At 73.2% G+C, this 57,671-nt stretch carries 24 protein-coding genes and 5 pseudogenes (1 of these 29 running past the window's edge); 9 read left to right on the top strand and 20 right to left on the bottom strand.

From position 1 onward, the window contains the following. The 7 genes from ACWGR4_RS02885 to ACWGR4_RS02855 form a co-directional block, all read right to left on the bottom strand. Nucleotides 1-891, bottom strand: partial view of a cupin domain-containing protein gene (locus ACWGR4_RS02885; RefSeq protein WP_452130245.1) — the 5' portion only. The gene continues 225 nt to the left of window position 1, outside the view; the window shows 891 of its 1,116 coding nt (coding positions 1-891); the start codon lies at nucleotides 889-891; its stop codon lies off the left edge, out of view. After that, the gene (locus ACWGR4_RS02880) at nucleotides 888-1,952 is read right to left on the bottom strand and encodes a carbon-nitrogen hydrolase family protein (protein ID WP_452130246.1); all 1,065 of its coding nucleotides are present in this window, start codon (nucleotides 1,950-1,952) and stop codon (nucleotides 888-890) included. The genes ACWGR4_RS02885 and ACWGR4_RS02880 overlap by 4 nt, the downstream gene beginning before the upstream one ends. A gap of 56 nt (nucleotides 1,953-2,008) precedes the next feature. Then, nucleotides 2,009-4,399, bottom strand: a complete 2,391-nt coding sequence (locus ACWGR4_RS02875) for an oxidoreductase (protein ID WP_452130247.1) — start codon at nucleotides 4,397-4,399, stop codon at nucleotides 2,009-2,011. Between the two features lie 124 nt (nucleotides 4,400-4,523). Then, on the bottom strand, nucleotides 4,524-5,024 hold the full coding sequence (locus tag ACWGR4_RS02870; RefSeq protein WP_452130248.1) for an acyl-CoA thioesterase: 501 nt from the start codon (nucleotides 5,022-5,024) through the stop codon (nucleotides 4,524-4,526). A gap of 11 nt (nucleotides 5,025-5,035) precedes the next feature. After that, nucleotides 5,036-6,694 carry an AMP-binding protein gene (locus ACWGR4_RS02865; RefSeq protein WP_452130249.1) on the bottom strand — a complete coding sequence of 553 codons (1,659 nt, stop codon included), beginning with the start codon at nucleotides 6,692-6,694 and terminating at the stop codon, nucleotides 5,036-5,038. A 315-nt stretch (nucleotides 6,695-7,009) separates the two neighbouring features. After that, on the bottom strand, nucleotides 7,010-8,839 hold the full coding sequence (glmS, locus tag ACWGR4_RS02860; RefSeq protein ID WP_452130250.1) for a glutamine--fructose-6-phosphate transaminase (isomerizing): 1,830 nt from the start codon (nucleotides 8,837-8,839) through the stop codon (nucleotides 7,010-7,012). A 122-nt stretch (nucleotides 8,840-8,961) separates the two neighbouring features. Next, entirely contained in the window at nucleotides 8,962-9,222 is a 261-nt protein-coding gene (locus ACWGR4_RS02855; protein WP_379997103.1) for a hypothetical protein, read from the bottom strand. 254 nt (nucleotides 9,223-9,476) lie between these two features. Between ACWGR4_RS02855 and ACWGR4_RS02850 the strand changes: the two genes are divergently transcribed. The 5 genes and pseudogenes from ACWGR4_RS02850 (at nucleotide 9,477) to ACWGR4_RS02830 (ending at nucleotide 12,388) form a co-directional block, all read left to right on the top strand. Further along, complete coding sequence (locus ACWGR4_RS02850) at nucleotides 9,477-9,854, top strand: hypothetical protein (RefSeq protein WP_452130251.1); 378 nt, start codon at nucleotides 9,477-9,479, stop codon at nucleotides 9,852-9,854. A 36-nt stretch (nucleotides 9,855-9,890) separates the two neighbouring features. Further along, entirely contained in the window at nucleotides 9,891-10,121 is a 231-nt protein-coding gene (locus tag ACWGR4_RS02845; RefSeq protein WP_379997099.1) for a DUF6247 family protein, read from the top strand. A gap of 96 nt (nucleotides 10,122-10,217) precedes the next feature. Then, nucleotides 10,218-11,090 (top strand): annotated as a pseudogene (locus ACWGR4_RS02840) (NAD(P)/FAD-dependent oxidoreductase); the annotation flags it as partial. A gap of 13 nt (nucleotides 11,091-11,103) precedes the next feature. Further along, the gene (locus ACWGR4_RS02835) at nucleotides 11,104-11,328 is read left to right on the top strand and encodes a hypothetical protein (RefSeq protein WP_452130252.1); all 225 of its coding nucleotides are present in this window, start codon (nucleotides 11,104-11,106) and stop codon (nucleotides 11,326-11,328) included. 247 nt (nucleotides 11,329-11,575) lie between these two features. Further along, on the top strand, nucleotides 11,576-12,388 hold the full coding sequence (locus tag ACWGR4_RS02830; protein WP_379997332.1) for an SGNH/GDSL hydrolase family protein: 813 nt from the start codon (nucleotides 11,576-11,578) through the stop codon (nucleotides 12,386-12,388). Between the two features lie 78 nt (nucleotides 12,389-12,466). On the opposite strand, the gene ACWGR4_RS02825 is transcribed toward ACWGR4_RS02830, so the two are convergent. Next, a complete protein-coding gene (locus tag ACWGR4_RS02825) occupies nucleotides 12,467-13,249 on the bottom strand; it encodes a GNAT family N-acetyltransferase (protein ID WP_452130253.1) in 783 nt (260 codons plus the stop codon). Nucleotides 13,250-13,533: 284 nt separating this feature from the next. Between ACWGR4_RS02825 and ACWGR4_RS02820 the strand changes: the two genes are divergently transcribed. Next, the gene (locus ACWGR4_RS02820) at nucleotides 13,534-17,049 is read left to right on the top strand and encodes an indolepyruvate ferredoxin oxidoreductase family protein (protein WP_452130254.1); all 3,516 of its coding nucleotides are present in this window, start codon (nucleotides 13,534-13,536) and stop codon (nucleotides 17,047-17,049) included. A gap of 58 nt (nucleotides 17,050-17,107) precedes the next feature. Then, a complete protein-coding gene (locus tag ACWGR4_RS02815) occupies nucleotides 17,108-18,256 on the top strand; it encodes an acyl-CoA dehydrogenase family protein (RefSeq protein ID WP_452130255.1) in 1,149 nt (382 codons plus the stop codon). On the opposite strand, the gene ACWGR4_RS02810 is transcribed toward ACWGR4_RS02815, so the two are convergent. The 5 genes from ACWGR4_RS02810 to ACWGR4_RS02790 all read right to left on the bottom strand — a co-directional run bounded on the left by ACWGR4_RS02810 (nucleotide 18,237) and on the right by ACWGR4_RS02790 (nucleotide 21,590). Further along, on the bottom strand, nucleotides 18,237-18,431 hold the full coding sequence (locus ACWGR4_RS02810; protein ID WP_452130256.1) for a hypothetical protein: 195 nt from the start codon (nucleotides 18,429-18,431) through the stop codon (nucleotides 18,237-18,239). The genes ACWGR4_RS02815 and ACWGR4_RS02810 overlap by 20 nt on opposite strands. Continuing rightward, a complete protein-coding gene (locus ACWGR4_RS02805; RefSeq protein ID WP_380038673.1) occupies nucleotides 18,428-18,691 on the bottom strand; it encodes a hypothetical protein in 264 nt (87 codons plus the stop codon). Before ACWGR4_RS02805 ends, ACWGR4_RS02810 begins: the two co-directional genes overlap by 4 nt. Nucleotides 18,692-18,840: 149 nt before the next feature. Beyond that, a complete protein-coding gene (gene ligD / locus ACWGR4_RS02800) occupies nucleotides 18,841-19,809 on the bottom strand; it encodes a non-homologous end-joining DNA ligase (RefSeq protein ID WP_452130257.1) in 969 nt (322 codons plus the stop codon). A 190-nt stretch (nucleotides 19,810-19,999) separates the two neighbouring features. Further along, the gene (locus ACWGR4_RS02795; RefSeq protein ID WP_379997081.1) at nucleotides 20,000-20,761 is read right to left on the bottom strand and encodes a thioesterase II family protein; all 762 of its coding nucleotides are present in this window, start codon (nucleotides 20,759-20,761) and stop codon (nucleotides 20,000-20,002) included. 46 nt (nucleotides 20,762-20,807) lie between these two features. Next, nucleotides 20,808-21,590, bottom strand: a complete 783-nt coding sequence (locus tag ACWGR4_RS02790; protein ID WP_379997079.1) for an AfsR/SARP family transcriptional regulator — start codon at nucleotides 21,588-21,590, stop codon at nucleotides 20,808-20,810. 186 nt (nucleotides 21,591-21,776) lie between these two features. On the opposite strand from ACWGR4_RS02790, the gene ACWGR4_RS02785 reads away from it, so the two are divergent. Both ACWGR4_RS02785 and ACWGR4_RS02780 read left to right on the top strand, forming a co-directional pair. Continuing rightward, nucleotides 21,777-22,676 carry a metallophosphoesterase family protein gene (locus ACWGR4_RS02785; protein ID WP_379997077.1) on the top strand — a complete coding sequence of 300 codons (900 nt, stop codon included), beginning with the start codon at nucleotides 21,777-21,779 and terminating at the stop codon, nucleotides 22,674-22,676. A gap of 2 nt (nucleotides 22,677-22,678) precedes the next feature. Continuing rightward, nucleotides 22,679-23,323, top strand: a complete 645-nt coding sequence (locus ACWGR4_RS02780) for a 4'-phosphopantetheinyl transferase family protein (RefSeq protein WP_452130260.1) — start codon at nucleotides 22,679-22,681, stop codon at nucleotides 23,321-23,323. A gap of 63 nt (nucleotides 23,324-23,386) precedes the next feature. On the opposite strand, the gene ACWGR4_RS02775 is transcribed toward ACWGR4_RS02780, so the two are convergent. From ACWGR4_RS02775 to ACWGR4_RS02745, 7 genes and pseudogenes are all read right to left on the bottom strand, one after another. Further along, nucleotides 23,387-23,869 (bottom strand): nuclear transport factor 2 family protein, encoded by a 483-nt coding sequence (locus ACWGR4_RS02775; protein ID WP_379997075.1) that lies wholly within the window; start codon nucleotides 23,867-23,869, stop codon nucleotides 23,387-23,389. After that, the gene (locus ACWGR4_RS02770; protein ID WP_452130258.1) at nucleotides 23,866-24,330 is read right to left on the bottom strand and encodes a nuclear transport factor 2 family protein; all 465 of its coding nucleotides are present in this window, start codon (nucleotides 24,328-24,330) and stop codon (nucleotides 23,866-23,868) included. The genes ACWGR4_RS02775 and ACWGR4_RS02770 overlap by 4 nt, the downstream gene beginning before the upstream one ends. A gap of 68 nt (nucleotides 24,331-24,398) precedes the next feature. Beyond that, nucleotides 24,399-29,315: pseudogene (locus ACWGR4_RS02765) on the bottom strand (acyltransferase domain-containing protein); the annotation flags it as partial. 370 nt (nucleotides 29,316-29,685) lie between these two features. Continuing rightward, nucleotides 29,686-38,025, bottom strand: a pseudogene (locus ACWGR4_RS02760) (type I polyketide synthase); the annotation flags it as partial. Nucleotides 38,026-38,188: 163 nt separating this feature from the next. Further along, on the bottom strand, nucleotides 38,189-47,734 hold the full coding sequence (locus ACWGR4_RS02755) for a type I polyketide synthase (RefSeq protein ID WP_452130259.1): 9,546 nt from the start codon (nucleotides 47,732-47,734) through the stop codon (nucleotides 38,189-38,191). A 141-nt stretch (nucleotides 47,735-47,875) separates the two neighbouring features. Beyond that, a pseudogene (locus tag ACWGR4_RS02750) lies at nucleotides 47,876-50,563 on the bottom strand (SDR family NAD(P)-dependent oxidoreductase); the annotation flags it as partial. Between the two features lie 327 nt (nucleotides 50,564-50,890). Further along, a pseudogene (locus ACWGR4_RS02745) lies at nucleotides 50,891-57,393 on the bottom strand (type I polyketide synthase); the annotation flags it as partial. Nucleotides 57,394-57,671 lie beyond the last annotated feature (278 nt).

Raw genomic sequence — 57,671 nt, 5'->3', positions numbered from 1 at the left:
GGCCGCGGTGTAGACGACCGAGCCGGTGTGCCGGTGTGCCTTCGTCGCCTGGCCGGCGCGCAGAAGTTGGATGTGCGCGCTCATCGTGGGCATCACCGAGCCGCCGGTCGCGGGGTTGGTGTACTCCATGATCAGGCCGTCGTACGGTGATCCCTCACTCGCCTTGGCCAGGTCGAGCAGCGCCTGGTAGGTGGGTTCCCACGGCCAGGCGAGCAGCGGCGAGTAGGGCCGGGTCCACCGTTCGACGCCGTACGGCACGAGGTTGCCGCCGTAGGTCAGGACGGAGGAGTTCACCACCTTGCCGGGCACCTGGTAGACGTCCGGGTGGACCTCGTAGAAGCCCGCGTCGAGCGCGTTGACCAGCGGGATGTCCAGGCCGTCCTGCCAGATCACCGGCGTGTCGTCGGACTCGTTGCCGTGTTCGTGCCAGGTCCCGTTCGGGGTGATCGCGAAGTCGCGGGCGCCGACCCGCAGTTTCTCGCCGTCGACGATCGTCCAGGCGCCGGTGCCCTCCAGGACGAACCGCAGCGCGGCGGCCTGGTGGCGGTGTGCGGTCATCGACTCGCCGGGGCCCATGATCTGCAGGCCGGTGTACAGCAGGCCCGCGGCGGCGCTGATGTCCCGGCGGCCGGGGTTGACCAGCATGACCACCCGGCGGCCGGCGTCGTCGGCCTTGACCAGGTCGAGCGCCTTGCGGACCAGCGGGCGCAGTTCGGCGTAGCGCCACAGGGTGGGCACCGACTTGGGCTGCGGGTACCAGGGTTCGATCTCGTTCGCCACGGTCCACAGCGCGCCGGCCTCGCGTTCGGCCAACTCGGCGTAGTAGGCGCTCAGTTCCGGGGTGTCGGTGACTCGGGCCCGGCCCAGCATGTTGTCGTCCTGGGTGGTCATGTCTCCTCCTCGGGTACGGGGGTGGCGGCGGGGGCGAGGGGCGGCGCGGCGGTGGGGTCGTGGGTGAACGTGATCGGGGACCGGGGCCGGTTGTCCACGTTCAGCGCGAAGACGTCGAAGCGGTTGTAGTGGCCGACGATGTCGTGCATCTGCTTGGGCTGGATGCACCTGGCGAGGTCGATGTCGGCGTAGACGATGCCCTCGTCGTCGATCAGCGGCTCGCCGATGGGGCGCCCGTCCGGGCCGAACACGCCTGAATAGGCGCTGCGTTCGCGGCCCAGCTGCTTGCGCACCTCGTCGTCGTCGCCGGCGATGGCGTCGACGATCTCGGGCGAGATGGTCGAGCAGGCGACCACCGAGAAGACCTTGCCCTCGAAGCTGTGCGCGGCGGTGCGGACCGCGATCGCGTCGGCCATGTCGTAGTCGGCGGGCGCCACGGGCAGCGCGATGTAGCTCGCGGCGTGCACGAGTTCGCCCTGGGCGAGCAGGGTGAAGCGGGCCAGCGTGTTGGTGTTCTCGCCGCACGCGAGCACGCCGAGCGGGCCGATCCCGGTCGGGTGCACGCGCAGCGAGCTGCCGTCGCCGCCGGTCCACGTCAGCTTCTCCGCCCAGGTGGGCACCAGCTTGCGGTGCACCCCGATCAGTTCGCCGTCGGCGTCGATGGTCAGCATGGTGTTGTAGAGCACGCCCATGCTGTGCGGGCCGCGCTCGTTGACGCCGATCACCACCACCGCGCCGGCCGCCCGGGCCGCCGCGCGCAGCGTTTCCACGTGCGGGCCCGGCACGTCCACCGAGGACCGGTACAGGCGTTCGTACCAGGGCGAGCCCTGGACCGGGTTCATCGTCCAGTTCCAGTACGGGTATCCGGGGACGAACACCTCGGGGAAGACGATCAGTTCGGCGCCGTTGCCGGCGGCCTCGCGGATCAGCGCGACCGCCTTGGCCACGGTGGCGGCGGCGTCCAGGTAGACCGGCGCGGCCTGGACGGCGGCGGCCTTGAACCGGGGCGGGTTGTCGCGTTGTGCGCCGGTGAGCACGATCGGTGGGGTGGGACCTGTCATGGCGGGCTCCTCGTGGTGCGCTGTTCGGTCGGCGGATACGAGGTCGGGGTGTCGGGTCACCCCCGGCCGGGTGCGGCGAGCAGGCGGGGGTCGGTCTCCGGTCGCCACCGCCGCGGCACGGTCTCGACCTGCGCGCGCGACAGGTGCAGCCGCGGCGGCACCCGATCACTACCCGCGCCGGGCGGCTTGCGACTGCCCGGCCGCCAGGCGCTCGGCCAGGGCGCGCCCGGTCCGGTGTAGCCCTGTTCGGCGGCGGCGTGCAGCGTCCACAGCGGGTCGTACAGATGCGCGCGGCCCACCGCGCACAGGTCCGCCCGGCCCGCGAGCAGGATCGAGTTGACGTCGTCGTAGGTGGAGATCGCGCCGACCGCGATGGTGGGCACGCCGGTGGCGTTGCGGATCAGGTCGGCGAACGGCGTCTGGTAGCCGCGTCCGTAGGCGGGTCGCTCGTGGGGCACGACCTCGCCCGAGGACACGTCGATGGCGTCCGCGCCGGCCGCCGCGAGCGCCCGGGCGATCCGGACCGCCTCGTCCTCGGTGGTGCCGCCCTCGGCCCAGTCGCTCGCCGAGATCCGCACCACCAGCGGCTTGTTGCTCGGCCACACCGCCCGCACGGCGGACAACACCTCGATCGGGAAGCGCAGTCGGCCGGCGAGCGAGCCGCCGTATTCGTCCTCGCGCAGGTTCGTCAGCGGGGACAGGAAGCCGGAGAGCAGATGGCCGTGCCCGTACTGGAGTTCCAGTGCGTCGAAGCCCGCCCGGTCCGCGCGTGCGGCGGCGGCGGCGAATGCGGCGGTGATCGTGTCCAGATCGGCCCGGTCCGCCTCGCGCGGGCGGAAGTCGCCCTCGGCGTCCCAGGGAATCGCCGACGCGGCCACGGCCGGCCGGACGTCCGGGCCCAGCGGCGCCCATGTGCCGTCGGCGTCCGGCACCGAACCGGCCGCGCGGCGTCCGGCGTGGGTGAGCTGGATACCCAACAGGGGCCCGTTCGGAGCCTGTTCGCGCACCCGGGTGACCACCTCGCGCCAGGCCGTCTCCTGCGCATCGGACCACAGGCCCGGACAGGCGGCGGTGGCCCGGCCGTTGGGCAGGACGGCGGTCATTCCGGCGAAGACCAGGCTTGCCCCGCCGAGCGCGAGCACGCCCAAGTGGGCGGCCTCGAACGGGCCGGGGAAGCCGTCGACGGCCGCGTAGGTGGCCATCGGCGGCACCACCACGCGGTTGCGCAGCCGGACCGCGCCGAGCCGGAAGGGCTGGAACATCGGCGCCGCGTCCACCCGATCCGCCCGCCCGGCGGTGAACGCCGCGTCCACCTGCGCCACGAACGCCGGGTCGCGCTCGGACAGGTTGGCGTGAGTGACCCGGCGGCTGCGGGTGAGCAGGTTGAAGGCGAACTGCTCGGGTGCCTGGCCGACCGCCCGGTCGATGTTCTCGAACCATTCCAGGCTGGCCTGCGCGGCCCGCTGCGTGGAGGCCACCACCGGCTTGCGCTCGGCCTCGTAGGCGGTGAGCGCGGCCGGGATGTCGGCGTGTTCGTTCAGGCACGCGGCCAGCGCGAGGGCGTCCTCCATGGCGAGCTTGGTGCCCGAGCCGATGGAGAAGTGCGCGGTGTGCGCGGCGTCGCCGAGCAGGACCACGTTCTCGTGGTGCCAGGTGGCGTTGCGCACCGTGGTGAACCGGATCCACCGCGAGTTGTTCGGGATCAGCCGGTGTCCGTCCAGGTGTTCGGCCAGCAGCGCCTCGCAGCGTGCGATGCCCGCCTCGTCGCTGGCCCCACGCGGCAGCTCGCGACCGGCGAACTCGGCGAACCCGCCGCGCCGCCAGGCGTCTTCGGCCAGCTCCACGATGAACGTGCTGCGCCGGTCGTCGAACGGATACGCGTGCACCTGCACCACGCCGAAGTCGTGCTTGTCGACGATGAAGGTGAACGCGTCGAAGACCTTGTCCGTACCCAGCCACATGTAGCGGCAGCCGCGCTCGTCCAGATCGGGCCGGAACACGTCGGCGTAGCGCTCGCGCACGTGGGAGCGCACCCCGTCGGAGGCGACCACCAGGTCGTGTGTGCGGGCCAGTTCGTCCACGGGCGGGGCCTCGGTGCGGTAGCGCAGGTCGATGCCGAGCGCCGCGCAGCGCTCCTGCAGGATGCGCAACAGCCGCTCCCGGCCCAGCGCGGCGAACCCGTGTCCGCCGGAGGTGAGGGTGCGTCCGCCGTAGCGCACGTCGACGTCGGTCCAGCGGGCGAAGCCCTCGGACATCGCGGCGAAGATCTCCGGGTCGGCCTGGGCGATGCCGTCCAGGGTCTCGTCGGAGAACACCACGCCGAAGCCGAACACGTCGTCGGGTGCGTTGCGCTCCCACAGGGTGATCTCCGACGCCGGCGAGAGCTGCTTGGCGAGGGCGGCGAAGTACAACCCGCCCGGCCCGCCGCCGATGACTGCTATGCGCACAGCGTCCTCCAATGTTCCCGGCCTATCCGAGCGTATGTAATAAATTCCACGGTCGTCAACGTCACGCGATATCCGAGGGGTCGGGTCGAGGGTTCGATCCGCCCGGCCTCGCGGCGCGCGCGGGTCAGGTGTAGGACTCCGGGCGCTGCGCGCCGCCCCGGGACAGCGCGGTCCTGACCTCGTCGGGCCACGGCGACGCGCCCTTTTGGTCCGGCGGGCAGTGCACGACGGACAGCCGGCCGGTGGCGGCCACGCCGTGCTCGCCCCGCACCTCGAACGAGTAGTGCAGCGAACTGGTACCCACCCGGTCGATCCGCAACAGGATGTACGCGGCCTCGCCGAACCACAGGCGTTCGAGGTAGTCCGCCTCGAAGTGCACCCGGGGGATCCGGCCGAACAGGTTGCCCACGCCCAGTCGGCGCAGCAGCACCGCCTCGGTCGCCTCGACCCAGCGCTGTACGGCCGAGTGGTGGTAGTGGCCGGCCGCGTCGGTGTCCTGCCACTCGACGCGGCGCTCGACCAGGACCGAGGGCAGGTCGGTGGGGTCGTCGACGGCCGGGTCGGTGGGGTCGCTCACGTCGGTCCGGATCGGGCCGGTCGAGCCGAGCGGGCTGTCTTGGGGCATCGTCGCGCCTTTCACGAGGCTTCCGGGGCAAGGGAGTTCGGGGCCGGTTCGCCGGTGTTGGCGGCCCAGGCGCGCAGTTCGGCGCGGCGCAGTTTGCCGTTGCCGGTTCGGGGCAGGGCGGCCACGAACTCGACGGCGCGCGGGTACTTGTACGGCGCGATCGTGTTCTTGACGTAGGACTGGATGCGCTCGGCGGTGTTGGCGTCGGCCGCGACCCCCTGGCGCAGCACGACGTACGCCTTGACGATCAACCCGCGGCGGGGATCCGGCGCGCCGACCACGCCGCACTCGGCGACGTCGGGGTGTGCGGCCAGGGCCACTTCGACCTCGGGGCCGGCGATGTTGTAGCCGGAGGAGATGATCATGTCGTCGCTGCGCGCCTGGTACCAGAGGTAGCCGTCGGAGTCCCGGATATAGGTGTCGCCGGTGATGTTCCAACCATCGCGCACGTAGTCGAGCTGGCGCGGGTCGTCCAGGTAGCGGCACCCGGTCGGGCCCTTGACCGCGAGCTGTCCCGGTGTGCCGTCGGGGACCGGCTTGCCGTCGGCGTCCAGGACGACCGCCTCGAAGCCGGGTACGGCCCGCCCCGTCGCGCCGGGCCGGATGTCCTCGTCGGCGGCGGAGACGAACACGTGCAGCAGCTCGGTCGCGCCGATGCCGTCGATCAGCTCGATGCCGGTGGCCTCGTGCAGGTCGTGCCAGGTCTCCGCGGGCAGCGTCTCGCCCGCCGACACGCAGCGGCGCAGGCCCCGGAGGAGATCGGCATGGCCCGCGGCCATGACCGCCCGGTACGCGGTCGGCGCGGTGAACAGCACCGTGACGCCGTGGTCGGCGACGATCCGGGCCAGCCGCTCGGGTGTGGCGTGTTCGAGCAGCAGGGTGGCCGCGCCGACGTGCAGCGGGAAGACCACCAGGCCGCCGAGACCGAAGGTGAAGCCGAGCGGCGGGGTGCCCGCGAACAGGTCGTCCGGGGTGGGCTTGAGGATGTGCCGGGAGAAGGTGTCGGAGTTGGCCAACACGTCACGGTGGAAGTGCATGGTGGCCTTGGGCCGACCGGTGGTACCTGAGGTGAACGCGATCAGCGCCACGTCGTCGGCGGCGGTGTCCACGGCCTCGAAGTCGGCGCTCTTGGTCGCGCAGCGCCGGGTCAGGTCGTCGGCCGCGTCGCCGCCGTAGGCCACGGTGGTCAGGCCGGGGACGGCCGCGGCGGTCGGTTCGTCCATGAAGCGGTGGTCGCACAGCGCGATCGTGGGTCGGCCGATCTCGCACAGCGTGGTCAACTCGTGCGCCCGGAGCAGCGGCATCGTGGTCACCGCGACACCGCCCGCCTTGAGCACGCCGAACCAGCAGGCGACCAGCCACGGGTTGTTCGGACCGCGCAGCAGCACCCGGTTGCCCGGCACCAGGCCGAGGTCCTCGGTCAGCACCCGGGCGACCTGATTGGCCCTGGTTCGCAGGTCGCCGTAGCTCCACTGCTCGTCCAGGGTGACCAGACACCGTCGCTCGGCACCGAGCCGATCGATGGTGTCGTCGAGCAGGACCCGGGCGCAGTTCAGCCGGGTCGGGTAGCGCAATTCCGGTAGTTCGAAGAGCAGTTCGGGCCACTGTTCGGCAGGTGGCAATCGATCACGACAGAACGTGTCGACGTGAGCGGAACGGGACAGCTCCATGTGCGCGCACCTCATCCTGGTGTCAGCGGGAGTCGCGGAGCCAGTATCTATCAATTATGACGACAGTCAACGTTGCGCGATATATTTCCTTCGGCGACACCGCTGCGGGAAACGGGTGTCGACGGGTACCGGGCACACAAACGCCCACCCCGGCGGGCGGCGTCCGGGCCGAGGCCGGGACACCGGGGTGCCGAGGTGGGCGGGGTTGGCGGGAGCGGCGGGATTGGCGGGGCATGGTCGCGAGAGTCCCCCACTCGGGGGCTCGTACCACCGCGCTTGGACCTTTCGGGTGAGCCGAGCGGCGCCGACGCCGAGCTATTCGACCGTGACCGACTTGGCCAGGTTGCGGGGGCGGTCGATGTCCTCGCCGAGGGCTCGCGCCGCGTGGTACGCGAGCAGCTGGGTGGGGATGGTGAGCAGGATCGGGTCGAGTTCGCGCTCGTTGCGCGGCACGGTGATCCGGTCGGCCTCCAGGTCGCCGAGGTCCACCCCCGGGTGGGTGATCACGGTCAGCCGACCGCCGCGCGCGCGGATCTCGTGCGCTGCGGCGAGGTTGCGTTCGACCAGGTCGTCGTCCGGGATGACGGCCACGGTCGGCAGGTCGGCGTCGATCAGCGCGAGCGGCCCGTGCTTGAGTTCGCTGCTGGGGTACGCCTCGGCGTGCCGGTAGGTGATCTCCTTGAACTTCTGCGCCGCCTCGCGCGCCACCGGATACCCCCGGACCCGGCCGATGAAGAACAGGCTGCGCGCGTCCGCGAGCCGTCGGCCCGCCTGGGCGATGGTCTCCTCGTCCGCCAGGATCTCGGCGATCTGGCCGGGCAGTGCCTGGAGGCCGGCCAGGATCCGCGCGCCGTCCGCGTGCGAGAGGTCGTGTACTCGACCGAGGGCGAGCGCGAGCAGCGCGAAGCCGACCGCCATGTGGGTCAGTGCCTTGGTCGAGGCGACCGAGACCTCGGGCCCGGCATGCAGATAGATCCCCCCGTCGCACTGGCGCGCGATCGACGAGCCGACCACGTTGACCAACCCGACCACTCGGCCGCCCTTGCGCTGGATCTCGCGGACCGCGAAGAGCGTGTCGGCGGTCTCGCCGGACTGGCTGACCGCGACGTACAGCGTGTCCGGCTCGATCACCGGATTGCGGTAGCGGAACTCCGAGGCGGGCTCGGCGTCGGCGGGCACCCGGGCCAGGTCCTCGATCAGCGTCGCGCCCAACTGGCCCACGTAGTACGCCGATCCGCAGCCGAGCACCTTGACCCGGCGGAAGCCGCGCAACTCGCGCAGCTCCATCCGCAGGCCGTCGAGGCGGGCCGAGCCGAACCGGTCGTCGAGCCGGCCGCCGAGCATGCGCTCGACGGAGGAGGGCTGTTCGTGAATCTCTTTGTGCATGAAGTGGTCGTGGCCCGCGAGTTCGAGTTCCTCGACGGTGAGTTCGACCGTGGTGGGCGTCTTGGCGACGTCGTCCCGCTCGCGGGTGAAGGTCCGGAAGCCGGTGGCGGTCACACTGGCCAGTTCGCCGTCTTCCAGGTGTACGACCGAACTGGTGTGCCGGACCAGGGCGGACACGTCGCTGGCCACGAACATCTCGCGCTCGCCGACCCCGATCACGAGCGGCGAGCCGTTGCGGGCCACCACGATCCGGTCCGGCGTCGCGGTGTCCACGACGGCGATCGCGTACGTCCCGGTCACCTGCGCGAGCGCGGCCAGGACGGCGGTTTCCAGGGTGTCCTGCGTCCGCGTCGCGCCGGCGATCAGGTGGGCCAGGACCTCGGTGTCGGTGTCCGAGGCGAGGTCGACGCCCTCGGCCGCGAGGCGGGCGCGCAGTTCGGCCGCGTTGTCGATGATGCCGTTGTGGACGACCTGGATCCGGCCGTCGGCGGAGGGCTGCGGGTGGGCGTTCGCCTCCGAGGGCGCACCGTGGGTGGCCCAGCGGGTGTGCCCGATGCCGACCCGCCCGGCGGTTTTGGCCGGCACGGCGGCGGCGAGCGCGTGTACGCGGCCCACCCGGCGGACCACCTTGACCGTGCCACGCGCGCCGAGCACGGCGATGCCGGCCGAGTCGTAGCCGCGGTACTCCAGTCGTCCCAGGCCTTCGAGCAGGATGGGGGCGGCCTGCTGGGCGCCGATGTATCCGACAATTCCACACATACTGCTGCGCTCCTCGGCAGGTCGACGGACCGACCGGCGGGGCGGTCGGGGGTGGATGGTGTGCACGGGGCCTGCGGGCGACGCGACGGCGGTCGCGGTCGCGACCGTCGCGCCCGGTCGGTTCAGCCGTAGATCACGCGGCGCAGTTGACGTTCGGTCAACTCCGGTGGCGCGACGAGGCGTTCGCCCAGTTCGTCGGCGATCAGGCGATAGATCTGCGCGTTACGCCGACCGTAGACCTTGTGATGGCGGTGCCGGCGCCGCACATAGTCCTCGACCGGTTCGCGATACCAGGCCAGCACGTCGTCGACGATCCGCGCCACCTCGCCGGGTGCGAGGCCGGTCGTCGCCACGATGCGCTCCACCAATTCGCCGTCAGCCACCCCCCGATCCTGGCCCCATGCCGCCCCTACGGCAAGAATCTGCCCGAATTCGGGCAGATCCGAGGCCACGCGGCCGGGTCGGCGGTCGCGGTGTGGGCCGTGGACGGGTCCACGGCCCGTGCCGATGTTCCCCTCGCGCACCTGTCCGGCCGTCCGCGTAGCGCACTCCGGTCGTGGGAGCGCGCGGAAGTGGGGTGTGTCCTGCTCCGCGCGCCGGGTGTCGGGGTGGGGTGTCGCGGTGCCACGCTGGGGGGATGGATCGTGCACCCGACATCCACCTCGTCGTGACCGGTACCGGCCTGAACGCGCGGATCACCGATCAGGCCCTCGCCGTCGTCGACGACGATCTCCGCGCCGACTACGAACGCGCGGTCAGCCAGGGCCTGAAGGCCGCCGCCGCGGCCTGGGACGCCCACCGCTACGACGACTTCGCCGTCCATCTCGCCGCGGCCGCCGACACCCTCACCGAGATCCAACGCATGGCCGTCACCTGCAAGGACCGCGCCGGCTACGAGGCCCTGACCGCCCGAGCCCGCCGCCTCGCCGCCCTCGACCCGGACGCCCCGGAAGCTGCGGAAGCCCTGGGTGCCCCGGAGGCCCCGAACGGCGCGGACGCCGCGGACGCCGACTGAATCGCCGACGCCCCCGCCATGCGCCACCCTGTCCCCATGAACGACCGGACACCCCACCGCACCATCCACATCGGCGGCCCGACCCACCCGACTCCCGCCGAACTCCGCGCCGAACTCCCCGACGACCTGCGCATGGACTTCGAGGAGGCCTATCAGGACGCCCTGGCCGAGGCCAACGCCAACGGCACCCTGCAACCGTTGGCCGACACCCTCGCGACGTGGCAGGCCGAACTCGCCCGCCACCGCGCACGAGCGGCCGACGACTGACACGGGCCTGGTCGATGTGATCCGGGCCACACCGTGTCACAAGTTCGGTTCGGGCGACGCCTTGTGTGCGTAACCCGAGCGAACGGACCAGGGACCATGACACAGCACACCGGTGGGCGCACGGCAGTCATCGTGATCGGCGGCGGATACGCCGGAGTTCTCGCGGCCAACCGGCTGACCCGCCGCGAGGACGTGGCCGTGACCCTGATCAACCCTCGCGCGACCTTCGTCGAGCGACTGCGGCTGCACCAGTTGGTGGCGGGGTCGGACGACGCGGTCGTCGACTACCGGGACGTGCTGAGCGCGCGCGTCGAACTCGTGGTCGATTCCGCGACCGCGATCGACCGGGAGGCGCGCACCGTGGCGCCGGCCGGCGGCGGCACGGTCGCGTACGACCACCTGATCTACGCCGTGGGCAGCCGGAGCGGCGTGCCGAAGGTGCCCGGCGCGGACCGGTACGCCTACCCGATCGCCACGCTGGAGGAGGCCGAGCGGCTGCGCGAGGCGGTGGCCGCGGCACCCGCCGACACGGCGTTGACGGTCGTCGGCGGCGGCGCCACCGGCATCGAGACCGCGGCCGAACTCGCCGAGACGGGCCGTGCCGTCACCCTCGTCTGCGGTGGGCGACTCGGCCCCTACCTCCACCCGAACGGCCGCCGCTTCGTCGCCAAGCGACTGGCGGCCCTCGGCGTGACCGTCCTCGAAGGCCCCGACACCAAGGCTGCGTCCGTGACGGCCGACGCCGTACACCTCGCCGACGGCCGCGAGGTGCGCGGCCACGTGACCACCTGGGCCGCCGGCTTCGGCGTCCCCGACCTGGCCGCCCGCAGCGGCCTGAGCACCGACGAAACGGGTCGCCTCCGCACCGACGAGACCCTGACCAGCATCGACGACGACCGCATCGTCGCGGCCGGCGACGCGGCCTCGCCCTCGGGCCTCGCCTACCGGATGGGCTGCCAGTCCGCCGTACAGCGTCGAGAAGGTGGTCCGCCTCCTCCTCGTCGGCCTCGGCGACAAGGAGGGCGCGCTCACCGGCGAGCCCACCACCGTCAACGGCGATCCGGCGCTGCTCCTGCGCGTCGACGGCGAGATCGACAGCGTGATGACGATCCGGGTCGAGAAGGGGCTCGTCACCGGCATCTACTTCGTCCGCAACCCCGCCAAGCTCACCCACATCGCCGCCGCCACCCCGTTCACCCCGAGCTGACACCGGAACACCCGCGGCGGCCCACTGCCCGTGGCATCGGTTTTCCGGGGCCTGTTCTACACGTGTCAACCGGCCGAAATCCGCCTAGGCACGGGGGAGATCGGGGCGGGACTATGTGTGCGCAAAGCCGAGTGTCAAGGGTGACGACTGCGGTAGAGGCGGACGAGGCAAGGCCGTTCCGGCTCGGGCATCCCAACGTGGGACGCGGCGTCCCCACGTCTTCCGAGGAGACCCGCCCGTGCTTCCCATGCCTCGCACCATCGCCGCGGTGGCCGCCGCCGTGGCCGCGGCCGCCATCGGCGTCGTCGCACCGAGCGCCCAGGCCGCGCCCGCGGCGAGCTACGCCACGAACTACGCCGCTCTGGGCGACTCGTACAGTTCCGGAGTCGGTACCGGCTCCTACCTTCCCGACAGCGGCTCGTGCAAGCGCAGCGCCAAGTCCTACCCCGCCCTGTGGAATCAGGCCCACCCGGGCGGCACCTTCGCGTTCGCCGCCTGTTCCGGTGCCAAGACCGCCGACGTACGCTCCGGTCAACTGTCCGTCCTGAACAGCGCCACGCAGTTGGTGACCATCAGCGTCGGCGGCAACGACGCCGGATTCGTCAGCACCATCACCACCTGCGTGCTCAGTTCGGACAGCGAGTGCGCCGCGGCCGTGAACAAGGCCAAGACGTACGCGACCACCACCCTGCCCGGCGATCTCGACGCCACCTACGCCCAGATCCGGGCCAAGGCCCCCAACGCCCGCCTCGTCGTGCTCGGTTACCCGCGCCTGTTCGAACTCGGTTCGTGCTTCCTGGGCTTGAGCCAGGCCAAACGCACCGTGATCAACCAGGCCGCCGACACCCTGGACGAGGTCACCCACCAGCGCGCGAGCGCCGCGAACGCCGATTTCGCCGACGTACGCTCGCGGTTCGCCGGACACGGGGTCTGTGCGTCCAACGCCTGGGTCAACGGCGTCACCCTGCCGATCGACGAGTCGTACCACCCCACCACTTCCGGCCAGAGCCAGGGCTACCTGCCCGCGCTCCAGGCCGTGGTGGGCGTGCGCGCGCACTAGAACCGGCACGAGAGCCGGCACGAGAACCGGTACGCGACACCGTCCGGGGCGGCCCCAGGTCGTCCCGGACGCGCGTCGTCACCCCCGGCGCGCCACCAGGTAGCCGGCCTCCCGGTCGAAGTCGACCACCCGCGCCCCGGCGTCGAGCAGCCCGCCCAGTACCTCGCGCAGCGCCGACCGCCAGGCCCCGGCCGCCTCGGGGTCGGTCCGGCGCATCGCCTCGATGTCGGCGGGCACCGCGACCCGTACCACCTCGGCGTCGGTCCGCAGCAACACCGGCCGGCCGTCGCGCTCCACCAGGGCCGGCTCGGCCCGCACCACCGCATCCGACACCGCCGCGTCCCCCACGGCCGCCCGCACGCGAGCGTCGTGCAACCGCCACACGGCCAGCACCCGGTCGCTGCGATCCCCGCTGTTGACCGTGTCGACCATGTCGTCGCCGTAGAAGTTCGGCAGGTACTCCTCCGGCCGCGCACCCAGTTTGACCAGGTTGAAGTAGGCGTTCCGGCGAACCAGCGGGTCGAACGTCCAGGTGATCCGGCTCAGCCCGCGCGCGAGCGCCCATTCCCGCTGGTGCCGCTTGAGCGCGAAGCCCACCCCGCTCCCGGCCACGGCCCCGGTCGCGTGCGAGTGCAGCGTCTCGCCGATCGGCGCGCCGAAGAAGGCCACGGACGCGCCGACGAGCCGGCCGCCCCGATACGCCCCGGCCACGTAGTTGCCGGCATGGTCCAGCGCCCGCATCAGCTCGACGGTCAGCACCCGGCCCTGCCCCGCGACGTGCGGCCAGATGTCGTCGTACAGCCGCTCGACCTCCCGGAACTCGTCGAGTTCGTGCAGCTCGCGCACCACCGGATCGCCCATCCCGCCGCCGCCCTTCGCCCGCCGACCATCGGCGTCGCGGTCATGGGCTACCCCGACCCCGCGTCCGCCGAACGGAGCCCGTCACCCCATCGGCCGTCGGACGCCCGGCCCGGACCACCCCTCCGGTGACGTGCTTCACACGCAAAGCACTGCGCCCCAGAACACCTCGACAGCAATATCTTTGCGTCTTTCGAGGGAAATCCCGCAAGGTACTTGCGTCGAGGGCGAGCCGTTGGTGTGCTTACCGCACCCCACCCCACCATCCGGTTTCGACGGAGGCTCCCGTGCGCGCAGATCAGGCTTCTCCGTCGGTTTCGTTGGACGACAAGTACGCCGCCGGCCAGGGCCGCGTGCTGATCTCGGGCGTACAGGCGCTCATCCGCCTGACCCTGGAACAGCGTCGCCTCGACACCGAGCGCGGACTGGACACCCGGGTCTTCGTCAGCGGCTACCAGGGCTCGCCGCTGGGCGGTGTCGACCTGGAGATGGGGCGCGCCAAGCGGTTCCTGGACCCGGCCGGGGTGGTGTTCCAGGCCGGACTCAACGAGGAGCTGGCCGCGACCGCCGTGGCCGGGACCCAGCTGGTGGACCAGACGCCGGGCGCCCGGTACGCCGGGGTGACCGGCTTCTGGTACGGCAAGAACCCGGGCCTGGACCGCGCCGCCGACGCTATTCGGCACGCCACGATGGCCGGCACCGCACCCCTCGGCGGTGCCGTCGCGTGGATCGGCGACGACCCGGGCAGCAAGTCGTCGACGGTGCCCAGCTCGTGCGAGCCGATGATGGAAAGCCTGTCGATGCCGCTGCTCGCCCCCGGCACGGTCGGCGAGATCGTCGAGTTCGGGCTGCACGCGGTGGCCATGTCGCGCGCCTGCGGCCTGTGGACCGGCCTGAAGATCGTCGCCGACATCGCCGACGCGTCGACCACGGTGGACGTGTCCGGGTGGGGCAAGGACATCCCGGTCCCGGCCGCGACCAAGCGCGGCACGCTGCCGACCCTGGTCGGTCCGGCCGCGCTCGACGCCGAGCACGACCTGATCACCCGCCGGCTCGACCTGGCCCGCGCGTACGCCCGCGAGCACGGCCTGAACAAGGTCGTGCACGACACCTCCGACGCCCGGCTGGGCATCCTCGCCGCCGGCGTGTCGTTCTCGGTGGTCCGCCGCGCGCTGACCGACCTCGGTCTGACCGACGACGCGGCCCCGGACATCCGGCTGATCCGCATCGGCATGCCGTTCCCGCTGGACGACGCGGAACTCGCCGAGCTGACCGACGGCCTGGACGAGGTCCTGGTGGTCGAGGACAAGGTGCCGTTCCTGGAGGCCCGGCTCAAGGAGGCGCTGTACCGTCGCCCGAACGCGCCCCGCATCGTCGGTCGGCGCGACGACACCGGCCGCCCGCTGCTCACCGCGCGCGGCACGCTCGGCGCCGACGACGTGGCCCGCGCGATCGCCGCCCGGCTCGGCGCGGACCGGCTGCCCGAGTCCGCCGGCGCCTACCTCGCCACGCTCGCCCCCAAGCGCCGCGCCCGGATCGCGCTGCCGATGCTGGCCTCGCGCACCCCGTACTTCTGTTCCGGCTGTCCGCACAACGCCTCCACCCGCACCGCCGACGACACCCTGGTCGGCGTCGGCATCGGCTGCCACGTGATGATCGCGCTCGACGGCAAGGGCCGCGGGCACCAGCTCGGGCTGACCCAGATGGGCGGCGAGGGCGCGCAGTGGATCGGCCTGGCGCCGTTCACCGACGACAAGCACTTCGTGCAGAACCTCGGCGACGGCACCTTCCACCACTCGGGCTCGCTGGCCATCCGCGCCACCGTCGCCGCCGGCACCAAGATGACCTACAAGCTGCTGTACAACGACGCGGTCGCGATGACGGGTGGCCAAAAGGCCGAGGGCCGGTTGGACGTACCGGCGTTGACCCGACTGCTCGCGGTCGAGGGGGTGCGCCGCGTGGTGGTCACCACCGACGACCCGCGCGGCTACCGGGGAGTTCGGCTCGACCCGATCGCGAGCGTTAGGCACCGCGACGAACTCCAGGACGTGGAGCGCGAGTTGTCCGCGCTCGACGGGGTCACCGTGCTGATCCACGACGATCGGTGCGCGGCCGAGGAGCGTCGACTGCGCAAGCGTGGGCAGCTGCCGACCCCGGCCGAGAAGGTCGTGATCAACGAGCGCGTGTGTGAGGGTTGCGGCGACTGCGGCGACAAGTCGTCGTGCCTGTCGGTGCAGCCCGTGGACACCGAGTTCGGCCGCAAGACGCACATCCACCAGGGTTCGTGCAACTCCGACTTCAGCTGCCTGAACGGCGACTGCCCGTCCTTCCTGCTGGTCGAGCCGGGCACCCGCAAGGCCCGGGCCATACCCGACCTGCCGCTCGAACCCGCCCTGCCCGAGCGCCGGTTCGGCGCGGACGACCTGCTGGTGCGGATGCCCGGCATCGGCGGCACCGGCGTGGTCACCGTCTCCTCGATCCTGCAGATGGCCGCGCACATGGACGGGCTCTACGCGGCCGGCCTGGAGCAGACCGGCCTGGCCCAGAAGGGCGGACCGGTGGTGTCCGACCTGCGCCTTTCCACCCGGCCGATCAACGGCGCGCTGCGCGCCTCGCGCTCCGGCGCCGACGTGCTGATCGGCTTCGACCTGCTCGGCGCGGCGGCGGAGAGCAACCTGGCCACCGCCGACCCGGAGCGCACCGTCGCCGTGGTCAACACCGCGATCGTGCCCACCGCCGCGATGGTCACCAACCAGATCGCGCTGCCCGGTTCGCCGACCGAGACGCTGGAGCGGATCGACACCGCGACCCGGCGGGCCGACAACCTGTACGTGGACGCGCTCGGGTTGTCCGAGGCGCTGTTCGCCGACCACATGCCGGCCAACATGATCCTGGTCGGCGCCGCGTTCCAGCACGGTTGCCTGCCGCTGAGCGCGGCGGCGATCGAGCAGGCGATCACGCTCAACGGCGCGGCGGTGGACAAGAACCTGGCGGCGTTCCGGTGGGGTCGGGCGCTGGCCGTGGACCCGGCCGCGGTACTGGCCGCCGCGGTCGCCGCGCCGCCGCTCGCGGTGGTCCCGGTGGACGCGGCCTCGGTGGCCCTGGCCGACCGCTCCGGCGGCGAAGCGGCGCTGCGCGAGGTGCTCGGCACCCGGATCGCCGATCTGACGGGGTACCAGGACGCGTCCTACGCCCACCGCTACGCCGACGACGTGCGCACGATTCGGACCCTGGCCGTCGAACGCGCGGGGGCCGAGGGCGGCGAGCGGGTCGCGGTGGCCTATGCGAGGGCGCTGCACCACCTGATGGCCTACAAGGACGAGTACGAGGTGGCCCGCCTCCACCTCGACCCGGTCGAACAGGCCCGGCGCGACGCCGAGTTCGGCCCAGACGCGGCGGTCTCGGTGCTGCTGCACCCGCCGGTGCTGCGCTACCTCGGGATGAAGCGCAAGATCCGGCTGCAGCGCACGGCGGTGCCGGCCTTCAAGGCACTGCGCGCGGCGCGCGGCCTGCGCGGCACCCGCTGGGATGTGTTCGGCTACGCCGAGGTGCGTCGGGTCGAGCGCGAACTGGTCGCCGAATACCGTACGTTGGTCCGGACGGCGCTGCGCGAGCTGACCGCCGACAACGTCGACGCGGTGATCGCCCTGGTGGCGCTGCCCGAGACGATCCGGGGCTACGAGGACATCAAGCTCGCCCGAGTCGCCGAGTATCGCGCCGCCGCGCGCGCCGCCCTGGCCGAACTCACCGCGCCCGCCGCGGTCGCCGCCCCGGCCGGCCCGCCGCTGGTCCCGGCGAACTGACCGCGGCCCGCCCCCGCTCCATCCCCCACCCCCGACCTCCCCGACCTCCGGAGCAGCCGTGACCGTCGACCGCCTCCTGCCCACCCGGGACGCCGAGGATCTGCTCGACCTCACCCGTACCGTCGCCGACCGCGAACTGGCGCCCGTGGCCGCCCGGCACGAGCGCGAGGAGTCGTACCCGGAAGGGTTGTTCGCCGTCCTGGGCGAGGTCGGCCTGCTCGGGCTGCCCTACCCGGAGGAGGAGGGCGGCGGCGGTCAGCCGTACGAGGTCTACCTCCAGGTGCTGGAGGAGTTGGCCGCGCGCTGGGCGGCGGTCGCGGTGGCCACGAGCGTGCATACGCTGGCCTGCTTCCCGGTGGCCACCTACGGCTCGACCGCGCAGCGGGAGCGCTGGTTGCCCGACATGCTGGAGGGCCGCCTGGTCGGCGGCTACAGCCTGTCCGAGCCGCACGCGGGCTCCGACGCGGCCGCGATCGTGTGCAAGGCGCGGCCGATCGCCGACGGATACCGGATCACCGGCACCAAGGCGTGGATCACGCACGGCGGAAAGGCCGACTTCTACGCCCTGTTCGCGCGTACCGGCGAGGGCGGCCGGGGCATCTCGTGCTTCCTGGCGCCGGGCGAGGCGGAGGGGCTGGCCTTCGGTCGGCCCGAGGCGAAGATGGGCCTGAACGCGGTCCCGACGACCAGCGCGTTCTGGGACGGCGCGGTCCTGGACCGGGATCGGCTGATCGGCGCGGAGGGTCAGGGGCTGGCGATCGCGCTCAGCGCCCTGGACTCGGGCCGGCTGGGCATCGCGGCCTGCGCGACGGGTCTGGCTCAGGCCGCCCTGGACGCCGCGGTCGAATACGCCAACGAGCGCACCACGTTCGGCCGCCGCATCGTCGACCACCAGGGCCTGGGCTTCCTCCTGGCCGACATGGCCGCCGCCGTCGACTCCGCCCGCGCGACCTACCTCGACGCGGCCCGCCGCCGCGATCTGGGTCGCCCGTACAGCCGCCAGGCCAGCGTGGCCAAGCTGATCGCCACCGACGCGGCGATGAAGGTCACCACGGACGCGGTCCAGGTCTTCGGCGGCGCGGGCTACACACGGGAGTTCCCGGTCGAGCGCTACATGCGCGAAGCGAAGATCATGCAGATCTTCGAGGGCACCAACCAGATCCAACGCATGGTCATCGCCCGCGGCTTCACCCACCCGGAGAAGTAGCCGGCGGGCCACCCGGCGGCCCGGTCCGGAAGCCGCCGGCCTGTGTGGAGCCCGATCCGTACGGGGTCCGGCCGATCGTGGCGTCGACCGCGTCCTTGAAGGCCCTGATCCGCCCGGACGACAACGGCTTCAGGCCGTCTTCGGCCTCGTTCGTGTACTGCACGCGATGGCTCACGGGATCGCGTTCCCGTCCCGATCGACGCAGTCGGAGAAGTCCCCGGCCTTGAGGCGGGCGTGTACGGCCTCGTCGTCCTCCTGGGCCTCCGGCGGAAGTGCCCAGTGCAGGATCGCGTCGCGTTCGAGTCGATCCAGCGGGGTCTCGTACATGACCTTGTCGAACTCGTCCCGGCGGTCCTCGGGCAGCGCCGCCCGGATCTCGGCAAGGGTGTTCGGCAGCTCGATGCGCTCGCCGCGGACCACGGTCGTTCTGGGCATACACGCCTCCTCGGTGTGAGGCTCCCAGAGTGACAGTGGATCGGTCGCGCGCGGTACCCGGCGCGTGCGGGCGAAGGACTCGTCGCGATCCGTACGCCGGGCGCGGGCCGATCGGTGGTGCGCCCGCGAGAGCGACCGGCCGCCCGGACCTACCCGCCCGGCAGGTCCGGGCGCAGGCGTTGCCACGTGGGGTGGCGCAGGCGGCCCTCCGGTGTCCAGCCCCAGGCGGTGACCTCGGCAACCAAGCGGGGGTCGACCCACTGGGCGCCGGGCACGTCCACCATCCCCGCGAACGGCGAGTCCGCGCGCGCCAGCGCGCCCAGGTATTCGCCCAGTTCGCCGCGCTCGGCCAGGGTCGGGCCGTCCTCGACCGTGCCGACGTAGCGCAGGCCGTCGGGTGCGGCGACGCCGACCAGCAACGCCCCCGGCAGGCCCCGCAGCTCGCCCCGGCCCTCGATCCAGCCGCCGATGACCACGTCGTGGGTCTCCACGTGCTTGGCCTTGATCCAGTCCGGGGAGCGTTGTCCGGGTTGGTATTCGGAGGCCAGCCGCTTGGCGACGACGCCCTCGTGGCCCTGGTGCAGGCTGGTCGCCCAGGCGCGCCGCGCGTCACCCTCGATCCATTCCGGAGTGGACCAGCGCGGGCCCGCCAGGTCGAGGCCGGCCAGCAACATCCGCCGTTCGCGGTACGGCGTGTGCAGCAACGGCCGGCCGTCCAGATACATCAGGTCGAACAACATCAGGTGCACCGGCGCGTCGATGGTCAGCCGGGCCACCTTGCGCGGGTTGACCACACCCATGCGCCGGCGCAGCTGCGCGTGGTCGGGGCGCCCCCGGTCGTCCAGGACCACGATCTCGCCGTCCAAAACGGCCTGGCGCTGTCCGTGCTGCTCGCCCAGGCCGGCCAGTTCCGGGTACACCCGGGTCACGTCCGCCCCGTCGCGCGCCAGCAGGCGCAGCCCCCCGTCCCCCGCGCAGTACGCCACCGTACGGGCCCCGTCCCACTTGACCTCGAAGCCCCAGTCGAACTGGTACTCCTCCCCGGGCAGCGGCGCCGCGGTGGCCAGCATCGGCGGAATCTCGGGCAACACGGCATGAACATGATCGTGACCGGCCATGCCTCGATCATCGACGGGCCCCGACACCGCCGCCGGCCGAGCCGCCGCGCCCCAATACACCCGAATGGCCGATACATCCGGCCGGTCACCCGCCGACCCGCGCGTTCCGGACCGCCCGACGCCCCTCGAACCCGGGCCCGCGCGGAACCCATTCGAGCGAGCGTCCGACGGTCGCGCCCCTCGGACCCCGCTATCCCCGTCCGGTCGCCGCGTCGATCGCGTCCGCGATGCGCGCGGTGACCGCCGCCTGGTGGTCGGTCAGATAGAAGTGGCCGCCGGTGAAGGTGTGCAGCGCGAACGTGCCGTTCGTGTGGTCGCGCCAGGCCGTGGCCTCATCCAGGGTGACCTTCGGATCCCGGTCGCCGATCAGCACGGTGATCGGGCACTCCAGCGGCGCGCCGGGGGTGCACCGGTACGTCTCGATCGCGCGGTAGTCGGCCCGCAGCGCGGGCAGCACCATCCGCAGCACCTCGTCGTTGGCCAGCAGGCTCGCGTCCGTGCCGCTCATCGAGCGCAGTTCGGCGGCGAGCCCCGCGTCGTCGAGCAGGTGCACCCGCTCGTCACGCTGTCGGTCCGGGGCCCGGCGCCCGGAGGCGATCAGCGCGGCGGGCGGGATCCGCAACCGCCGGGCCACCTCGAAGCCGAGGACCGCGCCCATGCTGTGCCCGAACAGGATCAGCGGAAGTTGCTCGTCCAGCCAGGGATCCAGGGCCTCGGTGATGCGCTCGGCCAGGGTCTCGATGTCTTCGATGAGCGGTTCGGCGCGCCGGTCCTGACGCCCCGGGTACTGCACGCCCAGCACCTCGACGCGCTCCTTGAGCGCCGCCGACAGCGGGAACCAGAAACTCGCCGAGCCGCCCGCGTGCGGCAGCGCGACCAGGCGTGGCACCCGATCGGCGGCCGGATGGAACCGGCGGATCCAGGTGTCCGATACGGATGAGGCGGTACTCATGGCAGGGCCCTTCTGATCGTCACCGAATGATCGTGCTGCGTGACCGTCAGCCTGCCATCGAGTCCTTGCGCGCGCCCAGTGGTTCGGCCCCGGTGAGCACCGCGTGCTGGATCTCACGCAGCGCCCGGGACGGTTCCAGGCCCAGCAGTTCGCGCAGCGCGGTGCGGGTGTCGCGGTACACCGCGAGCGCGTCGCCGCGCCGGCCGCAGTGGTACAGCGCGACCATCAGGTGCCGGGCGAAGTTCTCGTGCAGCGGATACTCGCCGGTCAGCGCGTACAGCCGGGCCACCGTCTCCCGGTGCCGGCCGAGCGCGAGGTTCGCCTCCACCAGCAACTCCAGGCACTCCAGCCGGGACGCCTCCAACCGCGCGGCGTGTGCCCGAACGATCGGCCCGAGGCTCACCCCCGCGTAGGCCGGTCCGCGCCACAGGTCGAGCGCGCTCGTGTACACCTCGGCCGCCTCGTGGTACCGCCCGGCCCGCGCGCCCGCGCGACCACGTTCGACCAGGCGGTGGAAGGTGTCGGCGTCGAGGCGGTCCGGACCGGTGTGCAGCACGTAGCCGCCGGCGCAGGTGGCCAATGGGCCGGTGCGGGCCGGTCCCGGCGCGCCGAGCATCGCCCGCAGCCGGGAAACGTACACGTGCACCGTCGACTTCGCCCGCTGCGGCCCGGCGTCGGTCCAGATCTCCGCGACGATCTGGTCGACCGTCAGCAGTTGGTCCCGCCGCGCGAGCAGGGCGGAGAGGAGCGTTTCCGGCTTGGGCGCCGCGATCGTGCGCGGCGTTGCGCCGTCGACGATCCGCACGGGGCCGAGAATCTCGTACCGCAACGGCTCTTCCCTCTCTGTGGCGCTGCCTGTGGCGTCCGGTCCTGCTCTCTCACGACGGTGACATATGACGGGCGTATGGCGTACCCCTGACCAACCCCTACGCCGCCTTGCGCCGAGCTTGCGCAGACCCCCCGCGCGGCCGCGTCGGCCTTCCCTCGGCGGCCCGGATCCGCCTATGGTCGATCGATGAGCACTGCCCGTTCGCCCGAGCGCGCCCTGTACGCCGTCAGCGACCTGCATTCCGCCATTCCGTCCAACCGCAGACTCGTCGAGGGCATCCGGCCGGGGCACGACGAGGACTGGATCCTGGTCGGAGGCGACGTGGCCGAGCACGTCGAGGAGACCGCCTCGACCCTGCGCCTGCTCGCCGAGCGCTTCGCCCGGGTGATCTGGGTGCCGGGCAACCACGAGTTGTGGTCCACCAACGACGACCCGGTGCAACTGCGCGGCGAGGAGCGCTACCGGCATCTCGTGGCGATGTGCGGGGAGTTGGGGGTGCTGACCCCCGAGGACCCGTTCCCGGTCTGGGACGGCCCGGGCGAAACCGTCACCGTGGCGCCGATGTTCGTGCTCTACGACTACACGTGGTGGCCGCCGGGCGCGTCGACGCAGCAGCAGGCGTTGGACGCCGCGTACGAGGCCGGTGTGGTGTGCAGCGACGAGTTCATGCTGCACCCGGATCCGTATCCGACCCGCGGCGACTGGTGCCGGGCTCGGGTGGCGTACACCGAGGACCGGCTCGTGGCGGCGGCCGATCCGGCGGCGCCGTTCCTGATGGTCAACCACTTCCCGCTGGTCCGGCAGCCCACGGACGTGCTGTGGTACCCGGAGTTCGCCCAGTGGTGCGGCACCGACCTGACCGCCGACTGGCATCGGCGTTTCCCGACCGCCGCCGTGGTGTACGGCCACCTGCACATCCCGCGCACCACCTGGTACGACGGGGTGCGGTTCGAGGAGGTCTCGCTCGGCTATCCGCGCGAGCGCAAGAACGGGCTGCGCAGGCCGATTCCGCGCCGGATCCTGCCGGCCGAGGTCGCCGGGACCGCCGGAGCCGGCCGTTCGGGGCAATCGGCGGGTGCCCGATGACGATGATCGACCGCATCCTGCCGCCCGGGGTGTTCGCCGAGGAGTGCTTCGACGACCCCGACGGGCCGCCGCTGTACCCGGCCGAGGAGGCGCTGCTCGCGAACGCCGTGGACAAGCGGCGCCGCGAGTTCACCACCGTCCGACGGTGCGCGCGGCGTGCGTTGGCCCGAATGGGCGTGCCGGCCGCGCCGTTGTTGCCGGGGCTGCGCGGTGCGCCCGGTTGGCCGACCGGTGTGGTCGGCAGCATGACGCACTGCGACGGGTATCGGGCCGCGGTGGTCGCGGATGCCGGCGCGGTGCTGACCCTGGGCATCGACGCGGAGCCGGCGGGGCCGCTGCCCGACGGCGTCCTCGAGGTGGTCGCGTCCGAGACCGAGCGTAAACACCTGCGCGCACTGGCCGCCGATCGGCCGGAGATCGCGTGGGACCGGCTCCTGTTCAGCGCCAAGGAGTCCGTCTACAAGGCGTGGTTCCCGCTCACCTCGCGCTGGTTGGACTTCGCCGAGGCCGAACTCGAATTCGACCCGGCGGGCACGTTCGACGCCCGGCTGCTGATCGAGGATCGACCGCTGGACGGGTTCGCGGGACGGTGGCAGGTGGATCTGGGCATCGCGGTGACGGCGATCGTGGTGCGGCACGGCGACTGATGCGCTCGGGGCGGGGCCGCCGTCGGCCCCGCCCCGGTCCGCCCGTCGGCGTCGGTATCGCCGTCAGCTCCGGGTGAACCGCACCAGATTCTCCGCCGTGGGCCGCCACGCCTCGGCGAATTCCGCCGGCAGCTCCACGGCGTCCAGGATCGGATGCCTCGGTACCGAGACCCGATACCGGATCCGCCAGCCGCGTGGCGTGTGTTCGAGGATGTCGTAGTAGTCCCCGCCGTGTACCTCGCCGTCGATCAGTGTCGCGATGTAGCGGCTGCGGGCCCGGACCGTACCGCCCGCGTCCACCAGGAGCACGGTGTCGAGCGTCTGGTGGTCGGGGGTGTCCGGACTGCGTCGGCCGGTGAACTGCCGCGCCGAGGCGATGCCTTCGATGGTGTAGCCGGCGCCGATCGTGTTCTCGATCACCGCGTTGTCCGTGAACACCCGGTGCAGGTCCCCGACTTCGTCGTTGTCGAAGACATGCGCGAACTGCGCGAGGGTGTCGTGGATCTCCGCGACGTCCGCCGCGCTCAGCGCGGGGCCGCCGGTCACGGCGCGACCACCTCGGCGAGCCGGACCGCGAGCGGGAAGCCGACCCTGCTCACGCCCGCCCCGGCCTCGCGGGGGGCGCGCGGCAGGCTCAGCCGATAGGCGATCCGCCAGCCGGCGGGGGTCTTCCGGAGGATGTCCAGGAATTCGCCGCCGGTGATTCGACCGGCCGGGTTGATCCCGATGTAGCGGCTGCGCGTCTGGACCTGGCCGTGCTCGTCCACCTCGACGGTCGTGTTGACCGTGTGGTGGTCGGGCGTCGCCGCGCTCTTGCTCCGGGTGTATTCGGCGAACTCGGCGATGCCGTGGAAGGCTCGCTTGGGCCCGGTGCCGATCTCGACCACGACGTCCTCGGTGAACACGAGGTCGAGTCCGTCCACGTCACCGTTGTCGAAGACGTGCGCGAACAGCGCGAGCGTGCGGTGGATCTCGGCGAGGTCCACCGGGGTCAATACCTTCGTCATGAATGTCCCAGCCTCGAAGTGATGTCGTATCGCAGTGGCGGTGGCCAGTGGGGGTGATGGGGGCGGGCTCATCCGGCCAACCCGGCGGCCCAGTCGACGATGGTCGCCGCGGTCAGGTCGGCGTGGTCCTCCAGGACGGTGAAGTGGTCGCCGGTGATCTCGATCAGGTCGTGCGGCAGCGGCCAGTACGCCCGCCAGTCCCACCGACCCTCGGGGTCGATCACGGTGCCCGCCACCGGCGTATCCGCCTGCGCGACCAGCGTCGGGGTGGCGATCGGCCGAGGCTTCCAGTCCGCGAACAACCTCTGGTAGAGCCCCATCGTGCTGAGGTTGGTGTCGTCGAGTGTCATGTCGTACTGAGCGACGCGCCCGAGCATCCCCTCGATCATCGCGGGCAGCCACCAGTCCATGCCCGGCACCAGGGCGGTGTCGATCGGGAAGGTGTCGACCAAGCCGAGCCCGACCGGGTACACCCCCTCGGCCTCCAGACGTCGGGTCACCTCGTGCGCGATGCATCCGCCCATCGAGCGGCCGACGACGACGAACGGCTCGTCCCCCACCGCGGCGCGTACGGTCTCCACGTGCATCCGCAGCAGCGCGTCCGCGTGATCCGGCAATGACTCGTCGGCCACGAACCCCGGCGTCTGGATCACGAACACGTCCCGCTCGCCCTGGAACACCTGCCCGAACCGGGCGTATTCGTGCGGTCCGGAGATTGCGCTGAGCGACGGGAAGCAGACGATCTTCGGCCCGGCCACACCGGTCGCCAACCGCAACACCGGCTTGACGTGCCGATCCCGTTCGGACTCCGCGAAGGAGGGCCGCAGCCCCGCCGAGGCCATGATCACCTCGGCGGCCGTGGTGTACTTCTCGGCCGCGCACAGTTGCACGTAGAACGATGCGAGCGCGCCCTTGACCCGGTCGGACCCCGTCGGCGTCGAACTCGGCTGTTCGTCGCGCGACGTGCCCTGCTCCGTGAGCGCGGTGCCCAGATGCCGGGCGAGGGCTCGTGGGGTCGGATGCGCGATGGTCACCGTCGCCGGCAACCGCAGGCCCGTCGCCGTGGCGAGCCGGTTGCGCAGTTCGACGGCGGTCAGCGAGTCCAGGCCGACCTCCAGGAACGCCTGTTCCGCGTCCACCGATTCGTCGGCGGCATGGCCGAGGACCACGCCCAATTCGGTGCGGACCAGGTCCACCAGGATCTCGTCCCGCTCCCCCTCGCCGGCCGCCGCGAGCCGCCGACCGAGGCCCGATTCGGCAACCGCCGGGGCGGTACGCGCCACGCGCCGCTTGCGCCGCCCGGCACCGGCGTCGCCCGCCCGGGCACGCGAACCGGTCCCGTCCGCGAGCCGCCCGGTGGGCACCGGACGCGACGTCAGCGACCCGACGGAAAGCACCGGCGCGCCGGTCTCGTCCCAGGCCGCCACCGCCACCGTGTCCGGCCCGGCGGGGGTGAGCCGAATCCGCAGCCGGGCGGCCCCGGCCGCATGCAGCCGTACCGCGTTCCACGCGTAGGCCAGGCTCGTCCCGACCTCCTCGCCGGCCGCCTCGGCGCGCCGCAACGCATCGACCACCGCCACATGCAGCGCGGCATCCAACAGCGCCGGATGCAACCCGAACTCCGCGGCCTGATCCTTCCCTTCCCCGGACGCCCCGACCTCGGCGAACAACGCCTCGCCGGTCCGCCACGCGGCCCGCAGCCCCTGGAACACCGGCCCGTAGTCGATCCCGGCCGCGGCCAGCACCTCGTACGCGTCCTCGACCGGCACCGACACCCCGTCGGCGGGCGGCCAACTTCCCACATCCGGAAGGACGTCGTCCTCGGCGGACTCCGGTGCGAGGAAGCCGCCGGCATGTCGCGCCCACTCCGCGCCGTCCCCCGCCGCCTCGTCCCGGGAGAAGATCGCGAACCGCCGCCGCCCGTCCTCGCCCGCCGAGCCCACCGCGACCTGGATGTGCACGCCGGCGTCGGAGTCGGCGACTTCGGCGTCGTCGGCGTCGTCGCCCTCATGGGCAAGGATCAGCGGCGCCTCGATCACGAGTTCGTCCACCACGCCGAGACCGACCTCGTCACCGGCGCGCACGGCCAGCTCCAGGAAGGCCGACGCGGGCAACAACACCGTGTCGCGGACCGCGTGATCGGCCAGCCACGGATGTGTACGAAGCGACAGCCGTCCGGTCAGCAGGACATCATCCCCGTCGCCGGTGCCCACCGAGGCCCCGAGCAACGGATGCCGCACCGACCGCAGGCCCAACGACGACGCACCGGCGGCGGGGCGGTTCAGTGTCTCGCGCCAATACCGCCGACGCTGGAACGCGTAGGTGGGCAACGCCACGCGCCGGGGCTGGTGTTCGGCGAAGGCGGTGGTCCAGTCCACCTGGACTCCCCGCACGAAGGCTTCGGCAAGCGAGGTGTACAGGCGCTGCGCGCCGCCCTGGTCGCGGCGCAACGTGCCGACCACCACGGCGTGTTCCGGACCGGTCTCCTCCAACGTGGCCTCGATTGCGGCGGTCAGCACGGGGTGCGGACTCGCCTCGACGAACACGCCGTGTCCGGATTCGGCCAGCCCGCGCACCGCTTCCTCGAAGCGCACGGTCTCGCGCAGGTTGGTCGCCCAGTACGCGGCATCCATCTCGGCCGTGTCCAGCCACTCACCGGTCACCGTCGACCACAGCGGCACCGACCCGGAAACCGGCACAATCTCGGCCAAATCCGTGACGATCCTCGCGCGAATTTCCTCCACCTGCGCGGAATGCGAAGCGTAATCCACCGGAATCAACCGTGCCCGACCACCCTCGTCGGTCACCACGGCCACCAACTCGGCCAACGCGTCCGGCTCCCCGGACACCACCACCTGAGCGGGACCATTCACCGCCGCAACCGAAATCCGCCCGTCCCACGCCGCGATCCGCTCCCGCACCGTCGGCTCGGGCAACGCCACCGACGCCATCCCACCACGCCCCGACAGTGCCACGATCGCCCGACTCCGCAGCGCCACCACCCGCGCGCCATCGTCCAGCGACAACCCGCCGGCCACCACCGCCGCCGCGATCTCACCCTGCGAGTGCCCCACCACCGCATCCGGCGTCACGCCGAAGGACCGCCACACCTCCGCCAACGACACCAACACCGCCCACAACACCGGCTGGACCACATCCACCCGATCCAACGACGGCGCACCCTCCACCCCGGTCAACACATCCACCGCCGACCAGTCCACGAACGGCTCCAAGGCCTTCGCGCACTCACCGAACCGCGACGCGAACACCGAAGACCGGCCGTGAAGTTCCGCAGCCATCCCGGCCCACTGCGAACCCTGACCCGGAAACACGAACACGGTCCGACCCACCGGACCGACCGACCCCGAGACCACTCCGGCCGCCGATTCGCCGCGCCGCACCGCGTCCAGGTTCTCGATCAACCCTCGACGGTCACCGATCACCACCGCGCGCTCCGCGAACGCCGCCCGCGTGGTGACCAGGGAGAAACCGACGTCGGCGGTCGATGGCGAGGCGGCGTCCCGATCGAGCCGGTCGAGCAACCGCGCCGCCTGGGCCTGCAACGCCTCCGGGGTCTTCGCCGACAACACCCACGGGAGGACGTCATCCGACACCGGTCGCTCGTCGGTAGGTTCGCCCTCGGTGGCGGGCTGTTCGAGGATGACATGCGCGTTGGTCCCGCTCACCCCGAACGCCGACACCGCCGCCCGCCGGGGCCGATCCACCTCCGGCCACGGCCGGGCCTCGGTCAACAACCGCACCCCGCCGGACGACCAGTCCACGTGCGGCGTCGGCTCGTCCACGTGCAACGTCCGCGGCAACACGCCGTGCCGCAGCGCCTCCACCATCTTGATCACCCCGGCCACACCCGCAGCCGCCTGCGCATGACCGATGTTGGACTTCAACGACCCCAACCACAAAGGCCGGTCCGCCGGCCGATCCCGCCCGTAGGTCGCCAACAACGCCTGCGCCTCGATCGGATCACCCAACGTCGTCCCGGTCCCGTGCGCCTCCACCACGTCCACGTCGTCGGCGGACAGTTCGGCGCCGGCCAATGCCGCCCGGATCACCCGCTGCTGCGCCGGACCGTTCGGCGCGGTCAGGCCGTTGGAGGCGCCGTCCTGGTTGACCGCACTGCCACGTACCACCGCGAGCACCTCGTGGCCCAGGCGTTCGGCGTCGGAGAGCCGTTCCAGGATCAGTACGCCGACCCCCTCGGCCCAACCGGTGCCGTCGGCCGACGCGGCGAACGCCTTGCATCTGCCGTCCACGGAGAGCCCGCGCTGCCGGGAGAACTCGACGTAGCCCATCGGCGAGGCCATCACCGTCGCACCGCCCGCGACCGCGAGATCGCATTCCCCGCCGCGCAGGGACTGTGCTGCCAGGTGCAGCGCGACCAGCGACGACGAGCACGCGGTGTCCACCGTCACCGCCGGACCCTCGAAGCCGAAGGTGTACGAGATCCGGCCCGACGCGACGCTTCCGAGCGTGCCCGTGCCGAGATAGCCCTCCAGCTCCGGCGGCACCTGGTCGAGCGCGGGCGCGTAGTCGATCCCCGCGATCCCGGTGAACACCGACGTGCGACTGCGGCGCAGGCCGGTGACGTCGATCCCGGCCCGCTCGAAGGCGTCCCACGCGGTCTCCAGGAGCAGCCGCTGCTGGGGGTCGGTGGCCGGTGCCTCGCGCGGCGAGATCCCGAAGAACGCCGCGTCGAAGTCGCCCGCGTCCGGCAGGAAGGAGCCGGCCACCGTGTAGGTGGTGCCCGGCCGGTCGGGATCCGGGTCGTAGAGGTCGCGCAGGTCCCAGCCGCGATCGGTGGGCGCCTCGCCGACCGTGTCGGTGCCGGATTCGACCAGCCGCCACAGGTCCTCGGGCGAGGTCACCCCGCCCGGAAGCCGGCAGGCCATCCCGACGATCGCGATCGGCTCGCGCCGACTCGCCTCCACCTCGCGGACCCGCTTGCGGGCCTCGCGGACATCGGCCAGCGCACGTTTGAGATATCCCCGGAGCTTGTCTTCGTCGGACATGGAGCTGCCTTTCCTGAGTGATGGGGCCTGGGGTGGTCGGTCGGGGGTCCGGGGATCAGAAGGATTCGACGTTGCCGTCGAGCAGGCCGAACAGTTCCTCGTCGGTGGCACTGTCCAGATCGATCTCGTCCGGGTCGGCGGACGCCGAGCCGGATGCCGAGCCGAGTGCCGGGGCGTCCCACTTGGCGGTCAGCACCCGCAGTCGCTCGATGATCGCCAACCGCTGGGCAGAGTCGCCGAGATCGGCGGTCAACGTGGCGTCCAGCCGGTCGAGTTCGGCCAGCGCATCGGGCAGGAGCAGGCCGGGGCCGGCGGCGGCAAGCCGCTCGGCGAGGAATTCGGCGACATCGGCCGGGGTGGGGTAGTCGAAGATCAAGGTCGCGGGCAGCTCCAGACCCGAGCCGGTGTTCAGCCGGTTGCGCAGCTCCACGGCGGTCAACGAGTCGAACCCCAGCTCCCGGAAAGCACGTTCGGGCTCGACCGAGGCCGCGTTCCCGTGCGCGAGCACGACCGCCGTCTCGGCCCTCACGAACTCCAGTACGGCAGCAACGCGTTCGGTGCCGGCCAGACCGGCGAGACGCCCCGGGAGTACCGGCCCGGCTGCCGAATCGGCACCCGATTCGGCCGCACCCGGCATCCCGAGCGCGCTTGTACCTCCACCCACGGCCGTCCGGCTCCCGTCCAGCCAGAAGCGTTCGTGCTGGAAGGCGTAGGTCGGCAACTCGACCGGCCGGGCGTGGAATCCCGCATAGGCCACGCTCCAGTCGACCTCCACCCCGCGTACCCAAACCTCGGCCAGCGAGGTGTACAGGCGCTGCGCGCCGCCCTGATCGCGGCGCAACGTACCGACCACCAGGGAGCGGCCCGCCGCTGCGACTTCCAGGGTCTCCTGGATCGCCGCCACCAAGACGGGGTGCGGACTGGTCTCGACGAACACGCCGTGCCCGGACACAGCCAGCCCGCGCACCGCGTCCTCGAAGCGCACGGTCTCGCGCAGGTTGGTCGCCCAGTACGCGGCATCCATCTCGGCCGTGTCCAGCCACTCACCGGTCACCGTCGACCACAGCGGCACCGACCCGGAAACCGGCGTAATCCCCGCCAGGTCGGCAACGATGCGGTCCCGAATCTCCTCCACCTGCGCCGAATGCGACGCGTAATCCACCGGAATCAACCGCGCCCGACCACCCTCGTCGGTCACAGCCGCCACCAACTCGGCCAACGCGTCCGGTTCCCCGGACACCACCACCTGACCCGGACCATTCACCGCCGCAACCGAGATCCGCCCATCCCACGCCGAGATACGCTCCCGAAGCACCTCCACCGACTCCGCCACCGATGCCATGCCGCCACGCCCGGACAGCGCCACGATCGCCCGACTCCGCAGCGCCACCACCCGCGCGCCGTCATCCAGCGACAACCCGCCGGCCACCACGGCCGCCGCGATCTCACCCTGCGAGTGCCCCACCACCGCATCCGGGACGACCCCGAACGAGCGCCAGACCTCGGCAAGCGACACCAACACCGCCCAGAGCACCGGCTGGACCACATCCACCCGATCCAACGACGGCGCACCCTCCACCCCGGTCAACACATCCACCGCCGACCAGTCCACGAACGGCTCCAAGGCCTTCGCGCACTCACCGAACCGCGACGCGAACACCGAAGACTGGCCGTGAAGTTCCGCGGCCATCCCGGCCCACTGCGAACCCTGACCCGGGAAGACGAACACGGTCCGACCGAGGGTGCCCGTCGCGGACCCGGTCACCACACCGGCCGCGGAGTCGCCCCGGGCCAGCGCGCCCAGCTCGTCGGGCAGTGTGTCCGAGGCGCCGATCAGCACGGCGCGCTCCTCCAGGGCCGCGCGCGAGGCGAGCAGCGCCGCGCCGACGTCCACCGGTTCGAGGTCGGCCTGCGCCAGCGTGTCGATCAGCCGAGCGGCCTGGCCGCGCAGGGCCGGTGCCCGCTTGGCCGAGATCAGCCACGGGAGCACCACGTCGGGGTCCCGGTGCGGGTCGGCGACCTCAGGGGCGGCGTCCGGCGGAGCCTGCTCCAGGATCACGTGCGCGTTGGTCCCGCTGACCCCGAAGGACGAGACTCCGGCCCGGCGCGGGCGCCCGGTCTCCGGCCAGGGACGGGCCTCGGTCAGCAGTCGAACCCCGCCCGACGACCAGTCGACATGCGGCGTCGGCTCGTCCACGTGCAGCGTCTTCGGCAACACCCCGTGGCCCAGCGCCTCCACCATCTTGATCACCCCGGCCACCCCGGCGGCGGCCTGGGCGTGGCCGATGTTCGACTTCAACGACCCCAACCACAACGGTCGATCCGCCGGCCGATCCCGCCCGTAGGTCGCCAACAACGCCTGCGCCTCGATCGGATCACCCAACGTCGTCCCGGTCCCGTGCGCCTCCACCACGTCCACCTCGGCCGCCGGCACGCCCGCGTTCGCCAACGCCGCCCGGATCACCCGCTGCTGCGCCGGGCCATTGGGCGCCGTCAATCCGTTCGACGCACCGTCCTGGTTGACCGCCGAACCCCGGACGACCGCCAGTACCCGATGCCCGTTGCGCCGGGCGTCCGACAGCCGCTCCAGGAGCACCAGTCCGACGCCCTCGGCCCAGCCGACGCCGTCCGCCGCGCCCGCGAACGCCTTGCAGCGGCCGTCCACGGACAGTCCGCGCTGCCGGGAGAACTCGGTGAACGCGCCGGGGGAGGCCATCACCGCGACCCCGCCCGCGACCGCCAGGTCGCTCTCGCCCAGGCGCAACGACTGTGCGGCCAGGTGCAGGGTGACCAGGGACGACGAGCACGCCGTGTCGATCGTGACCGCCGGGCCCTCGAAGCCGAACGAGTACGAGATCCGGCCCGACGCGACACTTCCCGCGTTGCCGTTGCCGACGTAACCCTCCAGGGCGGCAGGTACGTTGCCCGGATGCGGCGCGTAGTCGTGGTACATCACCCCGGCGAACACACCCGTCCGGCTGCCGCGCAGCGTGGTCGGGTCGATCCCGGCCCGCTCGATCACCTCCCAGGTCGTCTCCAGGAGCAGCCGCTGCTGCGGGTCGGTGGCCAGCGCCTCCCGGGGCGAGATCTCGAAGAAGCCGGCGTCGAACTCGGCGGCGTCGTAGAGGAATCCACCGTGTCGGGTGTAGGACTTGCCGGCCGCCTCCGGGTCCGGGTCGAACAGCTCCTCGACGTCCCACCCACGATCCTCGGGGAACGCCCCCACCGCGTCGGTACCGGAGGCCACCAGCCGCCACAGGTCGCCGGCGGACGAGACGCCGCCCGGCAGCCGGCAGGCGGTACCGACGATCACGATGGGATCGTCCGTGCCCGACAGGGGCGTTGCCACGGCCGGGCTCGGCTCGGGCACGCCCGCCGCCTCGCCCAGCAATTCGCCGCGCAGGAACTCGGCGAGGGCGGCCGGGGTCGGGTGGTCGAAGACCAGCGTCGCGGGCAGCCGCAGACCCGTGGTCGCGCCCAGCCGATTGCGCAGCTCGACCGCCGTGAGCGAGTCCATGCCCACCTCGCCGAACGCACGTCGTGCACCGAGCGTTTCGGGGTCGGCGCCGAGGACGCCCGCGACCTCGGCGCGGACCAGGTCGAGCAGTTCCCGCTCCCGGTCGGCCGGACTCAGGCCGGCCAGTCGGGCGGTCAACGCACCGCCATCCGCCGACCGGGCCGCCGCCGTGGCGATCCGTCGGCTCGGCCGGACCAGCCCGCGCAGCAGCGCGGGTACCGCGTCCGGCCGGGCCCGCAGGCCGGCCAGATCCAGCGGCGCCGGGATCGGCACGGCCGCGTCCGGACCGTCGGCGCCGCCTCGGGGCCGTACCACGTGATCGAACAGGCGCAGTCCGTCCGCCGTGGCCAGCGGCCGGATGCCGGCCCGGGCCGCACGCCGCCGATCCGCCTCCGCCAACCCGGCGGTCATCCCGCCCGCCTCGGCCCACATCCCCCACGCCAACGACACCGCCGGCAGCCCGAGCGCCCGCCGGTGCAGCGCGAGCGCGTCCAGGAAGCCGTTGGCCGCCGCGTAGTTTCCCTGTCCGGGGCCGCCGAGCACACCCGCGACCGAGGAGAACAGCACGAAGCCCGCCAGGTCCTGATGCCGGGTCAACTCGTGCAGGTGCCATCCGGCGTCGACCTTGGGCCGCAGTACCGCCGCCAGCCGCTCGGGCGTGAGCGCGTCGACCACGCCGTCGTCGATCACGCCCGCCGCGTGCACCACGGCGGTGAGCGGATAGGCCGCCGGCACGCTCGCGATCAGTGCGGCCAGCTGGTCCCGATCGGCCACGTCGGCCGCCGCGACGGTGACCTCCGCGCCGAGCTCGGTCAGCTCGGCCGACAACTCGCCCGCGCCCGGCGTGTCGAGTCCGCGACGGCCGGTCAACAGCAGCCGCCGCATGCCGTGTTCGGTCACCAGGTGACGGGCGACCAGGGCCCCGAGCACACCCACACCGCCGGTCACCAGGACGGTCCCGTCCGGATCCCAACCGCGCGTGTCCTCGATGGGCCCCGAGCCGACCGCTGCCGAACCGACCGTCCCCGAACCGACCGATCCGGGCCCGACCGCCGCCGCCTCGATCCGCCGCAGTCTCGGCACGAACAACGCCCCGCCGCGCACCGCCAGTTGCGGTTCGTCGGCGTCACGCGCACCCGCATGGGCCGCGCCGAGCGCGGCCTCCGAGGCCGGCTCCCCGTCGTAGTCGATCAGTACGATCCGGCCCGGCTGTTCGGCCTGCGCCGACCGCACCAGACCGGCCACCGCCGCGGCGGCCGGGTCGGGATCCTCCCCCGCGGCCACCGCGAACGCGCCGCGTGTGAGCACCACGATCCGCTCGGCCTCCGACCGCAGGACCTCCAGCACCCGCGCGGTCTCCCGATGTGCCGAAGCCGACGCGTCCTGCTCCGTCGGCCGCACCGCCACGACCACCGCGCCGGCACCGAACTCCCGGCCGTCCTCGCCCGGAGTCCCGACCGGCGCCGCTCCCGCGACCCACTCCACCTCGAACAGCGCGTCCCGCTCCGGCGTTCGCGCCCCCTCCAGCTGATCCGCCGTCACCGTCCGGGTGGCCAGGGACTCGATCGAAACCACCGGCGTGCCGTTCCCGTCGGCGGCCGTGAAGGTCAGCTCGCCCGGGCCGGTCGAGCCGATCCGGATCCGCAGCTCCGTCGCGCCGGACGCGTGCAGCCGTACCCCGTTCCAGGCGAACGGCAGTCGGCGCCCCTCGGCCGCGTCCGGGTCGGCCAGACTCCGCACCGAGGCGATGTGCAGCGCGGCGTCGAGCAGGGCCGGGTGGATGCCGAACCGGGGCGCGTCCCGGTGTTCGTCGGCCGGCAGCGCGGCCTCGGCCAGGATCTCGCCGCCGAGCCGCCAGGCGGCGCGCAGGCCGCGGAAGGCCGGGCCGTAGTCGATGCCCGCCTCGGCCAGGGCCGCATACGCCTGCGAGACGTCGATCGGGCTCGCGCCGGCGGGCGGCCACGTCCCGGCGTCGCCGGACCGGGCCGGGGCCTCGGCGGCCCGCCGCGGGTCCTGCGACGTGCTCAGGAAGCCCACCGCGTGCCGGGTCCAGGGCGCGTCGCCATCGGCGTCGGCCGGTCGTGCGTACACCGCGATCGGCCGACGGTCGGCGGATTCACGAGCCCCGACGACCACCTGAAGCTGTACCGCGTCGCGCTCGCGCAGGATCAGCGGAGCCTCGATCACCAACTCCTCGACGGTGTCCAGGCCGACCTCGTCCCCGGCCCGGATCGCCGCCTCCACGAAGGCAGTTCCGGGCACCAGGACCGACCCGAACACCACGTGTCCGGCCAGCCACGGATGGCTGCGCAGGGACAACCGCCCGGTCAGCACCACCGTCTCCGCGCCGCCGTCGGCCGCACCGCCCGCCACCCGCAACGACGCGGCAAGGAGCGGGTGATCGGCCGCGCCGAGCCCGAGCCCGGAGGCGTCGTCGGCACCCACGGCGGGCTGGTCGATCCAGAACCGCCGGTGCTGGAAGGCGTACGTCGGGAGGTCGACCCGCCGGGCGTTGGAACCGGCGTACCACGCGGGCCAGTCCACCGCCGCGCCGTGCACATGGGCCGTGCCGAAGGCAAGCAGCGCGGTCTCGTTCTCCGGCCGATCCCGGCGCAGCGCGGCGGCGAACGCCGGTGCGTTGCCGCCCTCACCCGCGTCCGCGTCCGCCAGGCTGTCCTGGGCCATCGCGGTCAGCACCCCGTCGGGTCCCAGTTCCAGGTAGGTGGTCACGCCCGCGTCGGCCAGGTGGGCGATCACGTCCCGGAACCGCACCGCGTGCCGAACGTGTGCCACCCAGTGCGCGGCGTCGAGCGGTCGCCCGGCGTCGGCGGGTCGACCGGTGAGGTTGGAGATCACCGGGATGCGCGGCGCGTGGTGGGTCAGACCGGCCGCGATCCGGCCGAACTCGTCGAGCATCCCGGCCATCAGCGGCGAGTGGAACGCGTGGCTGACCCGCAGTCGTTTGGTCTTGCGGCCCCGTGCGGCGAACTCGGCGGCGACCGCGAGCGTCGCCTCGGCGGCCCCGGACAGCACGATCGAGCGTGGCCCGTTGATCGCCGCCACCGCCACCTCGCTCTCCCGACCGGTCAGCGCGGCGGCGACCTCCTCCTCCGTGGCCTGGACGGCGACCATCGCGCCGGTCGTGGGCATCGCCTGCATCAGCCGGGCCCGGGCCGCGACCAGGGTCGCGGCGTCGGGAAGGATGAGTACGTCCGCCACATGTGCGGCGGTCAGTTCGCCGAGCGAATGTCCGGTGACGAAGTCCGGCCGCAGGCCCCAGGACGCGTACAGCCGGTACAGCGCCACCTCGATCGCGAACAGCGCCGGTTGTGCATACACTGTCCGGTCGAGTTGTTGGGCCGCGTCCTCGACCAGGCCGAACACCACGTCGCGCAGCGGGTACGGAACGTGCCCGGCCAGCTCGGCGTCGAGCGCCTCGGCGACCTCGTCGAAGGCGGCGGCGAACACCGGTTGTGCGGCGTGCAGTTCGCGGCCCATGCCGACACGCTGGCTGCCCTGCCCGGTGAACAGGTAGGCCAGCGGCCCCGATCCGCCCGCGCCGCCGCGTACGAGGCCGGCGGCGGGCGTGTCGGCCGCGAGCGCGTCGAGGCCGGCCAAAAAGCCCGCCGGGTCGTCGGCGACCACGATCGCGCGTTCGTCGAACCGGGCCCGGGCGGTGGCCAACGAATAGCCGACGTCGAGCACATCGGCACTCCCCGGCGCCGCACCACGCACATGTGCGGCCAGTCGGGCCGCCTGGGCGCGCAGCGCGGCTGGGGTCCTGGCGGTGAGCAGCCAGGGCGTCGCTCCCGACGGTCGCCGCGTACTCGCCTGCCCCGGTTCGGCCGGCAGGCCCCGATCGGCGGCCTCGGGCTGTTCGAGGATCAGGTGTGCGTTGGTTCCGCTCGCGCCGAAGGCCGAGATCCCCACCCGCCGGGGCCGACCGGTCTCCGGCCAGGCCCGGGCCTCGGTGAGCAGCCGGACCGCGCCCGCCGACCAGTCCACGTGCGGGGTCGGTTCGTCGATGTGCAGCGTCCTGGGCAGTACGCCGTGCCGCATCGCCTCGATCATCTTGATCACGCCGACGATCCCGGCGGCGGCCTGGGTGTGGCCGATGTTGGACTTGGCCGAGCCGATCCACAGCGGCCGGTCCTCGGGCCGGTCCCGACCGTAGGTCGCGATCAGCGCCTGGGCCTCGATCGGGTCGCCCAGGGTGGTTCCGGTGCCGTGTGCCTCGACCGCGTCGATGTCGGCGGCGGTCAGCCGGGCGTCGCGCAGCGCCTGGCGGATCACCCGCTGCTGCGAAGGTCCGTTCGGCGCGGTCAGGCCGTTGGAGGCGCCGTCCTGATTGACGGCGCTGCCGCGCAGCACCGCGAGGACCCGGTGGCCCAGGCGGCGGGCGTCCGCGAGCCGTTCGACCAGGACCAGACCGGTGCCCTCGGACCAGCCGGTGCCGTCGGCGGCGCCGGCGAACGCCTTGCAACGCCCGTCCGCGGCCAGCCCGCGCTGTCGGGAGAACTCGACGAAGCCCAGCGGCGACGCCATCAGCGTCACCCCGCCGGCCAGCGCGAGGTCGCATTCGCCGCTGCGCAGCGAGTGGGCCGCGAGGTGCAGCGCGACCAGCGAGGACGAGCATGCGGTGTCCACCGTCACGGCCGGGCCCTCGAAGCCGAACGAGTAGGCGATCCGCCCGGAGGCGACACTGGCCGCGTTGCCGTTGCCGATGTAGCCGCCGACCTCGTCGGGCACCCGGCTCAACCGGGCCGCGTAGTCCTGGCCGTTGAGGCCGGCGAAGACCCCGGTGCGGCTGCCGGCGAGGGTGGTGGGGTCGATGCCGGCCCGCTCGAACAGCTCCCACGCGGTCTCCAAAAGGAGCCGGTGTTGCGGGTCGGTGGCCAGTGCCTCGCGTGGCGAGATGCCGAAGAACTCGGCGTCGAAGCCCGCGATGTCGGGCAGGAACGCGCCCTGGCGGGTGTACGACTTCCCCGGTCGATCGGGGTCCGGATCATACAACTCCTCGACGTCCCACCCTCGATCGGCGGGGAAGTCGCCGACCACGTCGATGCCTTCGGCCAGGATGCGCCACAGCTCCTCGGGGGATTCCGCGCCGCCGGGCAGCCGGCAGGCCGCCGAGACGATCGCGATCGGCTCGGGCGTCGGGTTCCGTGCCTCCTCCAACCGGGCCTGTGTGTCGTGCAGTTCGACGGTCAGCCGCTTGAGCAGGTGGCGGATCTGCTGGTCGCTCATGGTGGTTGTGCCTTTCGCGTGGACCGGCCGGTCGGGAGCTACCGGCGGGTCGGGGAATGCCGGCGGATCAGGAGATGCCGAACTGCTTGCCGATGAATTCGATGAGTTCGGCGTCGGTGGCCGCGTCGATCTCCTCGTCGATCGCGCCGACTTCCGGGCCTTCGGGCCCGGTGCCGGGCACCGCGGCGGCGGCCCAGCGGGCGGCGATCGTGGTCAACCGCGCGGCCGAGGCCGCGTGTTCGGCCGGGTCGCCGGCCGCGTGCGCGAGCAGCGCCTCCAGACGGTCGATCTCGACCCGCACGGTCTCGGCGTCCGCGACGGTCCGCGGCACGAGTTCGCCGCGCAGGAACTCGGCGAGCGCATTCGGGGTCGGGTGGTCGAAGACCAGCGTCGCGGGCAACTTCAGACCGGTCTCGGCGGTCAGCCGATTGCGCAGTTCGACAGCGGTCAGTGAATCGAATCCCTGGTCCCGGAACGGCTTTTTGGCCTCGACCGAGGCGGCCGAGGCGTGCCCGTGCACGATCGCCGCCTGGGTCCGGACCAGGTCGACCAGATGCGGGCGGCGCTGCTCCTCGGGGAGTTCGGCGAGCAGCGCGGTCAGCCTGCTCGCGGGCGTGTCGGCACCGGCGGCACCGTGCGTCGTGGCCGATCCGGCGGCCGGCGCCCGAAGCAGCTCGGCGACCAGCGGGTGCGCCCGATCCCGGAACAGCACGTCCCAGTCGATGTCGCAGACCGTCAGGTGGCTCTCGTCGGCGTCGAGGACGTGTCCGAGCGCTTGCACCGCGCGGGCCGGGTCGAGCATGGTCAGGCCCTGTCGGCCCAGTCGTTCCTCGATCTCCGGCGCGGCGATCCCGCCGCCGGCCCAGTGTCCCCACGACACCGAGGTGGCGACCTTCCCGGCCTGCCGGCGGCGGGCCGCCAACGCGTCCAGATAGGCGTTGCCCGGCGCGTAGTTGCCCTGCCCGGCCACCCCGCAGATGCCGGCCACCGAGGAGAACAGCACGAATGCCGACAGGTCGAGATCACGGGTGAGTTCGTCCAGGTGCCGGGCGCCGTCCACCTTGACCCGCGACACCCGCTGCTGCTGCTTTGGAGTCAGGTCCCCGATCACCGCGTCGTCCAGGATCGCCGCCGCGTGCAGCACCGCGGTCAGCGGGAACGCTTCCGGGACCCGGTCCAGTACGGTCGACAGCGCGGCTCGATCGGCCACGTCGCACGCGGCGAACGAGACCTCGGCGCCGAGCGCGGTGATCTCCTGCGCGAGCCGCTCCGCGCCGGGCGCGTCCGCTCCGCTGCGGCTGACCAACAGCACATGCTCCGCGCCGCGTTCGGCCACCCAGCGGGCCACGTGTCCGCCGAGCGCGCCGGTGCCCCCGGTGATCAACACCGTGCCGGACGGCCGCCAGGTCGCGGCCGGCCGTGTCGCGCCGAGCGCCGCACGCACGAGTCGGCGGCCCCGAAGCCCGCTCGCCCGTACCGCCACCTCCTTCTCGTCCGCCGCCCCGGCCAGCACGGCCGTCAGTCGGGTCCACACCGGTGCCGTGGCATCCCCGGTCGGGTACTCGCCCGGCAGGTCGATCAGGCCGCCCCACGACCCGGGACTCTCCGCCGCGACGACCCCGCCGAAGCCCCACACCTGCGCCTGCTCGGGCACCCGTACCGGATCCCCCGCCTCGACGGACACCGCACCGTCGGTCGCCACCCACAGCGGCGCCGACACCCCGGCGTCGTCCAGCGCCTGCACCAGTGCCACGGTGGCCGCCGAACCCCACGGCACCGCGTCGAACCCGGGCGCCGTGCCATCGGCCAGTGCCAACAACGAGAGCACGCCGGCGATCGGCCCGCGCGGTCCCGTCACCAGGTCCCGCAGCGCGGCCCGTTCACCCGCCCCACGCGCCACCGGGATCGGCTCCACCCGGGCGCCCGCGGCCGTCAGGACCGCCGTCAGGAAATCCGCCCACGCCGTCGCGGCCTCCCCCTCCGGGGCCAGGAGCAGCCAGGTACCGGCGAGCCTGCCGGACGCGGTGCCGCCGACCGGGCGCCAGACGATGCGGTGCCGCCACGCGTCGATCGTGGCGTCCGAGCGCCGCCGGTCCCACCACGACGACAACGCGGGCAATACCTCGCCCAACGACTCCGCCGAGGCGTCCGCCCCGAGGGCCGCGGCCAGCTCGGCCCCGTCGCCACGCTCCACCAGGTCCCAGAACGCGGCGTCGATCGACGCCGTCGAAGCCGACCCGGAACCGGTCGTCGAGGCCCCCTGTTCGGTGTCCCGAATCCAATACCGCCTGCGCTCGAACGGGTAGGTGGGCAGCTCGACGAGCCGCGCCCCAACCCCGGCGAAGCCGGCCGTCCAATCCACCGCGACCCCGCGCACGAACGCCTCGGCAAGCGAGGTGTACAGGCGCTCCGCGCCACCCTGGTCGCGCCGCAACGTGCCGACCACGACGGGGTGTTCCACGCCGACCTCGTCGAGCGTGGCCTCGATCGCGGCGGTCAGCACGGGGTGTGGACTCGCCTCGACGAACACCCCGTGCCCGGTGCCGGCCAGACCCCGAATCGCCTCCTCGAAGCGCACGGTCTCGCGCAGGTTGGTCGCCCAGTACGCGCCGTCCATCTCCGCGGTGTCCAGCCACTCCCCGGTGACCGTCGACCAGACCGGAATCGTCCCGGAAACCGGCGCTATCCCGGCCAGATCGTCGACGATCCGGGCGCGTATCTCCTCCACCTGCGCCGAATGCGACGCGTAGTCCACCGGTATCAGCCGGGCCCGGCCGTCCGCCGCGGTCACCGCCGACACCAACTCGGCCAACGCGTCGGGGTCGCCGGAAACCACCACCTGCCCGGGGCCGTTCACCGCCGCGACCGCGATCCGTCCGTCCCAGGCCGCGATGCGCTCGCGCACCGCCACGAGCGGCTCCGCCACCGAGGCCATCCCGCCCCGACCGGACAGCGCCACGATCGCCCGACTCCGCAGCGCCACCACCCGCGCACCGTCGCGCAGCGACAACCCGCCGGCCACCACCGCCGCCGCGATCTCCCCCTGGGAGTGCCCCACGAGCGCGTCCGGGACGACCCCGTACGCCCGCCAGACCGCGGCCAGCGACACCAACACCGCCCACAGCACCGGCTGGACCACATCCACCCGATCCAACGACGGCGCACCCTCGACCCCGGTCAACACCTCCACCGGCGACCAGTCGACGAACTCGGCGAGTGCGGTCGCGCACTCCTCGAACCGCGCCGCGAACACGGGTGACTCGCCGTAGAGTTCCGCCGCCATACCGGCCCACTGCGAGCCCTGCCCCGGGAAGACGAACACGGTCTTGCCGACCGGCCCGGCCGTCCCGCTCACCACGCCCGCCGGGCGATCACCGCGTGCCAGTGCCTCCAGGCTCGCCGCCCGATCCGCCGCGCCGACCAGTACCGCGCGCTCCGCGAACAACGCCCGCGAGGCGACCAGCGAGAACGCCACATCCACGGGGTTCTCGTCGAGTACGCCCCGCGCCCGGGCGGCCTGCGCGCGCAGCGCGTCCGGTGTCCGGGCCGACAACACCCACGGAAACACATCGTCGAGGGAAGGTCGTTCGTCGGCCGGCTCGCGCTCCGGCGGGGCCGGTTCGAGGATCACGTGCGCGTTGGTCCCGCTCACCCCGAAGGCGGACACCGCCGCCCGCCGGGGCCGATCCACCTCGGGCCAGGCACGAGCCTCGGTCAGCAGTCGCACCCCACCCGAGGACCAGTCCACGTGCGGCGTCGGCTCGTCCACGTGCAGCGTCTTCGGCAACACGCCGTGCCGCAGGGCCTCCACCATCTTGATCACACCGGCCACCCCGGCGGCGGCCTGGGCGTGGCCGATGTTGGACTTCAACGAGCCCAGCCACAACGGCCGGTCCGCGTCCCGACCCCGGCCGTAAGTAGCCAACAACGCCTGTGCCTCGATCGGATCACCCAGCGTCGTCCCGGTCCCGTGCGCCTCCACCACGTCCACCTCACCGGCGGACAACCCGGCGTTGGCCAGCGCCGCGCGGATCACCCGCTGCTGCGACGGGCCGTTCGGCGCCGTCAACCCGTTCGACGCGCCGTCCTGGTTCACCGCCGAACCACGCAGCACGGCGAGCACCCGGCGACCCTCGCGCCGCGCGTCCGACAAGCGCTGCAACACCACGAGCCCGACACCCTCGGCCCAGCCCGTGCCGTCGGCCGCTCCGGCGAACGCCTTGCACCTGCCGTCGACGGACAGGGCGCGCTGCCGGGAGAATTCGACGAGCATGTTCGGCGAGGCCATCACCGCGACCCCGCCGGCCAGCGCCAGATCGCTCTCGCCCGAGCGCAGCGACTGGGCCGCCAGGTGCAGCGCGACCAGCGACGACGAGCACGCGGTGTCCACCGTCACCGCCGGACCCTCGAAGCCGAGCGTGTACGAGATGCGGCCCGAGGCGACGCTGCCCGCGTTGCCGGTGCCCAGGTAGCCCTCCAGGCCCTCCGGGGTCGCGGTCAGGTCGCGCAGGTAGTCCTGGCCGGCCAACCCGGCGAACACCCCGGTCCGACTGCCGCGCAGCGTGTCCGGGTCGATCCCGGCCCGCTCCAGCGCCTCCCACGAGGTCTCCAGGAGCAGCCGCTGCTGCGGGTCCATCGCCAGCGCCTCGCGCGGCGAGATGCCGAAGAAGGCGCCGTCGAACTCGGTCGCCTCCGGCAGGAAGGCACCGTTGCGGGTGTACGACGTGCCGACCCGGTCCGGATCGGGGTCGTAGAGCCCCTCGACGTCCCAGCCGCGGTCGGTGGGCAGCCCGCCCACCGCGTCCGTCCCGGCCGTCACCAGGCGCCACAGATCGGCGGGCGAGGCCACCCCGCCGGGCAACCGGCAGGCCATCCCGACGATCACCACGGGATCGTCGGTGGTGTCCACCCCGGAGGCCGTCCCGACCACGTCCGCCGCCTCGACCTCACCCAGCAGTTCGCCGCGCAGGAACTCGGCGAGCGCGTTCGGGGTCGGGTAGTCGAAGACCAGCGTCGCGGGCAACTTCAGACCCGTCTCGGCGGACAGTCGATTGCGCAGTTCCACCGAGGTCAGCGAGTCGAATCCCTGATCCCGGAAGGGCTTCGCGGCGTCCACCGCGGCGGGGCTCGCGTGCCCCTGGACGACGGCTGCCTGGGCCCGCACCGCCTCCACGAGGAAGCGCGGGCGGTCGGCCGCGGCGAGCGCGGCGAGTCGGGCGGCGAAGCCGTCGGCGGAGGGGGCGTCGAGCGCGGCCGGGCGGGCACCGGTGGTGGCGCCGCCGGTCCCGTCGAGCAGTTCGGTGACCAGAGGGGCGCGGCGGTCGCGGAACAGCACGTCCCAGTCGATGTCGCAGACCGTCAGGTGGCTGTCGCCGGCGTCGAGAATCCGGCCCAGCACCCGGATGGCGAGTTCGGGATCGAGCATCCGCAATCCCTGGCGCCCGAGCCGTTCCTCCACCTCGGGTGCGGCGATGCCGCCACCGGCCCAGTGGCCCCACGAGATGGCCGTCGCGGGCAGTCCGGCGGCCCGGCGGCGGGCCGCCAGCGCGTCCAGATAGGCGTTGCCCGGCGCGTAGTTGCCCTGTCCCGGCACGCCGCAGATGCCCGCGAGCGAGGAGAACAGTACAAACGCGGACAGGTCGAGATCACCGGTGAGTTCGTCCAGGTGTCGGGCACCATCCACCTTGACCCGCAACACGCGGTCGAGTTGATCGAGGGTCAGATCGGCGATAACCGCGTCGTCGAGCACCGCGGCGGTGTGCACGACGGCGGTCAGCGGCAGGTCGGCCGGGATGGCGGCGAGTACGTCGGCCAGCGCCGCACGGTCGCCGACGTCGCACGCGGCGAACGAGACCCGGGCACCGAACGCGCCCACCTCGGCCGCGAGCGCCGCCGCTCCCGGGGCGTTGGCCCCGGACCTGCTCACCAACAACACGTGCGGCGCGCCGCGTTCGGCCACCCAGCGGGCCGCATGCCCGCCCAGCGCGCCGGTGCCGCCGGTGACGAGCACGGTCCCGGTGGGCTGCCAGGGCGTCGGGTCCGGGCCGGCGTCCGGCGCGGCCCGGACCAGCCTGCGCGCCCAGATCGCCGCGTCGCGCACCGCGATCTCCGTCTCGCCCGTGGCCCCGGAGAGCACGGCGACCAGTCGCTCGGCCGCCGCCGCGGTCGGGATCCGCTCCGGGACGTCGATCAAGCCGCCCCACAGCTCGGGCAGTTCGGCCGCGGCGATCCCGCCGAAGCCCCATACCTGGGCCTGTTCGGGCACCCGCACCGGGTCCTCGGCGCCGATCGACACCGCACCGCCGGTCACGGCCCACACCGGGGCGACCACACCCGCGTCCCCCAGGCCCTGGACCAGCGCCAGGGTGGCCGCCGCACCCCACGGCACCGCGGCGAAGCCGGGCACCGGGCCCTCGGCCAGGGCAAGCAGCGACACGATGCCGGCGACGGGTCCGCCCGCCGCCGCGACCGCGTCCGTCAGCCGGTCCCGCAGCACTCCACGAGCGGCGTCCTCCCGGGCCACCGCCAGCGGCACCACCCGGGCGCCGGCCGCCGCGAGCGCATCGCCGAACCATGTGGCCCACGGCGCGGCTTCCGGGTCGTCCGGCACCGCGAGCAGCCAGATCCCATCCGGCCGCGACCGCCCCGGATCGGCTACCGGACGCCATACGATCCGGTGTCGCCAGGACTGGGTCACCGCGCCGGACCGCCGGCGCTCCCACCAGGTCGACAGGGCCGGGAGTACCGCGCCCAACGGCTCGGCCAGATCCCCGTCCACGTCCCCCAGGGCGGCCGACAACCCCGCCGGGTCGCCACCCTCGACGAGTTCCCAGAAGGCCGCGTCCGCCGCGGCCTCGACCGGTTCGGTGTGCTCGCCTGTGTCCAGCCAGAACCGCTCGCGCTGGAAGGCGTAGGTGGGCAGCGAGACCCGCGGCAGGGTGCCCTCGGCAAACGCGAACGCGGCCTCCCAGGCCACCGGCACCCCGCGCACGAACGCCTCCGCCAGCGAGGTGTGCAGCCGAAGCAGATCGCCCTGCTCCCGGCGCAGCGTGCCGACCACGACCGGGTCGACCGCGCCGGCCGCCTCCAGGGTGTCCTGGATCGCGGCGGTCAGCACGGGATGCGGGCTCACCTCGACGAACACACCGTGGTCGGCCTCGGCCAGCCCGCGTACCGCTTCTGCGAAGCGCACGGTCTCGCGCAGGTTGGTCGCCCAGTACGCGCCGTCCATCTCGGCGGTGTCCAGCCAGTCGCCGGTCACCGTCGACCACACCGGGACCGTCCCGGACACCGGCGCGATCCCGGCCAGATCCGCGACGATCCGCGCCCGGATCTCCTCCACCTGCGCCGAATGCGACGCGTAATCCACCGGAATCAACCGCGCCCGACCACCCTCGTCGGTCACGGCCGCCACCAACTCGGCCAACGCATCGGGTTCGCCGGACACCACCACCTGCCCGGGCCCATTCACCGCCGCAACCGAAATCCGCCCGTCCCACGCGGCGATCCGCTCCCGCACCGTCGGCTCGGGCAGCGCAACCGACGCCATCCCGCCCCGCCCGGACAGGGCCAGGATCGCCCGGCTGCGCAGGGCGACGACCGTGGCGCCGTCCTCCAGGGACAACCCGCCGGCCACCACCGCCGCCGCGATCTCGCCCTGCGAGTGCCCGACGAGCGCGTCCGGGACGACCCCGTACGCCCGCCAGACCGCGGCCAGCGACACCAACACCGCCCACAACACCGGCTGGACGACGTCCACCCGATCCAACGACGGCGCGCCCTCGACACCGGTCAATACGTCGACCAACGACCAGTCCAGATGCGGTTCGACGGCCTTGGCGCACTCGTCGAAGCGGGCCGCGAACACCGGTGCCTGGGCGTACAGGTCGGCGGCCATGCCGGTCCACTGCGAGCCCTGGCCTGGGAAGACGAAGACGGTGCGGCCGGGTGCGCCGGCGGAGCCGGTGACCACGGTCGGGGTCTGCTCGCCCCGGGCCAACGCGTTCAGGCCGGCGACCAGTTCCGTACGGTCCGCGCCCAGGACGACGGCACGTTCGCCGAAGACGGCACGGGAAGAGACGAGTGCGAAGCCGACCTCGGCCGCGCCGGGCACGTCGGTCAGTCGAGTCGCCTGCGCGCGCAGCGCCGGTACCGACTTGGCGGAGAGCACCCACGGAATCGACGGCGCCGACACGGTCGTCGGCGACTCGGCGACCTCCCGGTCCTCGTCCGGCAGTTCCAGGATCACGTGTGCGTTGGTCCCGCTCACCCCGAATGCCGACACCGCCGCGCGCCGAGGCCGATCCACCTCCGGCCACGGCCGGGCCTCGGTCAACAACCGCACTCCGCCCGACGACCAGTCCACATGCGAGGTCGGCTCGTCCACGTGCAACGTTTCGGGCAGCACGCCGTGGCGCAGCGCCTGGATCATCTTGATCACCCCGGCCACCCCTGCTGCGGCCTGGGCGTGGCCGATGTTGGATTTCAACGAGCCCAGCCACAGCGGCTGTTCCGGCGTGCGGTCCCGGCCGTAGGTGGCCAGCAGGGCCTGGGCCTCGATCGGGTCGCCGAGCCGGGTGCCGGTGCCGTGTGCCTCGACCGCGTCCACGTCGGCCGGGGTCAGGCCGGCGTTGGCGAGTGCCCGGCGGATCACCCGCTGCTGCGACGGGCCGTTGGGGGCGGTGAGTTGGCTGCTGGTGCCGTCCTGGTTGACCGCGCTGCCCCGGAGGACCGCGAGCACCCGGTGGCCGGCCTGGCGGGCGTCCGAGAGCCGTTCCAGGACGAGCAGGCCGACGCCCTCCGCCCAGCCGGTGCCGTCGGCGGCGCCGGCGAACGCCTTGCAGCGGCCGTCGGCGGACAGTCCGCGCTGGCGGGCGAACTCGACGAACATCCCGGGCGAGGCCATCACCGTGGCCCCGCCCGCGAGGGCGAGGTCGCACTCGCCCGAGCGCAACGACTGTGCCGCCAGGTGCAGCGCGACCAGGGACGACGAGCACGCGGTGTCCACCGTCACCGCCGGACCCTCGAAGCCGAAGGTGTACGAGATCCGGCCCGACGCGACGCTGGTGGTGCTGCCGGTCAACACGTAGCCGTCGACCCGGTCGGGCGTGGACTTGTACAGGCGTGGCGTGTATTCCTGCGCGATCACGCCGGCGAAGACGCCGGTGGCCGAGCCTCGGACCGCCGCCGGGTCGATCCCGGCGTCCTCCAGCGCCTCCCACGCGGTCTCCAGGAGCAGTCGCTGCTGCGGGTCGGCGGCCAGCGCCTCGCGCGGCGAAACGCCGAAGAAGGCGGCGTCGAACTCGGCGGCGTCGTGCAGGAAACCGCCCTGTCGGGTGTACGTCTTGCCGACCGCGTCCGGGTCCGCGTCGTAGAGGCCGTCCAGGTCCCAGCCCCGGTCGGTGGGAAAGCCGCCGATCGCGTCCCGTCCCTCGGCCACCAGCCGCCACAGGTCCGCCGCCGAGTGCACGCCCCCGGGCAACCGGCAGCCGATGCCGACCACGGCGATCGGCTCGTTGCGGGCCTCCTCGTTCTCCCGCAACCGGCGCCGGGCCTGGTGCAGGTCGGCGGTCACCCGGGTCAGGTAGTCACGCAGCTTCTCTTCGTTCGCCATGGGGTATCAGCCTTTTTCCGTGCGGCGGCTTCGCCGTGATGTGGTACGCGTCGGGGTGCCGGGCCGGCCCGCGTGGATCCACGCGGGCCCGCTCGGGCGTGCTCGGGCCTGCTCCTGCCTGGGTGAACGCGCTGCGGCGGCTCAGGAGATGCCGAGTTCGTTGTCGATGAAGTCGAAGAGTTCGTCGTCGGTGCCCGCGCCGAGTCGGGCGATCACCGCCGAGGTCGGATCCTCCGGGGCGTCGACGCCGAGCCGGCCGAGCAGCTCGTACAGCCGGGCGACCGCATCGGTGCGAAAGCCCTCGTCGGGAGCGGCTCCGGCATCGAGCAGGTCGGTCAACGACAGTTGCCAGCGGTCGAGTTCGGCGAGCAGTCGGCCGCCGTCCGGGACGGCCGGGGCCGGGGCGAGCAGGTCGCGCAGGTGCTCGGCCAGCGCGATCGGGGTGGGGTGGTCGAAGGCCAGCGTGGAGGGCAGGTCCAGACCGGTGCCGGCGTTGATCCGGTTGCGCAGCTCGATCGCGCCGAGCGAGTCGAACTCGGCTTCCAGGAAGCCGCGTTCGGGTGCGATCGAGGCGGGCCCGTCGTGCCCGAGCACGGCCGCGGCGGTCTGGCGCACGAACAGCAGGAGTTCGCGGCGCTGTTCGTCGACCGGGCGACCCGCGAGACGATCACGCAGGCCGACGGCGGGTTTGCGATTGCCCCGGCCGGCGCCGCGTTGGGCGGGCACCCGGGCCGGGCCGGCCGCGCGGGTCAGGCCGGCGAGTACGCCGCCGGCCGCGTCCGGGCGCAGTGTGCCGGTGTCGATCCGGGCCGCGATCGGTGCGGGCAGCGGGGTGTCCAGGGCGCGGTCGAGCAGGTCGAGGGCGGTGTCGGTGCGCATCGGGGCCAGGCCGCTGCCCGCGAGCCGGCGCCGGTCCACGTCGGTCAGGTGTGCGGCCAGGCCGCCGGCCTCGGCCCAGTGGCCCCAGCCGATCGAGGTGGCGGCCAGACCGCGGCTGTGCCGGTGGTGGGCGAGGGCATCGAGGAAGGTGTTGGCGGCGGCGTAGGCGCTCTGCCCGGGGTTGCCGAGTACGCCGACGGCGGAGGAGTAGAGCACGAAGGCGGACAGGTCCAGGTCGGCGGTGAGCGTGTGCAGGTGCCAGGCGGCGTCGACCTTGGGCCGCAGTACGGCGTGCAGGCGATCGGGGTCGGTGCCGGTGAGCGCGCCGTCGGCGACCACACCGGCGGTGTGCACGATCGCGGTCAGCGGGTGTGCGGTCGGGATGCCGGCCAGCAGCTCGGCGAGGGCGGTCGGGTCGGCCACGTCGCATGCGGCGATCTCGACCGTGGCACCGGCGGCGGCCAGTTCGGCGCGCAGTTCCGCCGCCCCGGGGGCGGCCGGCCCGTGCCGGCCGACCAGGAGCAGGTGTCGGGCGCCGTGTTCGGCGACCAGGCGGCGGGCGGCGAGGGCACCGAGGGTGCCGGTACCGCCGGTGATCAGCACCGTGCCGGCGGGGTCGAAGGGGGTGGGGGTGGGCGCGATGGTGAGGACGAGTTTGCCGGTGTGGCGGGCCTGGCTCAACCGGCGCAGCGCCGGTATCGCGTGTCGGGCGTCCCACGCGGTGACCGGGAGCGGGGTGAGCGCGCCGGTCGCGAACAGCGGGTCCAGGGCTCGCAACATGCGGGCGATGTGCGCGGGGTCCAGGGTCAGCAGGTCGAAGGCCCGGTAGTCGACCCCCGGGTGTGCGGCACGCACCTGGGCCGGGTCGCGCGGGTCGGTCTTGCCCAGTTCGACGAACCGGCCGCCGGGGGCCAGCAGGCGCAGGGACGCGTCGGTGAACTCGCGGGCGAGGGCGTTGAGCACGATGTCGACGCCCCGGCCGGCGGTGGTGTCGCGGAAGCGGTCCTCGAAGTCGAGGGTGCGGGAGGAGGCGATGCGCTCGTCGGGCAGGCCCTGGGCGCGCAGCGTGGGCCACTTGGCCGGGCTCGCGGTGCCGTGGACGTCGGCGCCCAGGTGGCGGGCGAGTTGTACGGCGGCGGTCCCGACCCCACCGGTGGCGGCGTGTACCAGGACCGATTCCCCGGCGCGCAGTCCGGCCAGTTCGACCAGGCCGTGGTAGGCGGTCAGGAACGCCACGGGGACGGTGGCGGCCTGGGCGTACGTCCATCCGGTCGGAATCGGGGTGAGCAGGCGGTGGTCGACCACGGCCCGGGACCCGAGCACACCGGGCAGCAGGCCCATCACCCGGTCGCCGACGGCGAGTTCCGTGACGTCCGGGGCGACTTCGAGGACGCGGCCGGCGCCCTCCGCGCCGATCCGGGCGCTGCCGGGGTAGACGCCGAGGGCGATCAGTACATCGCGGAAGTTCAGCCCGGCGGCGCGCAGCGCGATCCGGACCTGGCCGGGCGCCAACGGCGTGGCGGCCTCGGGGGCCGGCAACATCGCAACGTTGTCGATCGTGCCCGGTTCGGTGACGTCGAGCCGCCACGGTTCGTCGGCGCGCGGTGGTTCGAGCGCGTCGTCCGGGCGCACCCTGGCCAGGCGCGGCGCGAGGATGTCGCCGCCTCGCAGGGCGAGTTGCGGTTCGGGGCCGGCCAGTGCGGCGGGCAGCGCGGCGAGCGAGTCGGGATGGGTGTCCAGGTCGAGCACCCGCAACCGGCCCGGGTGTTCGCCGGCGGCGGCCCGGACCAGGCCCCACAGACCGGCGGTGGTCGGGTCGCGCACGTCCTCGCCGGGGTGGGTGGCGATCGCCTCGCGGGTGATCAGGACCGGTGGGATGTCGCCGAGTTCGGGGTCGGCCAACCATGCGCCGAGGAGCGTTACGGCCCGCTCGGTGACCGCGTGTGTGGCCACGACGGTGCCCAGTTCCGGGACCGGCCGGGCGAACGGGACCAGCACGCGCGCCGGTCGGGACGCGCCGGCCGCCAAGGCGGCCCGCAGCGCGTCGAGGTCGGGGTGGAACACGACGGACCGGTCGTCGGCTTCGGCGAGCGCGGTGAGACCGAGCGGGTCGGTGGGCTCGCCGAGGATGACCCAACCGCCCTGCTCCGCCGCCGACTCGCCCGGGGGCACGGGCACCCAGTCGACCCGGTACCAGGAGTCCGCGGCCGAGTCCGGGCCCGATCCCGGGTCGGAGCCCGGTCGGGTCGCGAGCCGGTCCGCCGGGATCGCGCGCAGCGTCAGCCGGTCGATCGTCACGACGGGCGTGCCTTGGTCGTCGGTGGCGGTCAGGGCGATCGTGTCCGGGCCGATCGGACTGATCCGGACCCGCAGTTCGCGGGCGCCGTCGATGTGCGCGGTGGCGCCGGCCCAGGCGAACGGCAGCCGAGTGGGCGCGGCCGGGTCGGCGCCGGGCAGCAGTGCCACCACGGCGTGCAGCGCGGCATCGAGCAGCGCGGGGTGGACTCGGTGGCCGATCTCCTCGACCCGTTCGGGCAGTTCCACCTCGGCGAGCAGGTCGTCGCCGTCCTGCCAGGCGGCGATCAGGCCCTGGAAGGCCGGGCCGTAGTGGTAGCCCAGGGCGGCCAGGCGGTCGTAGACGTCGTCGACGTCGATCGGGCTCGCCCCGGGCGGCGGCCACGCGGTGTCGTTCGATGCGGGGGTCGTGTCCCGGGCCGGGTCCAGCCGGCCGGTGGCGTGTCGGGTCCAGGTCTCGGTATCGGCGGCCCGCGAGTGTACGGTCAGCGCCCGGGTGCCGTCCGGCTGTTCGGCGCCGACGGCGAGTTCGATCCGGACCGGCTCCGCATCGGGCAGCACCAGCGGTGCGGCCAGCACGAGTTCGCCGATGCCGCCCGCGCCGGTCCGTTCGGCGGCGTACAGCGCGAGGTCGACGAAGGCGGTGCCGGGCAGCAGGACCGTGTCCTGGACCGCGTGGTCGGCGAGCCAGGGTCGGTTCTTGGTGGACAGGGTGCCGGTCCAGACCCGGCCGGAGCCGTCCGCGCGGGTCAGATCCGCGCCCAGGAACGGGTGTTCGCTGGAGTCGAGACCGGCGGCGGTGGGGTCGCTGCTCGCCCGGGAGGTGTCCAGCCAGTACCGGCGACGTTGGAACGCGTAGGTGGGCAGGTCGACCCGGCCGGCCTCGCGCCCGTCGCGGGGTGTCGCGGTCCAGTCGACGGGCGTGCCGGTGACGTGCAGCCGGGCCAGCGCGTGGGTGAAGGTCGCCGGTTCGGGGCGGTCGGCACGCAGCGCGGCGACCACGACCGCCGACGGGTCGTCCAGGTTCGCCAGGGCGAGCGCGGTCAGCACGGCGTCGGGGCCGAGTTCGAGGAAGGTGGTGGTGCCGAGATCGGCGAGCCGGCGGATGCCGTCGCGGAAGCGCACCGCTTCGCGGATGTGCCGGACCCAATAGTTCGGATCGGCGAGTTCGGCGGCGTCGGCGAGGTCCCCGGTCAGGTTGGACACGATCGGGATGCGCGGCGCGCCGAAGCGTATGCCCGCCGCCACCGCGCGGAACTCGTCCAGCACGGCGTCCATGTGCGGGGAGTGGAACGCGTGGCTCACCCGGAGTCGTTTGCTCTTGCGGCCGGCGGCCCGCCACCGGTCGGCGAGCGCTTCGACGAGGTCGGCCGTACCCGAGATCACCACCGAGTCGGGGCCGTTCACCGCCGCGATACCGACCTCGGTGGGGTGTTCGGCGATCAGTGCGGCGATCTCGTCCTCGGTGCCCTGGAGCGCGATCATCGCACCGGTGGCGGGCAGTTGGCCCATCAGACGGCCTCGGGCGACGACCAGGGCGGCGGCGTCCGGGAGGTCGAGGACGCCGGCGATGTGGGCCGCGGTGAGTTCGCCGATCGAATGGCCGATCAGGTGGTCGGCGCGCACTCCGTACGCCTCGGCGAGGTGGTACAGCGCGGTCTCGATCGCGAACAACGCGGGTTGGGTGTACGCGGTTTCGCCGAGCAACGCGGCCTCGGCGCTACCCGGTTCCGCGAACAGCAGGTCGCGCAGCGGGCGTTCGAGGGCCGCGTCCAGGTGTTTCAGCGTCTCGTCCAGGGAGCGGGCGAACACCGGTTCGGACGCGTACAGTTCGCGGCCCATGCCGACGCGCTGGCTGCCCTGGCCGCTGAACAGCACGGCGAGCGGCGCGCTCGGGCGGGCGGCGCCCTCGATCAGGTTGGCCGCGTCGAGGCCGTCGACGAGCGCGTCGAGCCCGCGCAGCAGGTCGTCCCGGCCGTTCCCGGTGATCACCGCACGGTGCGCGAGGGTGTCCCGGGTGCCGGCCAGGGCCATGGCCAGGTCGCCGAGCGCGAGGTCGGGACGCTCGGCCAGGTGTGTCCGCAGTCGGGCGGCCTGGGCCGGCAGCGCGTCCTGGCTCGCGGCGGACAACGTCCACGGCCCGGCGTCGTCCCGGACCGCCGGGGTCGGCGGCGCCTCGATCGGGGCCTGCTCCAGGATCACGTGCGCGTTGGTGCCGCTGATCCCGAACGAGGACACCGCGGCGCGGCGCGGCCGGTCGGTGTCGGGCCAGGGGGTGGACTCGGCAAGCAGGCGCACCCCGCCTCGGGCCCAATCCACGTGCGGCGACGGCGCGTCCAGGTGCAGCGTGCGCGGCAGTTCGCCGTGCCGCATGGCCTCGATCAGCGCGATCACGCCGGTCACGCCGGCGGCGGCCTGGGTGTGTCCGAGGTTGGACTTGACCGAGCCGACGAGGAGCGGTCGATCGGCCGGCCGGTCCGCGCCGTACGTGGCCAGCAGCGCCCCGGCCTCGATCGGGTCGCCGAGGGTGGTGCCGGTCCCGTGCGCCTCGACCGCGTCGACCTCTGCCGCGCTCAGCCCGGCGTCGTGCAGCGCGGCGCGGATCACCCGCTGCTGCGCGGGCCCGTTGGGCGCGGTCAGCCCGTTGGACGCGCCGTCCTGGTTGATCGCGCTGCCCCGAAGCACGGCGAGTACGGGATGCCCGTTGCGGCGCGCGTCGGAGCGGCGCTCGAGCAGGACCAGGGCCGCGCCCTCGGCCCACGCGGTCCCGTCGGCGGCGGCGGCGAACGGCTTGCAGCGGCCGTCGGGGGCGAGCCCGCGCTGCCTGCTGAACTCGGTGAACATGCCGGGCGTGGACATCACGGTGACGCCGCCGGCCAGCGCGAGTGTGCACTCGCCCGCGCGCAACGAACGCGCCGCCAGGTGCAGCGCGACCAGGGACGACGAGCACGCGGTGTCGATCGTGAGCGCCGGGCCCTCCAGGCCGAGGGTGTACGCGAGCCGCCCGGACGCGACGCTGGTCAGCGCGCCGGTGAGCAGGTGTCCGGCGTGGTCCTCGGATGCCTCGTGCAGGCGCGGCCCGTACTCCTGCGGCATGGTGCCGACGAAGACGCCCGCCCGGGTGCCGCGCAGCGTGCTCGGGGCGATGCCCGCCCGCTCGACCACCTCCCACGCGGTCTCCAGGAGCAGCCGCTGCTGCGGATCCATCGCGGCGGCCTCGCGCGGGCTGATCCCGAAGAAGCCCGCGTCGAAGGTGTCGGCGGCGGTGAGGAATCCGCCCGCGCGTACGTAGGTCGTGCCGGGCCGGCCGTGCTCGGGGTCGGGGTCGTGGAGCGCGTCGAGGTCCCAGCCCCGGTTGGTCGGGAACGGGCCGATGGTGTCGGTGCCGGTCGCGAGCAGGTCCCACAGCGCCTCGGGGGTGTCCGCGTCGCCGGGCCGGCCCCGGGCCCGCCGGCATCCGCGGGCACGGTGCCGGCCGTGCGGTGCGCGAGATGGCCGGCGACGGCCCGGGGGGTCGGGTGGTCGAACGTCAGCGAGGCGGACAGCACGGTCCCGCTCGCGGCGGCCAGCCGGTCGCGGAATTCCAGCGCGCCGACCGAGTCGAAGCCGAGGTCCTTGAAGGTGCGATCGGGGTCGACCGCACCGGGACCGGCGTGACCGAGCACGACGGCGGCGGTGGCGCGGACGAGGACGAGGGGGTCGGGGGCGGCGTGACCGGGGCCGTCGCCGCCGTGCGAACCGACGTTGTGGCTTGGGGTGTTACCGGCGCCGAGGCCGTCGGCTCGCGCGGATCCGGCTGCCCCGCCCGCCGGCGTGTCCTGAGGCGCCGCCGTCGGTTCCGCGATCCAGTGCGGTGTCGGCAGGAAGGCGTACGTGGGCAGTTCGGTCCGTCGGGCGTCGGCCGGCAGCGCGGCGGTCCAGTCCACGGGAGCGCCGTGGACGTACGCCTGGGCCAGCGAGGTCAACAGTCGGCGTGCCCCGCCGTCGTCGCGCCGCAGCGTGCCCACCGTCAGCGCGGCTGCGGCATCCTCGGTGCCGGCTCCGTCGAGGATCTGCCGAAGTCCCATGGTCAGCACGGGATGCGGGCTCGCCTCGACGAAGCCGCGCCGGCCGTCGGCGAGCGCGGCGCGCACCGCATCCTCGAAGCGCACGGTGCCGCGCAGGTTGCGGTACCAGTAGTCGGCGTCGAGCCCGGCGGTGTCCAGCGGGCCGCCGGTGACCGTGGAGTAGAACGTGATGTCGCTCGATACCGGTGCGAGTGCGCCGAGTTCGCGGGCCAGGTCGACGCGCAGCGGCTCCACGTGGGCCGAGTGCGAGGCGTAGTCGACCGGGATGGACCGGACGTCGACGCCGGCCTCGGTGTAGTCGGCGAGCAGCGTGTCCAGCGCGTCGCGGTCGCCGGAGACCACGGTGGACGAGGGGCCGTTGATCGCCGCGATCGCGATCCGACCTGCCTGTACGGCCGGTGCGGCGCGCACCTCGTCGGCCGGGAGCGGTATGGAGGCCATGCCACCACCGGGTGCGAGGCCGGCCAGGAGCCGGCTGCGCCGGGCCACCAGACGCGCGGCGTCGGCCAGGGTGAGCGCACCGGCGATGTGCGCGGCGGCGATCTCCCCCTGCGAGTGGCCGATCACCGCGTCCGGGCGCACGCCGAACGCCTCCCACACGCGGGCCAGCGAGACCATCACGGCGAACAGCGCGGGCTGTACGACGTCCACGCGGTCGAGCCCGGGCGCACCGGGAACGTCCCGCAGAACATCGTGCGGCGACCAGTCGACGTGCGGCGCGAGCGCGTCCGCGCAGGCGTCCAGGTGTGCTGCGAACACCGTTGAATCGGCGCGGAGTTGCCGGGCCATGCCGATCCACTGGGAGCCCTGGCCGGGGAAGACGAACACGGTGGAGGTGTGCGGGTGGGCGACGCCGGTGACCGCGCCGGCGCTGGGCAGACCGGCGGCCGACGCGGCGGCGGCTTCGCGGAGTTCGGCCGCGTCCTCGCCCAGGAGCACGGCCCGGTGGGTGAATGCGGTGCGGTGGGCCGCGAGGGTGAGTGCGACGTCCTCGGGCGCGGCGTCCACCGTCGCGAGCCGGCCGGCCTGGCCGGGCAACGCGCGCGGGTCGCGGGCGGACAGCGGCCACGGCAGGACGGAGGCGACGAGCGCGCGGGGGCCGTCGGGCGCGGACTCCGGGGCCACCGCCGCGGGCGCCTCGCCCACCACCACATGGCAGTTCGTACCGCCCATCCCGAACGAGCTGACCCCCGCGAGCAGCGGCCGGTCCGGGTGCGGCCACGGTCCCGCTTCGGTCTGCACCCGCAGTCCGTTCGCGGCCTGGTCGATCGCCGGGTTCGCGGTGGTGTGGTGCAGGCTCGCGGGCAGCGTGCGCCGGCGGATCCCGAGCACCGTCTTGAGCAGTCCGACGATGCCGGAAGCGCCCTCCAGGTGACCGATGTTGGTCTTCACCGAGCCCACCGCGAGCCGGTCCGCGCCGGTGCGGCCCGCGCCGTAGGCGGTGCCGAGCGCGGCGGCCTCGATCGGGTCGCCGACGCGGGTGCCGGTGCCGTGCAGTTCGACGTACTGGATCCGGTCGGGCGCCACCCCGGCGGCGGTCGCGGCGCGGCGCAGCACGGCGGTCTGGGCGCCGACGTCCGGCACCGTGAGGCCGTCGGTGTCGCCGTCGCTGGTGACCGCGCTGCCGTGGATCACCGCGTGGATCGGGTCGCCGTCGGCCAGCGCCCGATCCAGCGGTTTGAGCAGCAGGACCGCGCCGCCCTCGCCACGCACGAAGCCGTTGGCGCGGGCGTCGAAGGTGAACGAGCGGTGGTCCGGGGACAACGCGCCGAAACGTTCCGCGGCGACGGTGCTCTCCGCCGCCAGGTTCAGGTGCACGCCGCCGGCGAACGCGACGGTGGACTCGCCGCTGCGCAGGCTCTCGCAGGCCAGGTGTACCGCGACCAGCGAGGAGGACTGCGCGGTGTCGACGGTCAGGCTCGGGCCGTGCAGGTCCAGGGCCCAGGACAGGCGATTGGCGATCAGCGCGCGGGCGACGCCCGTGAAGGTGTGCCGGGTGATCGCGTCGGTTCCGTACCGGTGCACCACGGTGGACCAGTCGCCGGCGATCGCGCCGACGAACACTCCGGCCCGGGTGCCCGCGAGGGATCCGGGCAGGAGGCCGGCGTCTTCGGCGGCCTCCCACCCGAGTTCGAGGGCCAGCCGCTGGTGCGGGTCCATCGCGTCGGCCTCGCGTGGCGAGATGCCGAAGAACGCCGCGTCGAAGGTGTCCACCCGGTCCAGGTAGCCCCCGGGCCGCAGGTCCGCGCCGCGCCGGCGCTCGATGCTCGCCTCGCCGACGGCGTCCACACCGTCCGCGAGGAGCCGCCAGAACGCGGCGGGGTCGGCGGCGCCCGGCAGCCGGCAGGCGGTTCCGATGACGGCGATCGCGGCACCGTGCCGATCGCGGTCGCCGGCGGTGTTCTCACTGGTCGTCATCATCGCGGAGTGTCGCCCCCCATGCCGAACGGTCCGATCCCGAACGGCGACGAGTGCGCCGAACGACCTCAGGATTCGTCCGGCGCGCCCCGCCCGAATACCCCTGTCGATCCCCTACCGACCCCATAGCGGAAGGGGTCCGCAACGACCCCTGTCGGGGCATGCCGAGGGCCGCCCCCCCCGCATAGCCGGGGGCCCCCGGCGGGGGCAACCAAACGGGGGGGTTAAACCCCCCCCCAACAAATAACCCCCCGGGGGGCGGGGCCCGAGGCCGGGCC

It is taken from the genome of Embleya sp. NPDC055664, assembly GCF_053618075.1.
Note: the sequence above shows the minus strand (reverse complement) of the source record. Positions and strands in the feature narration are given on the sequence as shown.

Excerpts from the sequence above, each read along its gene's own strand:
- ACWGR4_RS02880 (WP_452130246.1), bottom strand. The coding sequence starts at position 1,952 with ATGACAGGTCCCACCCCACCGATCGTGCTCACCGGCGCACAACGCGAC.
- ACWGR4_RS02870 (WP_452130248.1), bottom strand. The coding sequence starts at position 5,024 with ATGCCCCAAGACAGCCCGCTCGGCTCGACCGGCCCGATCCGGACCGAC.
- ACWGR4_RS02865 (WP_452130249.1), bottom strand. The coding sequence starts at position 6,694 with ATGGAGCTGTCCCGTTCCGCTCACGTCGACACGTTCTGTCGTGATCGA.
- glmS (WP_452130250.1), bottom strand. The coding sequence starts at position 8,839 with ATGTGTGGAATTGTCGGATACATCGGCGCCCAGCAGGCCGCCCCCATC.
- ACWGR4_RS02850 (WP_452130251.1), top strand. The coding sequence starts at position 9,477 with ATGGATCGTGCACCCGACATCCACCTCGTCGTGACCGGTACCGGCCTG.
- ACWGR4_RS02845 (WP_379997099.1), top strand. The coding sequence starts at position 9,891 with ATGAACGACCGGACACCCCACCGCACCATCCACATCGGCGGCCCGACC.
- ACWGR4_RS02830 (WP_379997332.1), top strand. The coding sequence starts at position 11,576 with ATGCCTCGCACCATCGCCGCGGTGGCCGCCGCCGTGGCCGCGGCCGCC.
- ACWGR4_RS02825 (WP_452130253.1), bottom strand. The coding sequence starts at position 13,249 with ATGGGCGATCCGGTGGTGCGCGAGCTGCACGAACTCGACGAGTTCCGG.
- ACWGR4_RS02805 (WP_380038673.1), bottom strand. The coding sequence starts at position 18,691 with ATGCCCAGAACGACCGTGGTCCGCGGCGAGCGCATCGAGCTGCCGAAC.
- ligD (WP_452130257.1), bottom strand. The coding sequence starts at position 19,809 with ATGGCCGGTCACGATCATGTTCATGCCGTGTTGCCCGAGATTCCGCCG.
- ACWGR4_RS02795 (WP_379997081.1), bottom strand. The coding sequence starts at position 20,761 with ATGAGTACCGCCTCATCCGTATCGGACACCTGGATCCGCCGGTTCCAT.
- ACWGR4_RS02785 (WP_379997077.1), top strand. The coding sequence starts at position 21,777 with ATGAGCACTGCCCGTTCGCCCGAGCGCGCCCTGTACGCCGTCAGCGAC.
- ACWGR4_RS02780 (WP_452130260.1), top strand. The coding sequence starts at position 22,679 with ATGATCGACCGCATCCTGCCGCCCGGGGTGTTCGCCGAGGAGTGCTTC.
- ACWGR4_RS02770 (WP_452130258.1), bottom strand. The coding sequence starts at position 24,330 with ATGACGAAGGTATTGACCCCGGTGGACCTCGCCGAGATCCACCGCACG.
- ACWGR4_RS02755 (WP_452130259.1), bottom strand. The coding sequence starts at position 47,734 with ATGGCGAACGAAGAGAAGCTGCGTGACTACCTGACCCGGGTGACCGCC.